The following is a 57671-nucleotide window of genomic DNA, read 5'->3' as shown; positions in this document are numbered from 1 at the left end:
TAAGGCAGTTCCAGCACTGATGCGATGTTCGATGCAGTTGGATAAAATCTCTTGGAGTCGGTGACTGGTGAACCGTCGCAAGTTGGTTTGGGTTTTAAAGAATAATAACCGTTGTCGGTTTTCAATAGAGGTTTGTAAATAGGTTTGTAGCGGAGGAATCTGTTTAATTTGGGCCTGAAGTTTGACCATCGGAATCGAAGCAACGATAACATCACTGGCGGCGATCGCTTGATAAGATAAATAAGCGTATTCCCATCCCGCTTCATCGCCACCAAAGGTTTCACCGGGTTCAACAACTAAAACCGAAACCTCTCGATTGAGATGTTTGTCCTCAGCCAGAAGTCGAACTCGACCTTCGAGCACTAAATAAACAAAAGACTTACCGTTAAGTTGATGACTAACTTTTGTTTCAGCCGAAGGCGGTAAACGATCAATACAATCTCCTAATTGGAACGATTGCAAATGCCAGTGTTGACTCCACGCTTCAACATAAGTAGTATCGGCTTGGATTTGTGTTAATAAATTTTCTAAGGTTGCCATTAATAAAGATGGAGATCGGTTTGAGCTAGAGCTAGACACCCGATCCCGTTCTGTAAAGTTGGGATTAATCATTGTTCCGAGGGAATAAATAGTGTAGATTAGCAATCCGTGAAACAACCCGTAGAAATATGAAATTAGGCTTCTCTAGCCTTCGGTTCCATGCTTCTTAGCAAAGGTGAAATCCCCTTGATTAGGGAGATTCCCACAAACAAGAGTCAAGCGGAATTCAGTAAAAACTGCGGTCTAACAACAAGATTGCCTTTCAGATGAGTAGAGGATTCTGATATTCAACCCAGTTGTCTATAGACGTAAGATCTGTTGCCATAATGGCATATATTGATCCAGGGTGTCCTTCCATTTCAGGACATTGCGCTCAAGTTAATTAAATCTTTAACTTTATCTTTACAGTGATAGGTGAAATCCTAGGGCTTGTAATACCTATGAGATGGAAGGTTGAGGGACTTTTGTTTCAAAAGTTTATATAAAGTTAAGATTCCGACCCTTGATCATCACTAGGGTTTCCAACGTTACGGTTAGTGAAAGTGGCGATCGCACATTTAAGTTTAGACTAACTCGAATTTCTTTACCTCTATGTCTCATTCTATTTATCAAGTGGGGGGGTTTACCCGTTGATGCTCCCACCTATATTAAACGTCAAGCGGATATCAAGCCTTAAAAGCCGGAGAGTTTTGTTATGTCTTGAACTCTCGACAAAGTAGCCTGAATGGATCTGCAAAAGATGTTCTCTATGCCTGTGAAAATGCAGTAAAACTTTCCCCTTATGATGGTGATTTTCGCGATAATCGAGGATTAGCTAAGACTTTAACAGGTGATTTTAAAGGGAAAATTGAGGATTTTCAAGCATTTGTTGAATGGACAAATGATGATAAAATGAAGTCACAAAACAATTAGGACAATTCTAAATTCCGAAACCCTTTCATTTCTTACTGTTCCCTGTTCCCTGTTCCCTGTTCCCTGTTCCCTATTGACTGATGACAAATTGATTCCGGCTCCAGACCACTTTGATATTCACACTGAAATTTTTCCTGACACCACTTTTTAAGATTGACTTCCTGAAGCTGAATAAAATTAGAACAGGACGGTTGAATCACTTGACTTGCTAAGGCCCATAAAACAGTTCGGGTGAGATCAAGTCCTGTTTTTAACCATAACTCTCGATTAGCAGGAACCCCCGTTTCTTTTACAGTCTCTACATCGACCCAAATTCCATGAGCTCCTAACAGAATTTGAGCCATCCATTTGGCACGGGGTAAATGGGTAGGAGAGGTGATTAATTTAACATGATGAGCGTGCCATTTGGTGAGAATGGGTTGACTGTAAAAAAAATTATCAAAGGTAGACTGTGCACACTTTTCTAACCAAACTTGTTGCGTTGATGCTTGTTCGCGTTCAAATAACTTTAAAATGCAAGGATCATCTGATCCCGTTGAGATTAAAATGCGAATATCAGGATTTTGTTTGGCCAGTTGCGTCACATACATTTCCCGTCGAATACTTCCCCCCAGGACAAAAAATGTATCCACAGGTTGTTGAGACCCCATAGACAACCCTTGAGTTTGATGGAATACACGACTCAGCAACACAATGAACACCATCACGATGCCGAGGAGTAAAATTTTGAGACAGAATTTGTGTTTAAATTGTAAACGTTGCCAATTCATCTGGGAGTATTGTTCTCGTTAGGATTGGAAATTGAAAGTTATTCTAGGATTTAGAATCAATTCTCTATGAATATTATCAATCCTCTTATCGCTGTTAGTTTGTTTTCTTTGACATTCTTCTGGGGGTTTGGACTTTATCCGGTCTCGACTTTTGCCCAAAATAATGCGAGTCAACCGAAACCCAAATATCAATATCCCCAAGAAATTGTTAATACTTATATCAGTAGTTGTCGTCAACGAAGTATCCAAGAAGGTTTAACCGAGCAACAGGCAAAAACTGTTTGTCAGTGTACAATTAATCGCTTTCAATCTCAATATAGTTTTGAGCAATTTCTGAAAATTTATACTCAAGCTCAAAAGACGAAAGAATCCCCCGATGAGTTTGTGGATGTAGGCATTGATTGTGCGACCCAATTGCTTAACTAAACGAATGTTGAGGGTTAACCATTCAAAATCAACCCTTAACGATACAATACATAGTTTAATGCTCATTAATTGTCCAGATCTCTTATGATTCAGTCTCCTCTAAAACCTGCTATTCGAGAAAGGTTTAATATTTCTCGGATTTCGATTGCTCATCCTCGAATTGTGATAGGGTTTTGGATTGGGGTAATTGTAGCAGGAATGCTGGCATTTGGTAGTCTCAAATATGCTTTATTTCCAGAGGTGACATTTCCGGTGGTTGTTGTCAGTACCACTGCACCGATTTCTACCGCAACGGACATGGAATTAAAGGTAACTTTACCCATTGAAAATCAAGTAAAATCTATTGAAGGGGTTTATGATTTTCGCTCATCGACTTACCCAGGTCGAAGTATTATTAGTTTAGCTTTTTTAGTCGGAACGAGTTTAGAATCTTCTACAAACCAGGTAGAGACAACTTTAAAAACGATTCAATTGCCTGCGAAAACAACTTATACTGTTATTCCGTTAAACTTAAATGAATCAACAGCCATTACCTACGCCATTCAAAGTCAAAGTCTAACGTTAAAAGAATTAACAGAACTAACAAAAACTGAAATTATTCCTCAACTTAACGCTTTACCCGGTGTGCTCAAGGTAAATTTATTAGGGGATGGATTAACCCGGAAAGGAACATCAGATATCGCTTCTTTATCCAGTTCTCAAACCTTAATTCAAGACCCGCCAATATTAGTTCGATATAATGGAGAAAATGTCTTAGCAGTTCAGGTGATAAAACGCAGTGATGCTAATACCTTGGAAGTTGTAGATAGAGTTGAAACTGCTATTAATAGTATACAAGAAAAGCTCCAGAATGTCAAGCTAAATTTAGCAGAAACTCAAGCGGATTATATTCGTAAAGCCACCCATTCGACAATTGAAGAACTATTATTAGCAATAATTTTAGCGATTGCCATTGTCTTTCCTTTTTTAAGAAATTTAAGAGCTACGTTCATCACCGCTTTAGCCATTCCTACTTCGTTGTTAGGAACCTGTATTGTGATGGCAATAGCAGGATTTAATTTAGAAACTATTACGTTATTAGCCTTGGCGTTAGTAATTGGAATTGTCATTGACGATGCCATTGTTGATGTCGAGAATATTGCCCGATTAATTGATGCTGGAGAAAACCCCAGAGATGCTGCCCTTAAAGGAACAGATGAAATTGGTTTAACCGTAACCGCTTCTACCTTAACAATTGTGGCTGTTTTCCTCCCCGTTGCCTTTATGGGAGATGCGTTAGGACAGTTTTTTAAACCCTTTGCGTTAACGATTTCTTCGGCGGTTTTAATCTCCTTATTAGTGGCTAGAACTTTATCTCCAGTTTTAGCTGTATATTGGTTAAAACCCATTCAAAATAAACCCGAAAATTATCATCCCAAACCTAATGTTATTATCGAAACCTACCGTCGATTATTACAATGGTCACTCCACCATCGTAAACTTGTTATTTTAATTGCTATTTTAAGTTTTATAGCAGGTTTAGCTTTAATTCCTTTAGTTCCTCAAGGCTTTTTACCTCGATTAGACCGAGGAGAATTTGTAATTAATTATTCCTATCCTTTACCTCAAATTTCTAATTTTCAGCTTCAAAGTAATTCTCAAACCCAAGAAACCCCCACCGATACACCAACCGCAGAAACGGATATTTTTCAACAGCAGGGAGCGTTTAATTGGTTAACAGATTTAGCTCGAAATCCCATTCAATTATTTCTGAGAAAAACTCGCACAACGGGGAACAAAATTGAACAGGTTGTTTTGAATACGCCTGATGTGGAAGAAGCGTTTACTATTATTGGTATTAAAGGACAACCCAATAAAGGCAGAATTTATGTAAAACTAAAAAATGATCGTCAACTCACCACCTTAGAAGCACAAGATCAAATTCGAGAAAATTTACCCTCTCTTAATAATGTTACCGTTAGTGTAGAAGATTTGCAATTTGTGGAAACAGGAGATGAAAAACCCTTACAAATTGTATTAGTGGGAGACGATGTAAATCTCTTAAAAAAGACCGCAAAAACGCTTCAAGAAAAAGTGGCAAAATTACCTGGTTTTGTGGATGTTCGAGCAACAGGAGAAGAAAATACATCTAATGATATTAACCAAATTGAACGCTTTAATGGTCAACGGGCGGCTTATGTTACGGCAAATTTAAGCCAAGGTCAATTATTAGGAGATGCAACCAATCAAGTATTAAATATTGCCCAACCTTTAATTCCTAATGGAGTCACCTTAAAATTAACCGGAGATTCTGCCAGAATTGGTCAAGTTTTAAATAGTTTTCTGGTAACGCTGCTGTTTTCGGTGGTTTGTATGCTGGGGTTACTATTTTTATTATTTGGTCGTTGGGTAGAACCTGCGGTGGTTGGGTTAACGCTTCCTTTATGTTTAGTCGGCGCAATGTTAGCGTTATTAGTGACTCAAAGTGCTTTTGGAATTATCTCGTTAATTGGGTTAATTTTCTTATTAGGATTATTAGATAAAAATGTATTACTTCTGATGGATTATATCAACCAACTTCGTCAAAAAGGCATGAATCGAAATGATGCCATTATTGAAACTGGGGTTGTACGTTTAAGACCGATTATTATGACCACCGCCTCAACGATTTTAGGGATGTTACCGATTGCATTAGGATTAGGAGCAGGAGCAGAATTAAGACAACCAATGGCCGTTGCAATTATTGGCGGGTTAATGACATCGACCTTATTAAGTTTAATTGTGGTTCCTGTTTTAAATACATTGTTAGAAGATGAATGGTTAAAAATTAAACAACGATTTAAATCATAATGCCCTGAACTTACATTTCAGGCTGTAGAGACGTGCCATGGCACGTCTCTACGTCATCTAATAGATGACTAAAACTGTTCTTTATTAACCCGTTAAAACGGGTTTGTAGGGGCGAGGCGCGCCTCGCCCTTACGCCTGAAATTAATTTCAAGGCTTTTAGCTTACGCAAATAAGCTATGGTGAGAAATCGTTAACAAAGTAACGGGGTTGAGAGGAGAAAAACGGGTTAAATTAGCAACGGGAACGGAACGGGATAATTGTACATTTAAAATCCGATAACTCCAACTGCGTTCAATGCGTTTTCGTTGGTCTAACCAGTTTAACGCCGTGTTTAAATGTTCAATCGTTGCTAAAGCTAAAACAATCACACCCCCCGGAGATAAACGAATACTGCAAATCCCTAAGATTTCGCTTAAATTGCTTCCACTTCCTCCAATAAAAATCCGATTCGGTGAGCGTAAATGATGTAAAATTTCGGGAGCTTCCCCATGAATAGAAACTAAGTTATTAACTTGAAATCGTTGGCGATTTTGTTCAATTAAAGTAGTTCCGGCGGCTGTTTTTTCAATAGAATAAACTGTAGAATCAGGAAAAAGTCTGGCAATTTCTATCGAAACCGAACCCGTCCCGGCTCCAATATCCCAAATCGTTTGTTTCGGCTGTAAAGCTAGTTCTCCTAAGATTAAAGTCCTAACTTCCCGCTTTGTCATCAGTCCAGGGCGATCGCTATAACTGAAAAACAGTTGATCAGGAATGCCAAAAGTCGGAATTTTAGATAAATCTAAAGGCTCTATTCCCAAACCAGATTCACGTAATAATATTACAATATTTAAGGAAGAAAATTCTGGATTTTTTAAAGATTCTATCTCCCATTGTTGGACTCGTTCATCCTTTCCCCCTAAATTTTCGCAGACCCAAAATTGATAACGACTTGGTAAATCTAAACTCTTGATTAATTGAGCGATCGCCGAGGGATTATAAAGATTATCCGTTAATATTGCTATTTTTTCTGCTCCCTGTTGTAAAGCTTGAATTAAGGTTTCCATAGAACGACCATGAACACTTAGAATTCGAGCATCTTGCCAAGGAATTTTAATCCGATTAAAGGCTAATTGAATCGAGCTAATATGGGGATAAAACGTTAATTGTTCCGGCGGAAATTCGGCAATTAATAAACGACCTAATCCAAAAAATAACGGATCACCCGATACTAAAATGACAATATAATTATTAGTAGATTGTTTTTTTTCAATTTCCCATCTTGTTAATTGCTGACGAATAGAAACAATTATTTCTGTTAAATCTCCTAAGATTAAACGACCAGCTAGATGTTCAGGAAAATAACTTAAATGGCGATCGCTTCCGACTAATATAGTTGCACCTGCAATAACATTAAGAACAGACTCACTCAGTCCTGATGCCCCGTCCAACCCAATACCAACAACATAAATCATTATTGAATTTCAAATTAATAATTAATGTACAATCCTTATATTTTTTGAACCCTATTTTTCAGAGGTAGCTAAAACAATTAAAGCATTTAAAATGGCTGCTGCTACCGGAGAACCTCCTTTTCTTCCCTCCACTCGAATTTGAGGAACGGACATTTGAGCTAACATCATTTTAGACTCTACTACAGACACAAAACCCACCGGAACCCCAATTACTAAACTCGGAGAAACTAACTTTTGTTCGATTAAAGAACACAGGGAAATTAACGCGGTTGGAGCATTACCAATCACAATAATACTCTGGGGAAACTCTTGAACAACATTAATTAATCCCGTTTCGGTGAGGGTTTTACCCGCCAAGGGAGTCGATACCGCTTCAACGGCACAAATTAAGGGATTATTAAAGGTTTTAGCCACTAAATTAGCGACCCCTTGTTTAACCATTCCCACATCAACAATAATCGGAACTCGTTGTTTTAACGCTAAAATTCCCTGTTCTATCGCATTTGGACTAAACCGAATTAACTGGGAAAATTCAAAATCAGCCGTACTATGAATAACTCGTCTCACAATCGCATATTCAGCAGAATTAAACGAATGTTCACCAATTTCTTGATCAATAATTGCAAAACTCTGGGATTGAATCGGATGAATTTCTATAAACATTGGTTCTCAAGGATGGTTTGTTATTGGTTGACAGTTAACGGTTAACCATCAACCAACAACGCTTAAGGTCTAAAATTTAAAAACAGGCCAGTCTGGTTCTCGATAATAGCGGGTCATGTCATCAAACTTGCGGAGTTCTGCTCGTTTAACCCAAATTTCTTGAGTAGAATCTAACCATTGTTGATTGAAAGAAGAGAGAATATTACAAAAATGACCCCGATCTAAATCTTCAGGAATTGTTCCGAAATAACCCAATGTGATGTGAGCCGTTAAATAATATTGTTGATCGACACCTAATGGAATTAAACTTGGATTTTGATAGATAGCACGCCGGAATTCAGTTGTTTTTTGATAGGACTCTTGATCACGGGGAACCAGACAAACGGCGATCGCCCTTGGCATTAGCATAAAACCGAAAATTTGCCAACGAATTCCCTGGGGAATTGGTGTGGATTTAAAACCTTGAAACGATTGAGCGATCGCTTGATGCAACTTCGGATCAAAACTGAGATCTTCTTTGCTGGCATCTCGATAAGCACTATCCCAAATCAAATCCGCTAAGGTAAAGTGTAAACTTTCCTGGGGAATCGGAATCCAAAAATTGGGATCAAACTTTTCACTGAGTTGCTGCTGACAAGTTTGGAGATTCTGATAAAATTCTCCATTCTCCCCATCATCTTCGGCCGGAGGGGTGATAATGCTATAACCCGGAAAAGGCACAGCTTGGGGTTTACCCTGGGAATCAGGCTTAAACTTAGGGGACTCCTGAATATACTCAAGCTGAGAGTGATAGGATTCTGGCAGCGTTAATCGCGCTACCCGATTCACATAAACTTGATAAGTATCGTCCAATTTTAATCGCCTCTTTTGAAAAAATTAAGTTATTATGCCTATCCACCTCTACTGGGGAGACGATGACTTTGCTTTAATGCAAGCGGTTGAACGATTGCGGGAGTCCGTCCTTGATCCCAGTTGGGCTAGTTTTAATTTTGACAGAATTCTGTCCGATCAACCAAATTCTGTAATTATGGCGCTTAATCAAGCCATGACGCCTCCTTTTGGAATGGGTGGACGCTTTGTTTGGTTAGTGGATACTTCCCTATTCCAGCAATGTCCAACAGAAGTTTATCAAGAGTTAGAACGCACCCTTTCGGTGATCCCCGATACGACAACGTTGCTTTTAACGGGTTCTAACAAACCCGACGGTCGGTTGAAGTCCACGACATTACTCAAGAAATATATTGACAAATCTAAAGGAGAATTGCGAGAATTTTCTCGAATTAAACCTTGGGAAATCGATAAATTAGAACAGCACGTTAAAACTTTAGCAACGGAACGTGGGGTCAATCTGAGCTCTAATGGGATTACTTTATTAGCAGAGTTAGTTGGAAATGATACTCGACAACTCTATAACGAATTGGAAAAACTCAAGCTATTTGCGGGGAATACTCATCAACCCCTCAGCCTTGAGCAAATTTCCTTATTAGTTCAGGCTAATACTCAAAATAGCTTAAAACTTGCCACTTGTATTAAAGCCGGACAAACCAGTAAAGCCTTAGAGTTAATTACAGAGTTACTCCAACACAATGAACCGGGATTAAAAATTGTCGCCACTTTAGTGAGTCAATTTCGGACGTGGTTATGGATTAAATTAATGATGGAAACCGGAGTCAGGGATAAACAGGAAATTGCGAAAACCGCCGAAATTGGCAACCCCAACCGTGTCTTTTTTTTGCAAAAAGAAGTACAAACCCTCACCCTAAATCAACTACAACACAGCTTACCTTTGTTACTTCAACTTGAAGCTCATCTCAAAGGCGGCGCAGATGAACGTTCAACTCTCCAAACCCATGTTATTGAGTTGTGTCAGCTATTTCAACGAAAATAGAGGGGTAGGGTGTACATCTAACGTCAGTGTTCTTCTTCCCCTATCTTCCCCTTTCCCCCTCTCCCCCTTCTGCTAACTGTACTATGGGTTTGAATAAGGCGGCTCCGAGAAGACCACTCACCACACTGAACGCTAGAATCACACCAACGGGGAGTTGAATGGACTCAAAGAACAGGAACTTCAAAGAAATGGGGGTAGCATTTTGAACGGCGAGAATGGCGATCGCACCGATCCAAACTGCAACAATAAAGCTGGTAATAATAGCGGGGGCGTTAGGCATAGATTACAACAATTGGTCAAACGAGGATATTTGTTTTTCTATTCTAATTAACCGGGGCAGAAAAATACTTACCCTGACGGAAAAATCGGCTTTTTTAAGCTTATTCCCCCGATCAGACATTTCTGTATTTTATTAAAAATGGAGTTCGGTCAAAGATTAGAAAAACTAATCTTCATAAAATTTTAACATTTGCCTTGCCAGGGTCTATCCATCAAGGAGATTATGGTATAATTCAAAGTCAAGCTAGACTTAAACCTTTTCTGTGGTGAATCTAATGCCGAGACTGACATCCATCCTGATGCACCAGATACTTTTCTCTAAAACTGGAGTTAAAAGGGTTCAGTCTGCCGAAGGCGTACGATTCTTTTCTTTTCTTTTATATTGAACTTAAACCCCGTTTCATTAGGTTTACGCCTCTAATTTTCAGAGGATCTAGCCTTAAACGGACACTTAAATATGAGTTGAGGGAGTCTTAATCAATTATTACTCTCTGGCTACTGCCTTGGCATGAGCAAAGGCGAATTTACAAAGACAAGTGAGGCTGGATTCAATATGAAACCCGAATACGAAGGTTCACCCGTCTGCGACTGGAATCAAGATGCCTCTAAAATCCTTACTATTTTAGATCAAACATCTTGTTCTGGGTCTATTATATCAGGAGAATGCCCAGATGAAAACCCCAGTTCTAAGTCTTCTGAAATCATGACCTTAATGGCAGTTGAATGGGCAAAACAATATTACTCAATGATTTGGAGTCCCAACCCATCTCATTCAGCGACGGGGATTGAACTTGATCAACCTGTTGATATTACTGAGTTTGACGAACAGCGTTCCCGTATTGTTTCCCAGCTTTTCCAAATGTTAAATATAGCCGGGGAAATTGCCTGGAACAAAATTGATGCGGTACTGGGTTCTTATCTTCAATCTCATCAAAACCTTTTAGAGTTAATTGAACCCAAAAAAATTATTCAAGATACTTGCCATTTGTATCGAGAAACCATAGAAGCTTATGCTCAATATGAATATCCGTCCCGGCTATCGGTTTTAGTGGGTCGAGAGATTATTTCCATTCGCCGTAAATATTTCCAAATCCATGTTGTATTTTTAGCTGTTTTAGCAATGGAATTTAACTATGTAGGAAAAATTTTATTAGATTGGATTCCCCTAAAATCACGCTCTATTTTTTTACTGTATTTCAAAGCAGTAGAAGATTATCTTCATGCCCCCATTGCAGAAGTTCATGCCTTAGCAGCTACCCAGAAAGCGGATTCAGAAGCTTTAATTGCCGTACAACAATTACTATCTCAAACAACAACAATTGCCCATAATGTTTATAACCGAGTTTGTCATTTACATCCCGGCTATCGGAGCATCAGTGGCAATTTAGCAAATTCTATGGTTCACTATTCTAGTATTCGAGATGTTGAACTCTTTCAAATTTATTTATGCTTGTGTGCGTTAGAAGGCAGTTTGCGACCCGTGCAAGAAGAGTTATTTCCGATGTGTGTGATTTTATATCCCCGATTAAATGTAAGTTGGGAGTTGGTACAGGATATGTTAAATTCTTTGCTTTGGGAACTTTATTATAGTTTGAGTCCAGAAAATTATAAAGTGTTTTTGCCCTATATTCATACCATAACTGAAATATTTTCTGATCAAGTCGTTTATTGAGATATTCATGAATTTAGTCTGGACTGCAATTGCTACAGGAATCACCAGTTTTATTGCCACCAATATTGATGATATTGTCATTTTAATGTTATTTTTCTCTCAACTGAATCGTCAATTTACAGTTCAACAGATTGTTGGGGGTCAATATCTAGGATTTACCTGTTTACTAATAGCGAGTTTGATCGGGTTTCTGGGAGGTTTAATTCTTCCTAAAACCGTGATTGGATTACTGGGATTTCTCCCAATTGCTATTGGAATTAAAGGGTTATTTCAAGCAGAAAAAGAGAAAGAAGAAATTCAAGGAGTAGCTTTTGATTCTTTAATCGCGGAGTCTCGATCTGCTTGGAAACGTTCTCTGGGAAAGGTTTTAAATACACCTTTATTTAATGTTGCTGCGGTAACTGTTGCCAATGGGGGTGATAATATTGGGATTTATATTCCCTTATTTGCGAATTCTAATTTATTGAGTTTAGGAATTATTCTAATTGTTTTTTATATTTTAATTGGAGTTTGGTGTGCGATCGCTTATTTCTTAACTCGTCATCCTATCTTAGCTCAATTTTTAACTCAATACGGCGAAAAAATAACCCCTTATATTTTAATTGCATTAGGAATTTTTATTTTAATAGAAAGTGAAAGTTACCATCTCCTACCTAAGTTCTAAACCTTGTTGTTGCGATTTGAATCAGATAAAACTCCCAACGATACCGTTTTTGATTTGGCCGTTGTCGTAGTTTCAGTAAATCTAAGAAAATCAATTGCAATTTTTGATTGCGGTCGGGTAAAAATTTTACGCCTCCCGGGACTTATTTTCACGACTTGTGAGTTTATTACTACTGTGTTCAATCAAAATTGATAAAGAATTGTGAATTACAAAACTTTAATTTTTCAGCAGCACTCACACTGACATATTCCTACAAAGCAAGCGTAATCATCATTAGCAGTTATCTTGTGGTTGAAACACTAACCTTAGTAGCAGGATTTATCGGATGATTATATCAGATTTAAATATATCTGGGAACCCAAAAATGTATATCATGAGGAGGATGTACTTTTGACATCTTTAATAGAGCGATTCCATCATTCAAAAACCTATGTACCTTTCAAAACAAAAGCTCAAACACCTCAACACCGTTACCCATGAGGGTAAAATAGTCGTCTTAGCCACCGATGCCGAGGGAAAAATTTCCTATACGGTGAAGCAAGATGGGTTTGAAGATAGCTACCTCAACACCCCCGCCGATCAAAGAACCGGCTGGGAAAACTGGCAAACTCTGGAATTCGCTGATGAAGCGGATGACCAGTCGGTAATTGAAAAAGAAAAAGCCGAACTGACTCACCAACAAAATCCCAGTCAATATCTCCTCAAATCCCTTTACAAAACCCAAAATATAACCGCAGTTGCCCCAGTACAAGCGATTTCTGCCCTGGGACATATTTACGTTTTTCGTCAGTCCAAATCCAACACTTTATTGGTGGATCGTTTTATATTAGACGGCATGACCAATAAGTTGAACCGCAAACTAGAAGTTCGGTTTAAGCGGAGTCGGCAAAAGCACACCCCCACGAAAAATATGCAACAGGGGTCTAACGGACTGGTTGATATTGATACCTTAGACTTTCGTGATGCCAACGGTAAATTTTTCTATGAACCCACCACCGAATTATGCTTAGTCAATAACCTGCATAAGGGCTGGTTTTCCGTCGTATTGGTTCCGACGATTGAAAATGATGTTTATCGCTGGCATATTTTCGCCTACAACAGTCAAACCCAGAAGGTCGAATTAACCACCATTCGCGCCTCGGAAGAAGGACTATTTGATGTTCAAGATTACACCATTTTTGAAGAATCAAACGATAGCCTAGTTCCCCGAAAAATTCCGGGGGTGATTAAGCGGACTTTAGACATTAAGGATGTGACAGTCACCGACGGTTTATCGGCCACTAAATACGATTTACAACAGGCCCAGCAAACCCAGTCCGGGGAAGAACAACTGTTGAAAACTGCCACGCGATTAATGTTGGCAATTCCCACAGATAAAGGGGCGGCCGCTTTCAGTTTTGCCATCGCCGGGGATGGTACTTTAGCAGAAATTGACGAAACCCCGGATAGCAAGCTTATTCGCAGTCGTCAGCGAGAAGTTTTGTTACCCTTAAACACCTTAGATGAAATTAAAGCAATTGGTGACAAAACCCCTCCTCCCCAAGGAATTATTAGCGGATTCGCCGCAGGAACTGATGAGGAAGATATCGAAGATTTAGTTAAAATATCCACCAATGGCGGCGCTTCAGAGTTAGCCAATTACGACTTAGTAAAAATCAGCGGCACCAGTGATTATCAAGGGTTGTATCGGACGATTAACGTAAAGCAAGATACCTTTGAGATTGATATCCCATTAGATCGCGGATTAGGTTATTGGGAAAAAGAAGACCAAGAAGAAGGTGGTTTGATTTTTGATGGCATGATTACCGCTTATCAAAAAACCGCCGAGGGCAAATTACGAGTCACCTGTCCTAATCATGGTTTGGAAAATGGCGATCAAGTCCAAATTACCGGCACAGAAGACTACAACGACAGCTACCCCGTGCGAAAAATTGATGATACCCATTTTGTCATTGAACGCAAATGGGCAATCGGAGAGGCTGTTAATGTGAAATTGGTGTCCCAAAAGCGGCGGGGAATCGTGTTTGATGGGGTGGATGATTATATTGATGTTACTGCTGGTATCCTACCTGATTCCTACACCAAAGAAGCTTGGATTAAATGGGAGAAATCTTCGGGAGAATTTAATATTATCTCGGGTAATAGTAGTCATGATTTATGGATAGAGGATCACAGGCTATGGGCAGGACATAAACATAATGGGAGTTGGTACAACGTTCAAGACACAACAACTTTACCTGAAAATACTTGGATTCATGTGGCTGTTACTTATGATAGTTCCACTCAAAGGATGGAACTATATAAGAATGGTCAACTCATTGCAACATCAACGAATGTTCCTCGTCTTGCTACCTCTCATCCCCAGATTGTCATTGGAGCATATAATTACGGGGGTCTCTTCAAAGGTTCTATAGCCGAAGTCCGCATCTGGAAAACAGCCCGGACTGCTGAAGACATTAAAAATAGTATGTACCTACAACTGACAGGAAAAGAAGTCGGTTTAGTGGGGTATTGGCGCTTAGGTGGTATCTCCGAAGGGAAAGTAGCTGACTTTTCTGTGAACGGCAATGACGGCACTGTCTATGGTGAACCGTATGTTAGTGCGGCAACTCTCAACCGCAAACTGGCCGGAGGAACCGCAGCAGTTAAATATAGCAATTCTGAGCTATTTGCTGTCAGTGAACGGGCTACTTATGAGGAAAGTTTTGAGTTTAAAGTTAACTCAGCCAATCCGGTTAATTTAGCCTATTTAGACAATGCCGATGGTAAAAATATTGGCACCAAGATATTTACCCTATCCTATTGGGGAAAAACCAGCCGCAGTGCCGAAGAGAAAAAGACCATTTCTGCGGTACAAAATAAGTTTGAAGATTTGGGCAATGGTTGGTATCGTGCTTCCTGTAATGTGACAATTCCCGATGAAGTCAGTCTGTTACGTTCTTTTGAAATTGCCAAAGTTCAAGGAGATTGGCAATCGCTGGAAATTCGCAAGCACCGGATTCGTTTGTTGTCCGATAGCATTACGGAGGCAAAATACACCGATAGTGTTGCACTCACAACCCTAAATTATCAGCAGGTTGGAGAGATCTCTCCTGACAGCGATGTCAATATGTTTACTGCCAAGTTAAAGATGTTAACGCTCAAACAGGAAGAGGAAAACGCCCTGCTTAAAGAAAAGCGAGAAGTGGAAGCAAAGATCGCTTCCGAGAGTGCCCTAGAAGGAGTTCGAGCCGAAATTCGGGATCTGACTTGGCAGACATTAACACTCATTCAAAAAGAGCAAAACCTGTTGTCTCGGTTGAGGAAAGAAGAAGAACAAACGGAAAACTTTTATTATAAGATTTGCAGCAAGAATCAAAGTGTTTATGGAGTAAATGGAGTAAGAGTAATAGATACGGAGTATTGGCATTCAATAACAGCTAGAATCGATGAGAATAAAGATTCTCAGCTTTGGAAATTGTTGCCCGTACCATCGTTAAAAGCACCCCTAAGCTGTTGTGTATTTAAACTGTGATTATAGCATTACCTTTGTTTTTAAGTTTACGTCCCCATTTAATAGATAACTGTCCTTCATTTAAAAGCTGATGTAATAAACACTCTAGCTCATCAACTGATTTAAAGAGTCGATGAGCTATATATTCTTTAGCTGAATGCCAGACTAATTCAATTAAATTATAATCTGGACTATATGCTGGAAGAAATTCTAAATAGACATTCGGCATTTCTGCTTTAATTTTTTCTAGGTACTCTTCTTTTTTGTGAAAACTTGCATTGTCAAGAATAATCAGGATCTTAGCTCCTTTTTCTACAAATTCTTCTGCTTGATTTCCCGCTAATACCCATTCATAAATTAGCTCTTGATAAAAACTTTTTAACACTTGATAAAAATTATCTGCATTTCCTTTATCCAGAAATTCTACAAATCTTTTTTTATCCGAGTACCTCAATCCTCCCATCACATTAACTCTTCCTTTCCTCCTGTCTCCTCTAATCTGTTTCCTCTTCCCTTTTTTACACCAATTCTTTCTTTTTATCACTCTTAAATTAAATCCACTTTCATCCCAAAACCATACCTGTAATTGTTCTGGACTTTCTTTTGCTATTTTCAAATATTCTTCTATTTTATCTTTAAATAATTTTCTTTTTTCTGGATCTCTTTTCTCTTCTAAGCTATACTTTGCCCACAAATAAACATACTTTTTTTCCTTTAATATCTTTCTCACTTGTGAACTACTTAATTTGATTCCTGTGATTTGTTCTAAATAAGTTGCCAATCTTTCTCCTGTCCATCTCCCAAATTCATATCCTAATTCTTCCGGTTCTTTTTCTACTGTTTCTAATAATATCTCTATATATTTGTCTGTGGCTTTTCTATAATTTCCTTTCATTCTTTCATCTTTTAGGCTTTCTAATTTGTCAGGGTCTCCATGTACACACCAATAACATACTTTGTTTAATGAGCAGCCCAAAAACTTGGCAATTTCACTTTGCTTTTTACCATCATTTAGCAATAATAAAATCAAGATTCTTTCTCGGATTTGTCCATTTTCTTCCTCTTTCAATCTTTTCTGTAGTTTCTCTACTTGCTTTTCATTTAAATGATTTTTAGCAGGCATCTTTTGATTGATTTTTCTAAACTTGGTTTTTCATTATACCCTATTTAGATGCTTAACAGCTTAATAGTCAACGTGAGGCAGAAGCACAATACTTCTTCCCTGGCCAAGTGTCTGACGTTCGAATTTGGAGTATTGCCCGAAGTGCGGATGAAATTCGAGCAGATATGTACACTCGCCTGAGTGGAAAAGAGTCAAGATTGTTGGCTTACTACCCCCTCGGTGAAGCTAAAGGCAACCCACATGATCTGTCTCTAAATGGCAACCACGGACTACTATGTGGACGTTGGAGAGAGTCCACTGTACCTATCTCGGCTGAGAACACCGTGATGCAGTTTGACGGGAAGGATGACTATCTAGAACTAACTCAGCCATTGCCCATTTTCTCAAGTTCGTTCACCATTTCTATGTGGCTGAAAATTCCAACTTATAAACGAGGGATATTGCTAGGAGATGCTTTTAGTCCAAACCGTCCAGTGGATGTTGACTGTGAAATTAGTGCTGATGGAAGGCTAAGGTTGTATTGGTCTGGTGCGGTAGATCTTTATGGCACGGCAACATTAGGACTTAATGAATGGCACTTTGTTAGTTTTGTCAGAGATCGAGAAAACCAAAAGGTTTATACTTACATCGACGGTGTTCTTGACTTGCAACATTCCGGAGCACTTTCTGATAAAACTGCGACCAGTTATCACCTTATTGGCCGCAATTTTGGGGGTAGTCACCATGATAATTGTTGCTTTCAGGGCTGTATGGCTGATCTCGGCATCTGGAATATCGCCCGTACCCAGGATCAAATTCGGGCAGATATGTACACTCGCCCAAGCGGGAAAGAGCTTCACTTGGTCGCTTATTATCCGCTTGCTCAAATCCGAGATTTACAACCCGAGGCGATCAATATAACACCCATCACTAAAGATTTGACTGGAAAGTATCACGCCAGGCCAAATGGAGGGGTGCAGTCAGTCGCAGACAATGTCCTGCCTGCGATCCGGGAAAATATTCAGGCAATTATGAACAACCGACCACCTAGCAACCGCAATCGCGGCATCGTGAGCCAGGTATTGACTATCGACGATAAAACTCTGCCTATTGTCGGCGATGCCCTGGTCTCTGCGGAGTACAGCACCGTAACTCTGGAGCCGACAACCAAACGCAAGGTAGCGATCATGCGGCGATTCCTGGGTTCTCCCACCACCAACGGGGCCATGCTGCTCCCGGATAAGCGGATTGAAACCTTGGAACTGAAGTGGATTGGCAATGCTCAGTTTGCTCCGACTTTGTTGGGTTATATTGAGGGGCCACCCCCCGTACCCAGTGAAAACCTAACCTTATCAGACGATTACAATGGTGCGACTTCTGTGGAATTAACCATGTCTGAAGATGTGGCATTTAGCTGGAATCGTTCTCAGGATTCTGGGTTAGGAGCGACTGCTGATGTGTTTGCTGGAGCCGAAACAGAAGCTTCAGCCGGTTTATTCGTCCAAGCTAAAATCGCAACGATGCGTGCTGGTTTCAAAGGTAATTTGGATTTCAGCTACCAATTCCAAAATGAAAGTAACATTACTTCCAGTTCATCCCTGAGCATGACCGATAAACTGGAACTACGCGGCACACCAGAAGAAACTACCAAGTTCCCCCATTTGGGGACACGATTTATTCCCAAGAATATTGGCTATGCTTTGGTTGTTTCCGCCTTGGCAGATGTGTTTGTCACCCGACTGGCCCGCAGTGGCAAAATGGTCGGCTACCAAGTGCAGCCGGTAGATGGCATTCCTCCAGATGTCAACACCATCACCTTTTTGATGAATCCTGCCTACACGATGAATGGTAGCTTGGATGGGATGACCGGCAGCAGTGCTACTAGCCAGCGCTTTTTCAAGCACGTTCCCGAAATGCGTAGCCAGTATGGTTCCCTCTATCCCGCCAGTTACTATCGCTTGAAAGAGGCGTATGACTTAAAACGCCAAATTGAAGCGGAAGATAAACGCCGAGAATCTTACTTTTCTAACTTTGATGTGCGTTTAGTCGATGAAACCTCTTTGAACCGGAATATTGATAGTGGGGATGCACCTTCCACCACTGGATTACAACGGGAAGAAGACAAACCCAGTACCCAAATGACTGAGGAGGAAAAGAAAAAAGCTGAAGAGGAAAAACTGAACAATGCGAAGGCGGATGCTGCGGCGACCGTCAGTGAGAAAAGTGCCGCCACCAAAGCAAAACAGGCCGAAATCCAAAGCAAAATTAACGACCAAGAGAAACGAGTGCAAGCCACAAACAGTTTTGCGGGTTGGCAGAAACGGATGGAAGACCTGCAAATTCGGGCGGGTAAGCGCAATATCGTCAATACCTACGTTTGGGACGCTGACGGTGGACTGCGAACTGAAGCTCAAAGCTTTGCCAATACCGTAGAACATACCATTGGTGGCTCTTTTGGTCTGAATGCCGGTTTGGGTTTTGAAGGAAAATTTGGAGCTATCGCAACTGTTGAACTCACTGCCCAAGCTACGGTCAACTTAACTCAAACCATGAGCAAAACTGAAGCTCGGAGTAAAGGTTTTCAGTTGAATGTAGATCTGAGTGGTTTGGAGTATAAAGGCATCACCGATTACAACGATCGCCCGATTCTGCCCGGGGAAAAAGTAGATCGCTATCGCTTTATGAGTTTCTACCTGGAAGGCAGTACCGATCACTTCCACGACTTCTTTAACTATGTGGTCGATCCTGAATGGCTGCGTAGCAACGACGAAGAAGCGCGGGCCTTGCGTCAGGCCCAGGCAGGTAAGCCCAATAAAGCCTGGCGGGTACTGCACCGGGTCACTTATGTGGAACGTCCAGCATTGATGGGTTTTGGTCGAGATGTCCGTAAATTGCGGGAGGCGAGTGCAACTTCTAGCAATCAACAATTGTTGGATAAAATTGCCAAGTTGGAGGAGGCTAACCGTAAATTAGAGGAGAAACTCGATAAAATTCTCAACTACCTACAACAGCCTAAATAGTTAATTATTAAGAGGGGGGAAAACTATTTTCCTTCCTCTTCAAATTAAGAGTAATCGCTTTTTAAACAGGTCAATTTTGTGCTAAAATAGAGATAATTATTTTTTTTTAAATCAATACTAACTCAGATTTATTGCAATAGATATAAATTATGGTTCAATCTTTACCAAAACCAACAAGTTTTTCTGAATTTATCCAGTGGAAACCCGATAACAAACGCTATGAACTCCATGAAGGAGTAATTCTTGAAATGCCACAACCGACGGGAGAACATGAAGATATTGTAGGGTTTTTAGCTGAAAAACTGACCTTAGAATATGTGCGCCTCCATCTTTCTTATTCTATACCGAAAACGGCACTGGTTAAATCAGCTTCGAGCGAGTCGGCTTACTCGCCCGATATCTTATTATTGAATCGTTCTCATTTGGTGAATGAACCTTTCTGGAAGAAAGAATCTACTGTAACTTTGGGTCAGTCTATTCCTTTAGTAATTGAAGTCGTAAGCACGAATTGGCGAGATGATTATTATAAAAAATATGGAGAGTACGAAGAAATTGGAATAGCTGAATATTGGATTGTAGATTATCTAGCTCTGGGTGCTCGTAAATTGATTGGTAATCCCAAAAAACCAACTGTTTCTGTTTACTTTTTAGTCGATGGAGAATACCAAGTGACTCAATATCGAGAAAATGAGTGTATTCAGTCCTTCGTTTTTCCAGAGTTAAGTTTAACGGCTGAACAAATATTTCAAGCTGGAGTTCTTTAATAAAAGTAGAACCAGATTCTATCTCGACTGCACATCACTATACTAGAAGCCTGGTAGCTTGCCGAAATAGACTAACAACAGAAGTGCTGAGATAGATAGCCATAGATTCTTTGTGAGTTCTTGACCATATTTAAACTTCTCGAAATCATTTGAAAACTGGGTTTTGCCCTGATCAAATAAGAAACAGAACTCAAACCATAACCATAGAGGTGGAATAATAATCCAAAATCCTATCAATCCCTTTTTAATTTCATCTGACCAGTTCCCAAAGATAGCACCTATAACCGAAATTAGAAGCAAAAAGATAGCTATTCTGGCAAAACTTTCTGTTGAGATAAATTTAGGGAGTCTCATAATTCTTTATGCAGTGTCTCAATATTACAGATTGCTGGCGAGGTCTAACGGCTGAATTGAGCAGTAAGCGATCGCCTCTCAACTCAAAACAAAATCCCTTAATTTAATATTGTGCGCTCCAATGGTGTGTTATGCCTAGTTCCTTATAAATTATTTATCTTGACGATTGCCAATAACTTTTCAGAACTCATCTATAAAAATGGAAAACCTCCATATTTATTAATAATTTGGTCAATATCCATCATGGTTGTGATCGTTTCGTCCAAGATAGAAATAATATTTTGATAATGCGATAGGTCATCAAAGCTAAGTTCGCGGTTTTTGCGGTCTTTGAGCCATTTGTGACAGACTTGATAACCCCCGATATAAAAGTTCCAAATATGGGGCGGAATGTTGGCAAAATATTGCTCTGAGTTAATCCAGATTTGTTGTTGGGTTTCGTTGTATTTGACTTGTTCAACAAGGTTAGAACCTGCTACGGGATAACTGCTAATTTCAGTTCCCGTTGCTTTCATTAAATGGAGTTGTACTAATTTTTCGCCTTGGTTTGCAAGTTCCCAAAATAGTTTTTTATTGCTGGTGAGGGGGACTCGCGGAAAGTCAATTTTCAGAAATTCGGCATAACGTTGGCGGTATTCTGGCGAATGGAAAACAGCATAGATATAGTTAAAGATGTCTTCTGGTGCAAAGTTTTTGACTTGATCCCCTTTACCATCAGGGAGAAATTCTAAACCTAGTTTTTCGGAAAGTTCGTTAATAAATTCTGGTGCTAGGTTTGGGCGGCGACCATTTGGGGAGTTGGTTGGTTCGAGTTCAAATAGGGTTGGGGTGTTGGTTGGGTAAAGATAGAGAGGGAAAATATATGTTCTCTCACGGGTTTCGAGAGAGACAGCATTACCATCAGTGATATTTTCTGTTACAAAAATATGGCGAAAATTATTGTTAACTTGTCGATTAGTACATAAAGCAAGATTGTCATTTTGAAATAAATGATCCATTACTTCGCCACGAGGCATACTATGAAATCCTCTTGATCTGCCTGTATAATATGTATGTCTAATATCGAAAGGACGATATAAGACTTTTGCAATATGATCGCTATAAGCTCCAGAAGTTTTGATGTCTTTTTGTGCTAGTTCAACTGTCCAGTCACGTGTATCTTTATCCAGATCCAGTTGTAATTTAAGTTCTTGGATAGGAAAATCTTTGAATTGATTAAGTATATTTATTAAGTTTTGCTCATCAAAGTGAATAGTTATTCTATCTCTTGAAGTTGATATACCAACGCTATTAATCTTAAATATTTGAGTAATTTGATAATTATTAAAATATTCAGTCTGTAGATCAATATTTTGAGGACTAAGTAAATAAAAATCGGGTGTAGAATCTAATTTTTCCCACTCAGTCGAACTAATATCATTTTCCTCCAACCAATGATACTTACCACCAACTAACTGCTTATTCTCATAAACCTCTCTGCTTCCCCACAAATCAGCATGATAAACCTTAGCTAAATTCTGCTGACTGTTTTGATACTTGATAAAAATCCCGATCGCTACCCCTTGCTGAATATCAAAAACATTTTTATCAGGTAAACCATCGGGACAAACTTCTTTTTTCTTGCTATTGCCATGTAAATCTAAAACATAAATCTCATCAAAAGTTTGCATCAAATTTTGACGCATTCCCCTAAAAGTCGGATTATCTAAATAACCATGATTAGTAATAAACGCCACCACTCCATAACCAGTTTCCGCAATTCGATGTTGAGCAAAACGGATAAACTTTACATAATCATCTAGTAAACCTTTAGGATTTCTCTCACCAAGAGGCTTTCCATCAACTTGATAATAATCCTTTACCAAATTTACAATCCAAGGATCAGTATTGATCGACTCATAGGAATAAGGAGGATTGCCTAAAATCACCATCACAGGCGTATCCTGCTTAACCCCCTTCGCCGCTTCCGCTTCATCCCGAATGCGATTCAAAAAACCATCCGCCGCAGGAATTTGAAACGCCTCCTGCAAAGTATTTGTTAAATAAATTTTTAAACGCTCATCTGAACTAAAATCATAACCCAAAGCTTGAAGTTGTAACCCTAACTTCATGTGTGCCACGGTATAGGGAGCCATCAACAACTCAAACCCAAATAAACGCGGTAACAAATGCTGACTCACATAACTAGACCACATCCCCTTCTGATTTTTGAAACCCTCATAAATATGCTCAATTACACTGTGCATAAACGTCCCCGTCCCCACCGCCGGATCAAGGATTAACACCTGATGAGTTTCAATTTTTCCCTCATCCTTCGGATTATTAACGTGAATCTTTTTAGAATCTGCTAAACCTTTTTTAATTCCAAACTTCTCCTTGAGAATATAATCCACACTCCGCACAATATAGGAAACCACAGGCTCAGGGGTATAGTAAACTCCCCGTGACTCCCGCATTTTGGGGTCATATTCCGCTAAGAAAGTCTCATAAAAATGCACCACCGGATCTTCCCGGCGGCTACGCTTACCAAAATCACTCAAAATGCCCGACATATCCGTTTGCTGTAAAATACTCGCTAAAGTATCCACCGCCCAAGTGATGCGATCATCTAGTTCTGAACCTGCAATCTGATTAAAAATACCGCGTAAAAATGGATTTGTTTTGGGTAAGCGAAACCCCGCCGTCTCCCTTGAAAATGTACTGACTTGATCCGTATTGCAACGCGCCGCAAATAACCCATAGCAAATCGTTTGAGCATACATATCCGCAAACTGCTCACCCGTCAAATCTCGAATTAATACCCTTTGAAAAGATTCTAATTGCTGCCGCAACATCCCACCGCGATCGCTATCTTTTAGCGCTGTATTAATCGCATCCCGAATTAACTGTGCCAAAGCCGCCATCTTTTTAGCTAAAGCTTTGGGTGTTGTCACCTGCACAACCTTAGTTAATAGAAATTGTCGCAAAAGCTGATCAACCTGTGCAATTCCATCAGGATCAGGCTTAATTTTCTTTTGCTTATCAAAAGTAGCTACAGCCGCCGATAGTCGTAACTCACCACCCACATACCACCGAAATTCTAAATGATCCGTTAAAATCAAGTTCCCCAAGGCATTGAAATAACGCTGCATTTGGTTTTTCTTTTCCAAACTCTTTAGCGAAATACCAATATCTTTAGCCTCAAGATGTCCAATTTCTAAAGCTCCCTGTCCAATCCAAAAATCTGGCGCACCACAAGCAATCCGCTTTGGCTCATTTACCGCCAAAATGTCATTACCAAAAGATTCCAGCAATTTTTTTAAAGCAGGACGATAGGTATGCTCTGTCCCATTACCCTTTTGATAAATCTGCGTAACATCTTGTAAATAGGCCTGAATTTGATGAGTCATGATAAATTTTCCACTATCAGACTATTTTAACAACAATCCCCCACCTCGAAATTTTTGGGCTTCTTTTTACCTCTTTTGTCCTGGGAGATAATTAATTTAAGGTTTTAATCGTTAAAACTTGGGGAGGTGTTGCATCCGGGGGATAACGAAAATCGACTCTCACAAAACGAGAAGATTTCGGGTTTAATTTTAATTGAACTAACGGGTCAACAATTTGTCCTCGACGATGCCATAAATGCAGATATTTAACAATTGTTTTTCCTTGTTCATCTTCATATCTTAACCGCACCGTTCCTCGAAAAAACGGAAAATCTAAGGGCGGTTGTCTAAAAATTAATCCATTTTTCGATAAAGTTTCTTCTTTAAAAGGGGTTTCTAAAGTAATCGTTACCCTTTGAGTTTCATCCGTTGCATTCAATAACGGGATATGTAAATCATATTGTACGCCATAATTGCCATGAGATTCATAGGCAGTATCAGGATAACGTACAATTAACGGTGCGGCTTGCACTTGTTTCGTTCCTAATGTTCCCGCCCGGACGGTACTAATGGGAAAAGAAATCCCTTTTCCTTGATTAGGAATGGTTAGAGAATCTTTGCCCTCATCGACTAAATCTGCTTCCCAGGTTGCCCCTTTTTGAACTCCCGCCACCCGACTATAAATTAACTGACCTCCCGTTTGTTCTGGAGGAGTAGGTATTTTATCGCGGGGTTGTGCTAAAGTGCCATTATCAAGTAACTGTTGCCATTCTTCTAAAGTTGGCGCCCGTTCCTTGCCATCAGGGTGCATCTTCGCAAATTGGGCTAAACTAGCCATATAAATTGCAGCCGGGGCGGAATCATCGGTTTTGCCCCGAACCCTCAACCGCATAAACGTTGAACGCCCATTTACCGGACGGTCTAACCCCTTTACTGGGATGGGTAAATTCATTAACATTTGACTTTCACCAGGGCCAAGTTCTAAGGTTTCAGGAAATTCAGATTGGCGCTTTTCCCTTAAAACATCATCAACGGCCCGAATTCCTGGCCCGGAATAAATCTCACCTTTGGTATTATCACTGATAGTCGGTTTTTCTTTAAAAGGAGCATCTGGCTCCAATAAATAACTTGCGGCTGATAAGACTTCAACCGTAACAGGTTCAGCATCAGGATTATGAACGATTAACCCCAAATACAAGGTTTTTAAATCAGGAGGGGCCTGGGTAAAATGATGAGCAAAAACTTCAAACTCTCCCGTTAAAAGATATTCTAAATGGGCTTCAGGATGACTACGCCATCCCCCCGGAAAGGTTGAGAGTAAAATCCCTTCCTGTTTAATCCATTCTGGACTATTGCTATTAAACATTAACACCTCATCCAGGTTCCCTGGTAAGGGACGGACTTCGTTGTCAGCAATAATTTCGAGTGGCGGTAAGGCATTGGCAAAGGGCAACCGAGGCAAAACGGTGGGAAACCGTTCAACAATGACCATTTGGCGAAATAAAATTCCTCCGACCGCACCTCCCACCGCAGACAGGCCAACAATTAAAATAGAAATTACCCGACGTAAGATTTGATCTTTCATTTATGCTGAAAGGTTGGTCTGATTTTTTTTAAAGTGAGTGTTATGACTTTTTTCCCTAAATTTTCCACTGGCAGCGAAATTCGTCAAAAATTTCTCAACTTCTATGCCGAAAGAGGGCATAAAATTCTGCCGAGTGCGTCTTTAGTTCCTGAAGACCCGACGGTTTTGTTAACCATTGCCGGGATGCTACCCTTTAAACCGATATTTCTGGGACAGCGACAACCGGAATTTCCTCGTGCCACCACCTCCCAAAAATGTATCCGTACTAATGATATTGAAAATGTAGGCAGAACAGCCAGACACCACACATTTTTTGAAATGTTGGGTAATTTTAGCTTTGGAGATTATTTTAAAGAACAAGCGATCGCATGGGGATGGGAAATTTCAACCAAAGTGTTTGAGTTACCTCCAGAACGCTTAGTCGTGAGTGTGTTCGAGGAAGATGACGAAGCCTTTGCCATCTGGCGCGACAAAATTGGGGTTCCTCCCCAACGCATTAAACGCATGGGAGAAGCGGATAACTTTTGGAAATCTGGCCCCACTGGCCCCTGTGGCCCCTGTTCAGAGATTTATTATGATTTTCATCCTGAACGCGGCGAGGAGAATATTGATTTAGAAGATGATACTCGGTTTATTGAGTTTTATAACTTGGTTTTCATGCAGTATAACCGAGATAATGATGGCAATTTAACCCCGTTACAGAATAAAAATATTGATACGGGAATGGGGTTAGAACGGATGGCACAAATTCTGCAACAGGTTCCCAATAATTACGAAACGGATCTGATTTTTCCGATTATTAAAACCGCCGCCGAAATTGCCAAAATCGATTATCACAAATCTGACGAGAAAACTAAAGTCTCCCTAAAAGTGATTGGGGATCATATTCGGGCAGTTGTACATTTAATTGCCGATGGCGTTACGGCTTCTAATATTGGACGGGGTTATATTTTACGGCGCTTAATTCGGCGGGTCGTTCGTCATGGTCGGTTAATTGGAATTAACGGAGAATTTACAACCCAAGTGGCTGAAACTGCCATTCAATTATCGGAAGCAGCTTATCCGAATGTGCGTCAACGGGAAAGTGCAATTAAGGGGGAATTACAAAGAGAAGAAACCCGGTTCTTGGAAACCTTAGAACGGGGTGAAAAACTGTTAGCGGAAATTATTGATAAAGCTAAGAGTGAAATTTCCGGTCAAGATGCTTTCGTGTTATATGACACCTACGGTTTCCCCTTAGAATTAACGCAAGAAGTTGCTGAAGAAAATGGGTTAACGGTGGATAGTGAAGGCTTTGAAACGGCAATGGAAGAACAGCGCCGCCGTTCTCAAGATGCCCATGAAACGATTGATTTGACCGTTCAAGGCAGTTTAGATCAACTCGCAGAACATATTCACTCAACGGAATTTTTAGGCTATACGTTGTTAGCTTCGGATGCTAAAGTTGAAGCAGTTTTAGTCAATGGAAAACCCATTGAGGAAGCAGAAGCGGGAACGGAAATTCAAGTAATTTTGAATAAAACGCCCTTCTATGCCGAGTCTGGGGGACAAATTGGCGATCGCGGTTATTTAAGTTATGGTGATACCGTGATTCGGGTTCATGATGTTAAAAAAGAATCCAATATTTTCATCCATTTTGGACGAATTGAACGGGGAAGAGTGACCCCAGGAATGACCTTAAATGCCCAAATTGATCGCGCTTGTCGTCGTCGTGCCCAAGCAAACCATACGGCAACCCATTTGTTACAATCAGCGTTAAAATTAATCGTCGATCCCTCCATTTCTCAAGCGGGTTCTTTAGTAGATTTTGAACGCTTACGGTTTGATTTTAATTGTCCGCGTGGGTTAACAACTGAAGAACTGCAACAAGTTGAAGATCAAGTCAATAGTTGGATCACGGAAGCTCATCCGGCCGTAATTGCAGAAATGGCATTAGAAGAAGCCAAAGCTAAAGGCGCTACCGCTATGTTTGGAGAGAAATATTCAGACGTGGTGCGGGTGGTTGATTATTCTGGGGTTTCGATGGAATTATGCGGGGGAACTCATGTTAGCAATACCGCAGAAATTGGGCTATTTAAGATTATTTCAGAAACGGGAATTGCATCAGGAATTCGACGTATTGAAGCCGTAGCCGGACAGTCGGTTTTAGAGTATTTGAAAGTTCGGGATACGGTGGTAAAAGATTTAGGCGATCGCTTTAAAGCCAAACCTGAAGAATTACCAGACCGCATTACTAATTTACAACAAGAGTTAAAAACCACTCAGAAACAATTAGAAGGAGTTAAAGCGGAATTAGCGATCGCCAAATCCGAACAATTATTAACAACGGCTGAAACCATTGGTGAGTTTAAATTAATTGTTGCAGAACTGAATGATGCAGATGCAGAATCATTAAAAACCGCCGCAGAACGTCTCCAACAAAAGTTAGGAGAAAGTGCGGTTGTGTTAGGTTCAGCAACAACGGATGGTAAAGTTAATTTTGTTGCAGCGTTCAGTAAAGCTGTTAATAATAAAGGCTTACAAGCGGGTAAATTCATTGGCGGTATTGCCAAAATTTGCGGCGGTGGCGGTGGCGGTCGTCCGAATTTAGCGCAAGCAGGAGGACGGGATGCGACGAAGTTAAAAGAAGCGTTAGAGAGCGCAAAAATGCAGTTAATTGATGGGTTGAAATAAGTTAACCTATGCCTTAACCCCTCCCCGATCAGCAGGGGGTTTTCAAAGTCAGGGGTAAAAAGGAAAATAAAAGTGATCTTTTTTTGATAAAATTAAAAAGAGATCACTTTTATTCGGTTTTAAAAAAATCATGTTAAACAGTATAATTGAACAGTAGTAAGGCAACAACTCAGGCAATAATTGAGAGCAAAAATGATTATTTAATTACGGCAAAAGGCAATCAATTTAAATTACACAAGCGAATAAAAATTTTAGCACAAATTGAAAAAACTTTAACAGTATATGAAGAAAAAGATGTCAGTCATGGACGAAATGTTAGCAGAAAAGTATCAGTATTTGATAGCCAGAATGTAAACCATAAAAATTATCCTCATCTTCAAAGTTTTATTGAGGTAGAAAGAACAGGTTTTCGGGGTGACAAAGAATATAATGAGACTTTATATCCCTCTTCTGTCACTCTCCGAGAGGTCGATCTCTAAAACCTTTATCAGTCAGCCAATACAAGCTATCCTATTACAAAAACGAAGTTTTTGTATTTGTTAGTAGAAATAAATACCGTATCATCTCCTTCATCACCATAAATGATGTCATCTCCAGAACCACCGAAAATCAAATCATTTCCTTTTCCACCATAAATGGTGTCGTTCCCGTCACCACCCAAAAGGCTATCATCTCCTTGCAAACCTAGGATGAAGTCATCACCATCACCGCCATCAATGGCATCATTTTGAGCGCCGGCTGTGATGACATCATCCTTTGAACTTCCAGCCAATACATTAGGTTGGTCTAGTGACCCAACCATTACTAAACCTCCATTTTCACCTTCAGATACACTTATAGGTGTCGTTGGGCGGTTTTGAATTTGCTGGGCGAGATCAGTTAAAATTTGCTGGTTTGAGGTTATGTCTGGAAATGTAAGGTTTGACATAGTTTTAAATTCATTGAAACTGAGCTATCAACTGGAAATGTGATATATAGCAATCGCTACAATACTCTGAGCCTGGATTCAGTCCATTCCTATGTGCGGAACATTCTCGTTTGTACGCTGGATATGACTTATAAATTAGCCCTAGCTTCACATAAAAACGAAAATAATATTTTTTAAATGGGAGATAATTACAAAAGCTTTAGTAACTTAAAGCAAAAGGCTTAGTAAATTATAGCAGCTAATTCACCTTATATCTAAAGATAGATGTTTTTATAATTTTTGTCTACTAAAAAAATACGTTTTTTTCAGGACTATACTAAGGTAAAAAAATTTATATTCCATTTTGTCGTGTGAAATGGAGGCTACAATCGCTGTAATTACGATTTTCTCGTTATTGTTAAGGTAGAGTCAGCTTTTCCAAGGTGAATGTTATGGTTCAATTTTATTTAGGCTGTGCGGTTTGGTCGTATAAGAATTGGGTGGGGGAATTGTACCCAGTCGGAAGTCGTGTGACGGATTTTCTATCCCTGTATAGTCGTCGTTTTAATACAGTTGAAGGAAACACAACATTTTATGCAGTTCCAAATGCAGAAACGGTGACTCGTTGGGTACAACAAACACCCCCGAATTTTAAGTTTTGTTTAAAATTACCTAAGGATTTAACCCATCAAGGGTTACTGAAACTTGCCATTCCAGGTGCGTTAAGCTTTATTGAACAAATGCAGCTTTTAGGAACTCATTTAGGGCCGATTTTTGCTCAACTTCCTCCGAGCTATTCCCCTAATTTATTAGAAGATTTGCAAGAATTTATTCAGGCTTGGCCCCATCAAATTGTTCCGTTAGCAGTAGAAGTTCGTCATCCTGAATGGTTTGAAGAGAATAATTTTAATGAATTAAAACAGCTTTTAGAATCCTATAACGTGGGACGAGTGATTTTAGATTCCCGTCCTATTTATAGTAGTGATGATGACCCTCAACTGAATTCAGAACGCCCAAAACCTAACGTTCCCGTAGAATTTAGTATTACGTCTTCGTTTAGTTTAGTTCGGTTTATTTCTCATCCGCAATTATCGATTAATCAACCTTTTTTAGAAGACTGGATAACCCCGATTCATCACTGGTTAAATCAAGGAAAAGATGTCTATTTTTTTGTTCATTGTCCCCAAGAAGAGCGATCGCCCTCTACCGCTAAATATGTGCAACAATTGTTAGAATAGCATTCTGTGCCCATTTCTCCCCTTCCTTGGAATCAATTAGAACAAACACCGATACAATTAAGTTTATGGTAAACCCTGAGATGAGTTAGCGCAGTGGAGAACATGGTTGAACGTTAAAACCGGAATTATTATTAACTTCAATAGAACAAGAATAATTTAATTTTCCGCTTTGGTTTCCTTGGTTTCCAGAGATTTGATTCCCCTGACCGCCTAAACTGCCTTTAGCAATAATATTCCCTGAAACTTGATTATTAATAATTTTAACCTGGTTCATACTATAAGGTTGATTATTAGTATCTGCCATCACAAAAATATCAGAATCGATGATTTGATTGTTTTCAATCGTGGCATTATTGATGTCTTGAACCTTATAAAGTCCAATATAAGCATTGCCTTTGTTATTTTTTATTTTAACATTTTTAACCGTTGTTCCCCCACAACATTCTTGAATTAAAATCCCTTCTCCATCTACGCTTAAATAATTTGTTTCTCCGATTTGATGACGATAAACTTGATAATCATTTCCTTCAATTAAAACATTCCATCCTGACCAGTCAATTCCTCGATTTTCTAACGTTACTGCACCCGTCGCTTCTCGTGTTCCTGTGGGGTCTGTCCACCATTGTTTATTGGGTTCATCTTTAATTTCATTATCTTGAATCATTAACCCATCTCCAGCCGCATGAATAGCGACTCGCATGGTATGGTAAACCCAATTATCTCGAATCACAATTCCTTTGCGAAAAAGTCCAGGTTCAGTGGTGGGAGTTCCGGCTAATTGAAACCCATCTTTTTTTCCCCCTCGGTTAACCGAAATTCCATAATGGTTACTATAATTAAATGGAACTTTATTGCCTTCTTCATAGGTTATAACTTTCTTTTTATCTTTTGACTGTAAGCGATATCCGGGCTGTTCATAATTATCTGTAATTTTATCATTTATTCGGTTATTAGCAACTAACAGATTTTGATAGACCGTGAGTTCAATATTAGCAGCAAAGCGATGACTATAACGTTGCCAAGGGTTCTGAAATTCAAGGTTTGGAACTTTCGGATCGGGTTTAGCGACGTTATTACTGCGAATTCCAAATATAATAATATTACTACTTTTAGTATTATCTAAATCCCCAACAAAGTTAATCGCACCTCGATTAATATCTAGGTTAACGATGCCAATATTACTATCTTGATTTGGAGTTTGGGTCTGAATGCTTTTAAAGGCGGTTTCGTTGGGAGTTCCGTTTCCTGAAAGTTGGGGTTTATATTCAGGAAATATTAATTTTGCCGGAGGATTATAATCATTTAATTTTGCCGATTTAACATTAGGTGTTTCTCCGCGAATCACAACACTTGATTTAAGTTTAATGCTATCATCAAAAATATAGGTTCCTGATGGAAAATAAACAACCCCTCCGCCATTATTTGCTGCCGCATCTCTAGCAGCATTGAACTGTTCTACTACTGTTGAACCGGTAAAATCTTTAATATTATAAACACAATTCCATTGAATTTTATTTGTCCAAGAATAGGAATTATTTCCATAAAAAGAGGCAATTGCATTATCTGTTTCTCCCCCACTAGGGCTTCCACAGGTAGACAAACTAGGGGAGGAAGATAATATTGAAGAATTATCTGACAATAATAGGGTTGTAAAGGCATAACCTACTACGGTTAATCCTATAAAAATGATCGTTCCTAAAAAGAAAATTATAAACCGTTTAACTCGTTGTTGTTTAAGCATAATTTGACTGAAGAAGACAATAAGATTACTGTTGAATTAATGCTTCTATCTCTTCAATAGAGGTTGGCAAATTTTTCGTTAAAATTTCTGTTCCTTTTTCCGTTACTAATATATCATCTTCGATTCTAATTCCTCGGACATCGGCAAATTGTTCTAACCGTTCCCAATTCACTTGTTTTTGATATTTTTCCCGATTTTCAGAGTTATTTAAAATAGCTGGAACTTGATAAAATCCGGGTTCTATGGTAACTAACATTCCGGGTTGTAAGGGTCGATTTAACCGCAAAAAGCACCAGCCAAACCGTTGACTTCTGACCCGTCCGGGTTCATATCCGGCTAAATCTCCTAAATCTTCCATGTCATGAACATCTAACCCTAGTAAATGCCCAATTCCATGGGGAAAAAATAAGGCGTGAGCATCCTGTTCTACTAAGTCTTCTGGACTTCCATTTAATATTCCTAATTCTACTAATCCTTCGGCGATAACCGTTGCTGCCATGCGATGAATATCTTCATATTCTATCCCCGGTCTAATAGAATCAATACAAATATCATGAGCCTTTAAAACTACTTGATAAATATCTCGTTGAGTTGAAGAAAAGGTTCCAGAAACAGGCCAAGTTCTGGTAATATCAGCAGCCCATCCCATCTCGGTTTCTGCTCCCACATCAGCTAATAATAAATCTCCAGTTTTGAGAGGATGATGATAGTGATTATTGTGTAAAACTTCTCCCTGTACCGTCACAATACTATTATAAGAACAGGTCATATTATGACTGATAATTACTCCTTCCATTGCTGCCCGAATTTGTGCTTCTAATTGAGCAGTTTTTGTTGCTTTAATTCCTGCTTTATGGGCTTCTACACTGACTTCTGCGGCTTGGCGTAATTCGTTTAATGCGACTTCATCATGGATTAAACGTAACGTAATAATCGCGTTTGTTAATTCTAAATCTATTCCTTTTGGTTCACTTGCGGATACAAGAGGACAGTTTAAAAGTTGACGTTGTTCTGAGGCAGTAATGGGATCTTGCACCACAATTGTAGCAGCATCTTGAAGATAATTGGATAACTCTTTTAAGGAATAATGAGCATCCGCACCGATGAATTCTGCAATTTGATTCCGTTGAGGCATTTCTCCATGCCAAAGGGTACTACCTTCTGGAGGATCATCCATAAATAATTCTAAGCGACCTTGATCTAAACGAATAGCTGCATTTTCTAAGGGAAATCCCGCAAAATATAAAAAATGACTACTCGCACGAAACGAATAAATATTAGCGGGAAAATTTCGAGAAACTGCACAACCTGACCACAAAAGTGCTGGAAAATCTATTAAATAACTGAGTTTTTTGCGCCGTTGACGGAGGGTATCAATCAGTAATGGTGAAGGAGTGAATAACATAATTAAATTAAGATCAAAATCATTTGAGTTTATTTTAATCTAAAATTCTAGAGAAGTGTGAAATTAATCTCAAGGAAAAAATTGATTCAGTGAGATGGTAAAACCCTGTGCTCCATTTTCAGATGAAATCAGTTTAAAATAAAATTGGTCTTTCTCTCTACCCTAAACTTGAAACTAGCAGAATTCAAACTATGACATCTTTTAAACCAAACGCCCATAACCTCATTCAAGCTGTTGATTGGCCGATTTCTCAACTTCCGGGCTTGAATTCGGATAATCAAACCCGATTAAACAATTATGGCATTAAAACCACCTGTCAACTGTTAAAAAAAGGCAAAACCCCAGCAGATAAAATGCTTTTGGCGAATTTTCTTCAGATTAATATTAGAGATGTAAACAAGTGGATTGCAATGGCGGACTTAGCTAGAATTCCGAGTGTTGGGTGTCAATATTGTGGACTATTGCTTCATTCTGGTGTCAGTTCAGTTAGCCATTTAGCCAAGTTACCCGTTCACCGTTTACATCAACAAATCTTACGTTTTTATGTCGCTAATTTACAGCGAAGAGATTTATGTCCGTCTGTTGATCAAATTCAACAATGGGTGCAACAAGCCAAATTTTTATAGCGTTTTTCAGTCTTTTGCTAATACTCCATTCAGAAAAATATCGGCTAATCCTTCTGCCATTTCTTTCATCGCTTGGGGAGAGGCATTAGGTTCTAGGAAGGTACTATAACTAAACCCAGCAACAGCAAACATTCCTAAAAAAACTTGAGCTACTATTCTAGGATTCATGGGTCGATAAACCCCTTTTTGCATTGCTGTTTCAAAAAACGCTTCAGTTACAGTAGTCATTTTAGCAATAATTTCTGATTGAATGCGATCGCGTAATTCGGGATGAAATTGAGCTTCTAAAAAGCAAATTCGCATCATATCAGCATTTTCATGTAGGTTTATGATTCGTCGATGCAACAGTTGTGCTATGGCTTTATAGTTTCCCATTGCACTTAATTCTGTTAACAAATCGGTTAAAATTTCGACCCATCCTTCGGTAACAATGGCGATTAAAATAGCTTTTTTATTGGCAAAATGTCGAAATAATGTCCCTTCGGCAACCCCTGCGGCGATGGCTAAATCACGAGTCGTGGTACTATCATACCCCTGATGGGCAAATAGCCGTCGTGCAGCCTGTAAAATCTGCGTTTCTAATGGCGATGATATGGAATGATTTAGATGTGGCATAACCTTCTGATCATACGCGGCTGTAGTCTTAGCCTATCATCCGTTTGCAAAGACCGACCTTGAACGATATAACTCTTCATAGTTTGACTTCATACTCAGGTTATAATCCGATATGATCAGGCTTTAAGATAGATTCGGCAATCATTGCTTCTGCCCTTCTTGTCAAATTACATCGATAAAAATCTATGTCTTTGGGTTATTTTTTCACCGGGAAACCAAGAACAAAGAAATGCTCCTTTCTAGGACAACGTTTGTTTTCTCTGGTTTTAAGCATTTGTTTATTTTGGGTGATGGGATTTCAAACGGTTTGGGCTGATGAAATTTCACCCTCAACCCATTCCATTCAACCTTATTTAAAACGAGTTGCCCGAGAAATTACTGAATTTACTCTCGATAATGGCATGAGATTTATCGTTTTAGAACGTCATCGTGCACCTGTGGTTTCTTTTTTAATTTATGCTGATGTTGGCGGCGTTAATGAACCTGATGGACAAACAGGAGTCGCCCATTATTTAGAGCATTTAGCATTTAAAGGGACTCAAAAAATTGGTACAACTAACTATGAGGCGGAAAAACCGCTATTTGAAAAGCAGGATCAAATTTTTGAACAAATTAAACAAGCCAAGGCAGAAGGAAACACTGCAAAACTTAAGCAATTAATGGATGAGTTAGAAACATTAAGTGCAGAAGCAGATCAATATGTAAAACAAAATGAGTTTGGCAGAATTGTAGAACAAGCGGGGGGAGTAGGCATGAATGCAGCAACTTCCGCCGATGCAACGTTTTATTTTTATAGCCTTCCTGCTAACAAGTTAGAACTGTGGATGTCTTTAGAATCAGAACGATTTTTAGAACCTGTTTTCAGAGAATTTTATAAAGAAAAACAAGTGATTTTAGAAGAACGTCGTTTGCGAACCGAAAATTCTCCGGTCGGTCAAATGATTGAAGAATTTTCAGCTACCGCTTTTAAAGTTCATCCCTACCGTCGCCCTGTTATTGGATATGTGGAAGACTTAGAAAATTTAACCCGTGAAAATGTTAAAGATTTCTTTGAAACCCACTATGTTCCCAATAATTTAACAGCCGTTATTGTAGGAGATGTTAATCCTGATGATGTCAAAAATTTCGCTGAAATTTATTTTGGTCGTTACAGTGCCAAACCCAAACCTCCTCAATTGAATATTGTCGAACCGCCTCAAACGGAAGCGCGTGAAATTACGTTAAAATTAAAAACTCAACCTTGGTATTTTGAAGGATACCCAATTCCAGCCTTAAATCATCCTGATTCTGTGATTTATGATCTAATTTCTAGTCTCCTCAGTGATGGTCGAACCTCTCGTTTGTATAAATCCTTAGTGGAAGAACAAAAAATTGCCTTAGCTGCCCAGGGATCAAATGGATATCCGGGGAATAAATATCCTAATTTAATGTTCTTTTACGCGATGCCAGCACCGGGTCATACTGTTGATGAAGTGGCGACAGCATTACGTCGAGAAATTGAACGTTTCAAAACCGAATTAGTGTCTGAAACTGAATTAGAACGGGTTAAAACTCAAGCTAAAGCGGGTTTATTGAGATCCTTAGATTCTAATATGGGTATGGCATTTGCCTTAGCTGAGTATGAGGTTAAAACGGGATCTTGGGTCAATTTATTTGAAGAGTTAGAAAAAATTGATGCCATTACTGCCCAGGATATTCAGCGAGTAGCCCAAACTATGTTTCGTCCTGAAAATCGTACCATTGGACGGTTATTATCGGACGAATAAGAGGTAAAATTCAGAGTTTTATTGGTTTTTTTTCAGTCTCATTCAACTTTTGATTAACTATGTTGACTTTCAATATTTTCAGCACGAAAAAATCTAAATTATTGTGGGCAGGATTACTATTGCTCACAATGGTTGTTACTATTTTTTGGCATATTCCTGCCATTGCAGCCACACCCAAACATTACACCGATTTAACGTTTCCCCCCTTACCTGAACTTCAACTTCCCGACTATGAGCGCTATCAATTAGATAATGGAATTACGGTTTATTTAATCGAAGATCATGAACTTCCTTTAGTCGGAGGAACCGCTTTATTTCGGACTGGAGATCGATTTGAGCCGGCGGATAAAGTGGGTTTAGCCAGTATAACCGCAGAGGTGATGCGAAATGGTGGAACCTCTCAACATCCCGGCGATCAATTCAATCAAATCTTAGAAGACAAAGCCGCTTATATCGAAGCTGGAATTCATACAACATCCGGTCGCATTAGCTTTGGAGGATTGAGCGAAGATTTACCAACTGTGTTTGGATTATTGGCGGATTTAATTCGCAATCCTACCTTTCCCCAAGATAAATTAGAGTTAGCAAAAACTCAAGCAAAAGGTGGGATTGCTCGTCGGAATGATGAACCTGAAGAAATTGCGGGCAGAGAGTTAGTTAAACTCATTTATGGTGCAGATAGTCCCTATGCAAGAACTACAGAATATTCCACATTAAACAAAATCAACCGTGAGGATTTAGTTAATTTTTATCAACAATATTTTCATCCTGAAACGATGATTTTGGGAGTTGTTGGGGATTTTGATCGGCAAAAAATGAAAGCATTAATTGCTGAAAAATTAGGAGATTGGAAACCGTCTCAAAAAGCTGTGATTCCTCCCCTTCCTTCTGTTTCTCAAGTTAATACGGGGGGAGTTTTCTTTGTTGATCAACCTCAACTGACTCAAAGTTATGTGGAAATGGGGCATTTAGGGGGGTTATTAAATGATCCGAATTATCCCGAATTAAGCGTTATGAATAATGTAATTGATGGGTTTGGTGGACGTTTATTTAATAATGTGCGCTCGCGCCAAGGATTAGCTTATTCTGTTTATGGATCTTGGGGTGTAAGTTATGATTATCCAGGGATTTTTAACGCAGGTGGACAAACTCGTTCAGAAACAACAGTTCCTTTTATTCAAGGAGTAAAAGCTGAACTGGAACGCTTACAAAAAGAACCCATTAAGCCGGAAGAATTAACGTTTGCGAAAGAATCAACATTGAATTCTTTTATTTTCAATTTTGAAGATCCCGGTCAAACCTTGTCGCGTTTAATGCAATATGAATATTATGGCTATCCCAAGGATTTTATCTTTGATTATCAACGTCAAGTGGAAGCAACAACGATTGAAGATGTTCAACGAGTTGCTCAACAATATCTCAAACCCGAAAATTTAGTGATTTTAATTGTAGGAAATGAAAAGATGATTAATCCACCCTTAAGCAGTTTAGATCAAAAATCAAAGGTTACGACTATTGATGTGACAATTCCTGGGAGTTAATATCAGGGTGGGTTTTACCCACCTTATTCTCCTATAGGTTAAAACCCGAACTTTCTTTCATCTAAAATTCCTTTTCTTAATAGAAGGAAGGGATCTGTCCAATCTTCAATAACTAAACCAGAAATTAAGGAAAAATCTTTTCATCATAATTATCAGGATCATAATTATCGCTATCATCATCACATCGTTCAATTATAAGACTTTTAGCAATTTCAGCAAAGTCACAATCATCCTGAAAAACACCCGCAAATTTCAACCAAGGGTTTTCCGATTGTTGAGTAGATACTTCTTCTATTTCAAAAGGAATAATTTCTAGCTTATCATAATAAGTATACAACAAGGTTTTTAAATTTTCTAGGGCTTCTTCCTGCGTTGAAGTTTCAACCTGCAAGTTAGGAAGTTCTATAAAAGATGCACGTATTTGCGTTGCATTTGAACGATCAAGCAAAATATTAAATTTTACAGGAAGCGACTGAGATAATTTTAGAGACGGAAGATTAAGAGTCATGGCATTGCTAGTGATGATTTTTTAATTGAATCATAGCATTTTTTTGCCTTTTTAACGAACTTAAAATTATTAGAGGGAATGAAACTCAGGGTTTTCCTAATTCCATCCCCTCTAATAATCCTGTTTTTTAGATGTCTAAATCCGTCAAATTCAAGCGGGGAGCATGGGTTTCAATAAACTCCCGACGAGGAGCAACGCGATCGCCCATTAACACGGTAAAAATCCGATCTGCTTCCGCCGCATCTTCAATTTCAACTTGTTTAATCATGCGAGTATCGGGGTTCATGGTGGTTGTCCAAAGTTGTTCTGGCATCATTTCTCCTAACCCTTTAAACCGTTGAATATTGTAGTTCGCATTGGCGGGTAAACTTCCCAAATACTCCTGCAATTCTCGCTCATTGTAGCAGTATTGATGGTTGCGTCCCCGTTCCACTTTATACAACGGAGGACAGGCAATATAAATATAGCCTTGATCGACTAATTCCCGTTGATAACGATAGAAAAAGGTGAGCAATAAAGTACGGATATGGGCTCCATCAACGTCCGCGTCAGTCATAATGATGACTTTATGATACCGCAATTGAGAGGAATCAAATTCTTCTCCTTTAATGCCTAATCCCAAGGCAGTAATTAAAGATTGAATTTCATTGTTTTTGTAGATTTTGGCATCATCGGTTTTCTCAATATTGAGGATTTTTCCGCGTAAAGGAAGAATGGCTTGAGTACGGCGATCGCGTCCTTGTTTGGCACTATTATGTACAAAGATACCCGCCGATAACGCAAAGTTATGGCTATGGGGAACTTCGATATCATAAACATCATGCCGTTCTTCTAGCCATTCAATGGAAACAACCCGATGGTTATAGTTCCGAATTGCCATGCGAGTTGCAACTTCATTTCCATCAAAATAGCGATCGCAAAACGTTTTAAAGGTCAATATACTGTTATCCGTTTGCTGTTCTTGCTCACTTTTACTGTCTTCAAGATCAGAATAAAGTTTGTATAGAGTCGCAATGGTTTGAGTATAATCGCTTTCATTCGTTTGTTTCCATTGCCATTCTAAACGCTCTTGATCTGCCTGTTGTTTTAATTGATAAGCCTCTGTTAATAAATGAGTATCAATCCATTGATCAGAACCTGGATTCCATACCAGTTCCTCATCCTTGAATTCCCCCTCTATTTCTTTCTGAGAAATTTTTCGATGAAATGGCATCAAGGAATCATCAGGGGTTAATTCTGCTGCGGCTTTATAACTACCATCCCTTAACATAAAGGGGTGATCAGGAGTACAAATCAGGGTTTCTCCATTATCTAAAGTTAATTTCACGACTTGGGCATCTTTTTTGGTCAGTCGTGCATTAATAATGCGTTCAATGGCAATATTGCCACTTTGATTAATGGTGTAGCAAAAATGCTCTTTCCCCTCAGCTTGTTCATCAACAATTTCTTTAATTGTCTTTTTAGAACCATCAGCCAGCGATATATAAGTACAATCCAAAAAACAACCGCCCGCACTATCGCCTTCAACTAAGAAAATCTCGGATTCTTGGGGATCACGGGTGCTGCAATCGGCTAATTTACCAGGTAAAGGAGAAGATTCTAAGACCGATTTTCGACGCACTAAATCCCGTGCTCGTCGAGCGGCTTCTGCGGCTTTAAACGCTTGGATGGCTTTTTCAATCACCGCATCGGCAATTCCTGGATTAAATTCCAAATACTCGGTTAACGCTTCCCCGACCAAGGAGTCAACAATTCCCCGAACTTCTGGATTTCCTAATCGGGTTTTAGTTTGTCCTTCAAATTCAGGATCGGGAACTTTCGCGGAAATGACGGCCGTTAACCCTTCTCTAATATTTTCCCCGCCTAAATTAGCTTCTCCTTCTTTGAGTTTATTCCGTTTACGAGCGATTGTATTTAAAGTTCGAGTTAGAACAGTTTTTAACCCTTCTAAATGGGTGCCTCCATCAATGGTTCTAATATTATTAGCAAAGCCTAAAATTGTATCACTATAGGCATCGGTACACCACTGCAAAGCGACTTCAATTTGAACATTATTCCGTTCTCCAGAAATATAAATAATATCTTCATGGAGGGGTTGTTTATCGTTGTTCATGTAGGCGATATACTCCCTAATCCCGCCTTCATAACAGTAGGTTTCTATCCGAGGAGTTTCCCGTTTTAACAGTTCTAAACGATGATCGCTGAGAGTGACTTTAACTCCCGCGTTTAAGTAGGCAAGTTCTCGTAAACGCGAAGCAATTGTATCACAATCAAACTCAATTCCAGTCGTAAAAATTAAGGAATCGGGGAAAAAGCGCAAAGAGGTTCCCGTTCTGTTTTCTTTGATGGGTTTTGAGGTGAGTTCCGTCACCGGAGTTCCCCGTTCAAAGCGTTGGCGATATTCTTTTTTATCCCGAAAAACCGTAACTTCTACCCATTCCGATAAGGCGTTAACTACAGAAACCCCCACACCATGCAAACCCCCAGAAACTTTATAGCCACCACCGCCAAATTTTCCTCCAGCGTGCAGAACGGTTAACACGGTTTCTAAAGCAGACTTTCCGGTTTTAGAATGGGTATCAACGGGGATACCTCGACCATCATCGGTGACGGTGACAGAACCATCGGCGTTGAAATCAATTTCGATGTGGGTGCAATAGCCAGCCAGCGCTTCATCGATCGCGTTGTCTACAACCTCGTATACTAAATGGTGGAGTCCTCGCGGCCCGGTGGAACCAATGTACATTCCAGGGCGTTTGCGAACGGCTTCCAAACCTTCAAGAACTTGAATTTGGTCGGCGCTGTAATTGCTGGTCATTTGATCACGACTCCAGTATTGATAAAGTAAAAACGTCTCTTATGGCGTTCTTACAGTAAAATGACAAAACTTTCAAAAATTGTAGCACAAATAGGTTGGAGAGGATTGTAGAGCATTCTCAAAAGAAATTTGGACAGGGTATGTACCCAATAGACTCAGTTCGGAGTGAGGCGTTGAATAGGAGGAGAGTTGACTATTTCTACAATATCACAGCCACCCCGGTTAATTGTAATCTGCGGTGCGACGGCGACGGGGAAATCAGGATTAGCAATTCAGTTGGCGGAACGCTTGGGGTCTGTGATTTTGAGCGCGGATTCTCGGTTGGTGTATCGAGAGTTTGATATTGGGACAGCGAAACCAACCGTTGAAGAACGTCAGCGTGTTCCCCATTATTTGATTGATATTTGTGAACCGACGGAGACTTTAACTGTAGCAGATTATCAGGATCAAGCTCAACAGTTGATTACAAAGGCTTCTGAATCTCCGCCTTTATTATTAGTTGGAGGTACAGGATTATATCTTAAATCTATTGTGCGGGGAATGAAAATTCCGAGGGTTGCACCTCAGCTTGAATTGCGATCGCAACTTGAAGCATTAGGTCAATTTCAATGTTATCAAATCTTACAGCAAATTGATCCGATGGCAGCGCAAAAAATTCACGCTAATGATCAAGTTAGAACTTTACGAGCTTTAGAGGTTTATTATATTACAGGTCGCCCCATTTCTGAACAAAAAGGGGAAAATCCCCCCGATTATCCGATTTTTCAAATAGGTTTACAATGTGAATCGGACGCATTAACTTCTCGAATTCAAAGGCGAACGGAAGAGATGATTGAAAAAGGATTTGTGCAAGAAGTTGAACAGTTATGTCAGAAATATGGGAGTGAGTTATCTTTGTTAGAAACTTTGGGATATCAGGAAATTAAACAATATTTAGCGGGTGATATTTCTTTAGAAACCGCCAAGGAATTAACGGTATTGCATACGCGACAATTTGCCAAGCGACAAAGAACTTGGTTTCGAGCAATTTCTGAAATTCAATGGTTTGATGCAGAGAGTCCTAACCTATTAGATGAGGTTTTCTACTTTATAAATTCAAGAAAGTCCCACTAGCATTAGTGAGACTTCATTCAATCATTAAGAATGGGGATTAGATTTAAGTTGGAACTGAGGATTTAAACCCTGATTAACATTCCCATTCGATAACCCATGATTGGATTCAATAGAATAGCCCCGTTGTTGTAATTCATCTTGAATTTGAAGGAGTTCTAATTTGAATTTTTCATTAATGGCTTTTATCTGCTGTTTAATGGCATTTTCCCAAGCTTCTCGATTGATTAAACCCACAGCAGGTTGACTTAACTCCCGTTCCTTTTCATGAATCGTTTGTTGCCATTCTTTTAAGACTTTATGATATTCATGCTTCAGTTGTTCAATCCAAAGTTGATTTTCCTTTTTGTCTTTTTGCTCTGGCGTTGCTTGGGGATAGTTTAACAAATATCGGGTTAATCCATCCAGTACCCAAAATTTTCGGCTTGCGTCTTTAATAGTATTAAGGTTTTCACTTTTACGGTGTTGAAAATAGAGGTCAAACTTTTGAGCAATTTGGCGTTTACATTGAGGATAATCAACGATTTTACCTTTATAAAAGGCTGTAATAATTGTTAACGCAATACCCAATAACGGCACAACGTAGGTAATCCAATCTCCATCCTCTCCTTGAAACCGCACATAGAAAAGAGTTGCTGCATATTCAATTATTAAAAGAGTGAGGGCTAACGCCACAAACAACAAAGTTGTTTGATGAAGATAGTCTTTTAATACCGCATTAAATACCTCTTGTTCTGCTTCAGCCCGAATGGCAATCAGTTGATTTCCAGTAATTTGTGCCTTTTTGTGTTTGAGATTAATTTGTGTTTGATCATTCTGGATGTCTCGTTGGATGCTAGAAATAGCCACCCAATAACTAATCGCCCATTCAGTGAAATAAACTAAGGGAAAACTGATTAATAGAGCAGAAACTAATCGCCATTCCCCAGGAAAGCCTGCTAAGGCTGCATAGGGGGCACGGCTATTCATTAAAGCAGCCAAAGTCACAGCAAAAAGTACAAAAAATTTATGCAAATTCATGGTTTCATTCCTCAAACTACTAGAACTTGAAGGGTAGGGAAAGTGTGTTTAAAAACAATTTCCCATGCTGGTTTACGGTTTAAAAGATGAAGGGGAATTATCTTGATATTTTCGTTTCATTTCTAGCGCATACTTTAAAGGGGCAAGAATGCTGATGTTTTGAGATAATGGAGAGTAAAGGGTATAAATTGTTGAGAGTTGATCAGGTAACAACTTCTCAGCCATTAACTCCTGTAAAATCACGTCTTCATCCCATTTAGAAATCATAATGTTACTCCTGATGAGAACGAATTTTTTGAATTGAATCTTTAACGCAGTTGCGGATATTCTGATTACAAAAGTGGGTATTAGGTAAGTCTTTTAGACTATCCCAAAGTTGTGAATTAAAGCCTGTATTGCCATCATTGGTACTCCCAACCACTAATAACATCCCGTTTCGGGAAGCAACTTTATCACCTAAATTCGTTAAGGTTTTGGGACAAAATTCTTCCTGTTCGTTGGCTTGAACTTGTAGAATAACCATCAGAGTTTCAGAATGGCGATCGCTCATTTCTCCAGCTAATTCTAAAGCACCACAAATATAGGTTCCCTGTCCTTTGGTGGGTTCAGTTTTTTTATGACACAGAGAATACAGATCACTCTGGTCTTTGATGACAGTTGGATCAGATGCAATCAGATCTTGTTGGCTGACTTGAATTAAAGCGGCTTTATCCCCAGATTTAGCAACATCAGCCACCCCAAAACAAGCATCTTTAGAAATTTTGAGTTGCTCAGGATCATTTAAGGCTGAAGCACTAATATCTATTATTCTGATTAACAATAAATTGGCTGGTTTCTCGCACCCACTCAGCACTAATACTAAGAAGAGAAAGCCTAAAATACAAATCAGTAACCAGCCCCAATCAATATCACCTCCTTCTCCTTTTTTAATAAATTCAGACTTACATTCAGTGCACAGCCATTCTTGATGATTTGGGAGTTGTACTAAGTCACACATTCTACGACCTTGTTTATGATCTCTCGGACAATCCATAAAATAAAACCTCCTTTTCTTTTAATGACAATTCTGAAGAAAGGAAAAGGCTAAACTTGACCTTTTCCTTCGGGTTTAATTGCTAACCTCGAACCGGAGAATAAACGTGCAAAGTTACGCAATTTTCAGAACTTTGATTAACCAGTTGATGAAACTCATAGCGTTCTGTCCAAGTAACATCTCCGGCGTTTACAGTTTCTTCTTTCCACAAAATTAATTGGCGTTGTTCATCAGGAATATAACGTTGCTGGGTAATCGATCCTTGGAGCACTTTCGTAACATTTAAAGCTGCATTTTTATGGGGATGAACACCGGACGTTTGACCCGGAGCCCAACAAATGACGACAATTTCAAAATCGTCATTACGAACCAAAGTTTGCCACCCATAGCGGTCAGGAAGAAACAGCACAAACGCTTCCCAGCATTCCTTTGGTAAATCTAAGCGAGTCACCAGGTCTTTCAGCTTATCCAGAGTTAACAAATGAGAGGGGATGACCTTCATGGCCATCACAAATTTCTCAAGGTTTAAGGCTTTAATAGCCCTGTCCGATGACGGAACAGCGTTGTTCTGAGGTACAATTTGAGTGATCATTAATTTTTAAGCCTTTGGTAAGGTTGTCTGTTTGCAACTGAATCAATGGCTTTTATCGCCTTCAACCCAAGGTTGCTATGCAATTGTCAAGGTTCAGAATAAAAACAGGAAGAAAACAAATTGTTTGTTGTTTTCTTTTGCTTCTGTAAATACCCTATCAAGATGATTTGTTGTGGTCGAGAGCAGATAGTGTTACTTAAATGATCTGCCCTACTGCCCTATTTGATCTGCCCTATCTGCCCTATTTGCCCTATTTGCCCTAAAATGGATTAGGTTTAGTGTCACTGTGATGACTGTTATCTATGATTAAAAAAAGAGAACCAGGTCGTGTTGGAGCTAGTGAGGAGGGTTACTACTTACTGCGAAAAGCGCAGAAATCTAAAACCAAGGAAACAGAAAAAGAATGGACTTATGATAAAATAGCTGAACAAGTTGGTTGTTCATCAGATACAGTTAAACGCTTCTTTAGTGGTAAAGAAAAAGTTCTTACATATACTGCTAAAGAAATTGTTAAAATATTAGATTTAGATTTCTCTGATGTTGTTGATTTATCACAATCAAATATAGTTAATAGTCAAACTAAAGACTCAAAAACTCCTAGCCAACAATTAAAAGAAGCGTTACTCGATCTAAATTATATTGAGCAAGACTATCGTTTCCGTATATCTTTGACAACAATGGGAACGGTTGGAGCATTTTTAATACATGGAGAAGAAGGCTATGGACAACGATGGTTACTGAACCGTTTGGCGTGTGTAATTCCTTATAATTCTACAGCTTATCAAAAATCGCTTGACATTCTTTATCCAAAAACGCTTTTTGATTTTTGGGAAGATCTGGGGGATAAGCTCAACTGTTCTCCAACTCCAGAAGCGATCGCTGAAAAGCTTTATCAACATTGGACGACTCAAACTGTCATTCTATCGATTACCGATATTCATAAAGTTGATCAAGGTTTAGAGTCTTTTTTGCAGCAAGTCTGGTTAAAAATTATTGACAAAACCAACAATTATAATCCTACCAATGATTTTAAAATGGTTTTATTTATTGTTGGTAATCAAACTTTTAAATCTATTTCTAATTTATTGATAGACTTACAACCAATTAAGGCGTTTAAAAATGAAGAAATTAAACGCTGGGGAGGAGCAAAACTGTCTGATTTATTATCTGAAATAAAACAATATTCTACAGAACAAAGTCAAGCTTGTATTACAGAGATTATAAAACGAAACACGCCACCGAGTTCTCAGCCAGAAGAAAAAATACCCCCTTTTTCAACTTTAATCCGAATTTGTAAATCTTGCAATATACAATATGCAGATATAGAAGGAACTTTTACCCTATGAATGAACCTTTAGAATACACAGGTGAACAATATCAACCGCAACCGGAATTCAATCAACGGGGAAAAAAACGGTATCCCTATCGTCCTGAACCGGGGTTAATTCAAGCGGTTAATTTAGCGATCGCTTTAGAACGTCCCATACTTTTGGAAGGGGAACCTGGTTGTGGTAAAACACAACTTGCACCTGCTATTGCGTATGAATTTAGTCAACGTTATCTCCAAGGAACTAAAGAATGGCCTTATTTTTCTTGGAATATTAAATCTACTACTCGCGCCCAAGATGGATTATACACCTATGATGCGATCGCCCGCTTAAGAGATGCTCAATTTTTAGGGATGAATAACTTAGAACAATATTTAAAAGAAAATGAAATTAAGGCGGTTATTGAACGATTAAACAATCAAGAATCTTATGTAAAAAGAGGAGAATTAGGGAAATCTTTTGAAATTAAAGAAAATCGACCGATTGTATTAATTGATGAAATTGATAAAGCAGATATTGATTTTCCGAATGATTTATTGTTAGAATTAGATAAATTATATTTTGAAATACCTGAAATTGGAGCCACTGGAGATAATGCTATCAAAGCTGAACAATCTCCTATTGTAATTATTACCAGTAACCGAGAACGAGAACTACCTGATGCGTTTCTCCGTCGGTGTTTATATTATTATTTGAAGTTTCCCGATGAAGAAGAATTAATTGAAATTGTTAAACTGCATTTTCCTAAGATCAACTTGGAACAACGGGAATTAGTTGATGAAGCCGTTGATCAGTTTTTAGATATACGAGAAATGGGAAGTAACCGTCCCACTGCTAAAAAAGCTGGAACAAGCGAACTGTTGGACTTGATGAAAATTCTACTCAATAAACCTGTATCTGAAGCATTTGAAGATATTAAAGATTTAGCAGGTAATCTTCCTTTATTGGGAACTTTACTAAAAACCAAAGAAAGTCAAGACTCCTATCAACGGAAACGCGATGAATAACCCAAATCACCCTAATTATTTAGGTTTATTTCTACACCTACGAGACGCAGGAATGTCCCTAACCGTTGAACAATATCTGTTATTTCAACAAGCGTTAACTTTAGGGTTTGGTCAAAGCAGTTTAGCAGACCTGAAACAACTCTGTCGTTTGCTGTGGTTTAAACCCAAAGCATCGTTTAATTCTGATATTTTTGATACAGAATTTGATCGTTATTTTACCCGTTTTCAGTCGCAGAAATTACCAGAAACCTTATTAAAACCTGAGACAATTACAACTCCTCCCACTCCCGAAATCACCCCAAATCAAACCTCCTCAACTCCTGACAAAATACCCACCCCAACACCATCGAGTTCTGTGCAAATTCCCATTGCTGTACGCCGCGAAGGATTTCGATCCCAAACCTCAAAAAAAACCTCCAAAGACTTTAGTTTTAACGTTCAAAATTTACCCGTTACAGAACGTCAAATTCTGCAAAGTTGGCGTTTTTTACGCTATCCTATTATAGAAGGTCATGCAACTGAACTCGATATCCCCGCAACCTTAGCTCAAATTTACCGTCAAGGTCAAATCTTTGAACCCGTTTTACGTCCTCGCCGGGTTAATTACCTGGAATTATTATTGTTAATAGACTGGGATGGTTCCATGATTCCCTTTCATATTCTAGCCCAACAATTGATCACCAGCCTCAAAAAACACACTTTTGGTAAAACCCAAATTTATTACTTTAGAAATTGTCCCCATCATTATCTTTATTTATTTCCCAACCAACCCCAAGCAAAACCCCTCGATGAAATCCTCCCAACCCTACACAAAAATCGGACTATTGTGGTAATTTTTAGTGATGGAGGTGCAGGACGGGGAAATTATAATCCAGAACGAATTGAATTAACTCAAGTCTTTTTTGATAAAATAGAACCCTTAGTACGATCTTTAATTTGGCTTAATCCTTTACCCGAAGATCGATGGCAAAATACAACAGCATCAGGAATAATAGAAACCCTCAATCTTCCTATGTTTGAGTTTAACTGTTCTGGACTCAATGCAATGGTTCGTGTGATTTCTCGTTGCTAGGTTCTACCTAGCAATGCCTAATTTCAGGCTCCGCCTGCTATGATTTGGAGGCAGAGCCCCCCGTTAATATTCCCTGGTAGAACCAGGGAACAAGGATGACAGGTTAAAATCCCTATAAAAACTCGGTTTCTAATGGTTCATGACATCCGACAACAACTCGCTGACCATCGGTTGGAAGCCTTTGCAGAACGCTTTCCTAAGACGATGGACTTATTATGTCATGCGGCTTTTCCCCTCGCCCTCACGCCCCATTTGTTATATTGTTTGCGGGAAAATTTCGTTCCTGACTGTGATTTTATTGCTGTTGCGGATATCTTGTTGTCTTCCCTCTGTGTTTCAGTCGGACGGGAACTCTATGCTATAGATGGTAAAGTTCGAGACTTGTTACTCCGTCGCCTCAAAGCCAACTTTGGAGAACGTCGCCTTAACCGTTTGGCGGACTATATGACAGGTTACATCCAACAACAAATTTCCCTCCCCCATAATAGTCGCATTGCTTGGCAATTAGGCCCCGAACCCCACTGGACAGCCCTAGCTTATACTCGACCAGGGGAAGCCCTCAAAGAAATTAGAACAGCGATAGAACAAGCTTTAAAACAACCCGATGCTCAAGAACGGGTGCGTTTAGCCTCTTTGGTTGAAAGTTATGGCGATTTACTCCAAGAAACTGGCTTTGCTCCTATCCTCACCCTAGCACAACAGTTAGAAGCAGAACCCTCTGAAGAACTACCCCTATCGGTGTTTTCCTTTGAAACCGTCACTGTTAACAACCGAGGGAAGATCATCAAACGGGAAACCAAACAAGCGCGGTACTTCACCGAAGACTTGGGGGATGGTGTGACGTTAGAGATGGTTTATATTCCTGGGGGGACATTCCTCATGGGTTCACTGGAAATGGAAAAAGACATCTACGAGAGTGAACGTCCTCAACATCAAGTCACTATTCCCCCGTTCTTTATGGCAAAATATCCCATTACCCAAGCCCAATGGAAAGCCGTTGCGAACTGGCCTAAAATTCAACGGGATCTCAACCCTGACCCTTCGGACTTCAAAGGGGATAACCGACCCGTAGAAAACGTTTCCTGGTACGATGTGGTAGAATTTTGTGCCAGACTCCTACAACACACCAGACGCAACTATTGTTTACCCTCAGAAGCCCAATGGGAATATGCTTGTCGTGCTGGTACTCAAACCCCTTTTTACTTTGGGAAAACGATAACCAGTGATTTAGCCAATTATGATGGCAACTACACCTATGCAGAAGAACCGAAGGGGAAATATCGAGAGGAAACTACCCCGGTCGGTGAATTTCCTCCTAATGCCTTTGGATTATATGATCTCCATGGCAATGTCTGGGAATGGTGCGCCGATCCTTGGCATGAAAACTATAAAAAAGCTCCAACAGGAGGAGAAGTTTGGGGTGAAAAAAATGATAATGATAATCTTTATCAAATCTATGATCTTGAAAATTTAGTCAACTTATTAAACAGGAATGATATCCGGGTGATGCGCGGAGGTTCGTGGATCGGCAATCCCAGGAATTGCCGCAGTGCCCTTCGTAACAGGTACGAGCCGGGCAGTCGGTTCAGGCTCTACGGATTTCGTGTTGTTTCCCTCCCGCCTGCGTGGACTCTTTAGCCCTTTGCTCTTTAGCTCTTTTGCCCTTTACCCTCTTTTTTTTACCCTTAGCGAGCGAAGCGAGCTTTAAAATTTTTTTTTCAAAAACGATATGTCTTGTTGCTAGGTTCTACCTAGCAATACTCCATTGCAGGCTCCGCCTGCTAGAATCAGAGGCAGAGCCTCCCCTAGAGATTCCCTGGTAGAACCAGGGAACTAGGAGTTATAATCTTTGTTAAAAACCCGGTTTTTTGACCCCGCAGTTAACTTTCAGAAATCGGGTTTTTGAGTTAACTTAATATTAATCATCAAAATTTGGATAAAAACTCGGTTTCTCAACTCCGCAGTTAACATTGAGAAACCCAGTTTAGCGATTGAGTCAGGAAAGATTTATAATACCAGAGATAAAAATAAAAATTAGTAAGTAGAGGTGTGTGCGATTGGATATAGTAATGGTTTGGATGGAAAATATTGCTTGGGGACTAGGTTCTATCTTAGGTGCGGAACTGGTACGAGATATTTACCATACCCTGGCTCATGTTTTTACACCGTTATATCGTTTGCATAATTGGCATCATCGGGTATTCCGTCCCGATTTAACCCCAGTCAGTGAAGACATTTATCGCCAAGCTCATTGGTATAATGACGTTCCTGAAGCTGGTGTTATGTTAAGCTTTACGTTAATTTTATTAGCGATCGCCCATATTTACAGCCCTGAACAACAAGGATTTGCCCTTCTGGGTTGTATTTATACCTTCGGTTTTTTATTATCTGCTATTGCTAGAGGAATGGGAATTCCAAATGCGGATAAACTCACCGATTTAACCCATCTTCCGGGTGAATTTTCCAGTCCACCTGCACCTTGGATGGTGAATCGAACTTACCATTGGCGGCATCATTTTGATAATCAAAACGCTTATTTTTGTGGAACCTTTACAGTATTAGATAAAATCATGGGAACGGCACTTTCATTAAAAGGAAAAACCGTTGCAGTCACCGGAGCATCAGGAACTCTCGGACAAGCACTCCTGTTTCATTTACACTTAAAAGGTGCAAAAATTTTAGCCTTAACCTCTGGTGAACAAACCCTAAACTTAACCGTTGAAGGAGAAACCATTCCCATCAAAACCGTAACCTGGAAAGTCGGACAAGAACAACAATTAGCTGAGTTATTGCAAAAGGTTGATATTTTAATTATAAATCATGGGATTAATGTTCAGGGTCTTAGAACAGAAGAAGCAATCTCTCAATCTTATGAAGTCAATACATTTTCCTGTTGGCGATTGTTAGAATTATTTCTGAGTACCGTCCGCACCAACGCTGATATCGCCAAAAAAGAAGTGTGGGTCAATACCTCCGAAGCTGAAGTCGGGCCAGCCTTAAGTCCCCTTTACGAACTCAGCAAGCGGACGTTAGGAGATTTAATCACTCTCCGTCGTTTAGATACGCCCTGTGTCATTCGTAAATTGATTTTAGGGCCATTTAAGAGCAATTTAAACCCCATTGGTGTCCTGTCTCCTGACTGGGTGGCTCAACAAATTCTTAAACTTGCCCAAGCCGATGTCCGCGATATAATTGTAACTATCAATCCCCTGACATTTCTTGCCTTTCCCATTAAAGAATTCTGGGTGTCTACTTATTTCAAAGTGTTCAGTCGTAAATCTGCTGATATAACCACTACTGCTCTCAAGCGCAATTAGAAGCCTAGAGAGTTCAGGAGTTGGTACTGGGGGCGAGAGGTTGATGGTCAAAATTAGGAGAATTGTTTTCTCACTCCTCCTAATTTTTCAGGGTTAATTCTGCCTGTCTAATTTCAAATCTTTCCATCTACACTCCAATGAATAAGAGTTTGAGACTATTCCAGAAGGTCAATATTTGGGGAGAAAAAAACTCCTCTAAAAGTAGACTTTTTTCCATCGGCATCTTAGCGGTTAATCTTCCCCTACTCGGTTCGACACTTTATTTAATCTTACATCCCCAATTTCCCTTGGGAAAAGAAATTTTTGCCGTTGTTTTTTTTAGTACAATTGCTGGATTTATTTTATTAAATCATAAAATAAGCCAAGTTGAACAGTCTATTATTAAGGCAACAACAGCTTTAAATTCCTATTGTGAAACAGGAGAGATTTTAAACTGTAATTCTAGTCCTTATTATGAACTTAAAAACTTGTTTAAAGCCATTGAATATAACCTTCAAAAAAGTGAGCAGAGAATTGTAGAGCTTGAGACTATAATTGGCTCTCGACAAGAAGAATTTTTTCAAATTCTTCTGGAACAAGAAACCGCAGAAAGCCATCTTCGTCAATGTTTGGGTATCGCATCCCGTCATCATTTACCTTTATGTATTGCTTTAGTGAAGATTGAAGGGATTGATTTACTTGAAAATTCAGATCCTTTAAAAACTCAACCCCCGGAAGTAACGGCTCTAATTCAGAAATTTCAACAGCTTTTACGAGAAAGTGATTGGGCTGTTCATTGGGGAGATCAAGAATTTTTATTAGCGATCTTTTCAGAATTACCCGGAACCCAACTAGCACTCAGTCGCATTTTAAATCATTTCTTAACCGACACAGAAACACTTCCCAGCACTCCGCCTCAATGTTCAATGTATATTGGATTTACAGCAGCACAACCCAATGAACATTATCGCGCCTGTATTGAACGCACAAACCAAGCTTTACAAAAAGCCAAAACGACAGGAGAACATTGTGTTTATCTGTGAGGAATGTTGAGGATTGACTCTTAATAGAAAACTTATAATCTCTATTGATCGGGTCTTTCTTTATATATAATTTAACCAGTGAACCAGTGATTAATTCCAAATCCAACCGCACGATTATAGAATAAAAGTTCAGAGGCTATTTTTAAAGCGGATTTTTGACCAATATTGGTTTCAAAAACTGACGAAAAAACAGCATCAATTTCATGATTTTGGCAAAAGTTCTTGAGTTTTTTGGGAGAACCGAAAATAGCAGGCTTAATGACAAAAATATCTAGCCATCCTTGTTGATAGCAAGAGTTTAATTGTTGTAAATTAGCAACGGATTCATCTAAGGCGAGGAGGGTACTATAGCGATCGCATAATTCTAACATTAAATCTAATTGATCAATCGATAAGGGTTGTTCTAAAAATTCGATTTCAATTAACCCTTGATTTGCATTGATTAAATCACAATGTTCTAACCATTTTTTTGCTTGCTCAAAGGTTAAACCCTCATTGGCATCTAACCTGAGATGGATTTTTTGAGCTTGAGTGGGGCTTAAAGTTGTTGTTATACTATGAATTAACTTTTGGAAAATATTGATTTCTTCAGTGATATCATCAACGCCTATTTTCCATTTAAAAGTTTTAGCTCTTTGCTGAAATAGAGTTTCCCAAGTTGTTAATACAGTTTCTCCGGTGGGTAATAATTCACTATAGTGAAGTCGAGATAAATCAACGAAGCTATTAGGATTTAACTCGGTAAATGCCGATTCAAACCCGAACTGACAAGCAGGTAAATAATCGGGAATGGTAAAAATTGTTTCGATTGAAATGCAACTTGGAAGTTGTTGACAAAATATAAGTGCATCTTCCATTGTTTCCGACCCAAACCAACTTAACGGAGCAATTTCTCCCCATCCGATATTACCCTGCTCATCCGTTAAATTTAAAATAATTCCTTCTCGCGTTTTCCATATTCCGTGAGCCGTTTTTAGAGGAATTTTAAACGGACGTTGATAGGGTTGAAATTGAAATTGATAGTTCATTCGGATAAAAATTTAATAATGGCATTGATCCACACTTGAGGGTTTTCGATTAAAATATTATGACCACAATGGGGAACAATTTGCAACTGGCAAAGGGGAGATAATGAATTCATTTCTTGATTAATCCGTTTAAATTTATCATCAAATTCCCCTACTAACAGCAATAAAGGAATTTTATTTTGTGGCAATTTTTCCCAGAGTGAAGGTTGATTTCCCGTTCCTAAATAACGCAGAGATTTTGATAATTCCAGGGGATTATTGTTTAAGCGCTGGGTAAAAATTTGTTCAAATTTAGGATGATTTTTTAAGCTTTTAAACAAGGGTTGAGCATACCACTGCTCTAAAAAGGTTGTGAAATCTAAGGTTTGCAGTTGTTCGACTTTTTGAAGATCACAAATAAACCGTTGTAATCGCTCTGATTCGGTTTTCAGTCCGGGAGATGTGGATTCTAATATAACTTTTTGGAAATATTGAGGAAAATGTAGCGTTAAATATAATCCTAATCTTCCCCCCATAGAATATCCCATTAAATAACATTGGAAAATCTTCAGATGGTTTAACACTTCTATTAACGCCGTTGCTGTTTGTGGCATTGTATAATAACTATCCTCTCCTAAAACTTGGGTTTTGCCATGTCCTGGGAGGTCAATCGTTAAACAGCAAAACTGAGAGAAAAGAGGAAAAATTCGAGCGTTAAAATCCTGACTATTTCCCAAAAATCCATGTAAAAATACAATAACAGGTTGATTAATATCACCGTTTAGGGTATAATAAAATTGATAATTTTTTAACATTATAAACGGCATAGGATTTAAAAAAATTCTATCAGGGGATTAATCAAGCATCCAATGTAAGACGGGAACAGAAGCCGCACAAAAGGCCATAAATCCAAATAACCCTAAGAGCATCCCAAAAAATAAAAATTCTTCGCCTTTTTGTTTAGCGAGTTTAACAATAAAATAGCTGTAACCATAACAGGCGATAAAGAAAATAACGATAAATGCGGTGAAATAATACTGCATTGTGGTTTCGCTCAATTTAGATTCAGCCACACTTAAGTAGCTTTACTGATTATTGTACTAAACTTTGGTTAAAAATGAAAGAACACAGACGTACCAAGGCGAAGCCAGACCGTAGGCTGAAGTGGGTTTGGCTCTCCTGTCGATAGGTCATAAGCAAGGCTGATTTAAAAAGGCAAGTTAATCGTTTTTCTCACCTCCTCTCAAAATTTTTTAAGATTTAGAAATAAAATAAATATTACAACCGCTTTAATAAGACTCCAGTTTGCCAATAATAAGCTTCTTGTTTAACCGCTAAAACTTGGAAAAAGGGTTTCCATTTAGCTTGAAAATAATCTAAATCATAGAAAACCAGTGAGCGGGTATCTCGTCCCAAGGTAAACATCCCAAAATCTTGATTAATATATTCAAAATAATTTTGAATGCAAGCTTGTTTCTGTTCTTCGGGCCAGATATTATTATTAGAAAGCCATTGTTCTGGAGAGTCCTTAATTTTTTCAAAAATAAAGCGTTCTTGAATTGTAATAAAAGCCAGTCCTCCGGGTTTTAAAATGCGTCTAAGTTCCAACAACCAAGCATCAGCTAAATCATCAATATGGGTAAAGACAGAACCTGCATAAATTAAATCAAAATAGCGATCTTCAAAGGGTAAATGGGGCATTGTTGTCCCGACAAAAAAATGAAAGGGGGGACTCATATTTTGTTGACACCAAGTAATACAATCAGCGTTAATATCTGTTCCCCAGATTTCACAAATCTCGGATAAATCTGCTAACTGCCGAAGAATACGTCCCGATGCACACCCAAAATCTAAAATTCGGCTTCCTGTTTTGAGAAAATATCCACACTCTCGCAATACACTTAACATCACCTGAACCTGAGTTTTTCCAGAGTTAAGATAATACTCCTCATTTTCTGCAAAAACTAACATAATTTCTTGAGGAGGAACAGGAAATTGCCATTTTCCGGTTTGAGGATTTTTACCCAAAGAAAGGGATTTAGGCAACGCATAAGAGGGATTTTGTCCCGATTTGGGGTAATACTTTAACCAGTCAATAGGTTCTAGTAGGTTTGATGAGGCGTTGGAAGAATTAATCGCTGGAATTTCGAGAAGTTCATTTAATTTTTCTTGTGCTGAACTATCATTAGGTTGCAGTTTTAACACGGTTTCAAAACAAGTAATTGCATCTTTTTTCTGTTCTAAATTAAGATAAGCTAAACCTAAGTTATAATAACAAGAAGCTTCCGTTGAATTCAATTCTAAAGCTTGTTGATAAGTTTGAATTGCCTCTTGCCATCGTTGTAATTGAATTAACCCATCTCCTAAATTTTTATAAGACCAAAAGAAATCGGATTTAATTTGATTGGCTGTGGTATAAACATTAACCGCTTCTTGCCATCGTTTTAACTGAGATAAAGCATCTCCTAAATTAATATAAGACCAAAAGAAATTCGGATCAATAGAAATTGCTTGTTGACATACGGGAATTGCTTCTTCCCATCGCTCTAATTGAATTAATGCTTTACTTAAGCCAATATATGACCAAAAAAAGTCCGGTTTCAATTCCAGGGAACGGCGATAAATAGGAATAACTTCTTCCCATCTTTCTAATGTCGTTAATAGTTCTCCTAATTTTTGATAAACTCCCCAATAGTTCGGATCTAATTCCCTCGCTTTTTGATAGATAGGAACGGCTTTTTCCCATTGTTGAGTCTGGGCTAAACATTCTCCTAAACTATTATAAACCCAAAAGCAATTTGGGTCTATTTGACAGGCTTTTTCATAGACAGGAATGGCTTCTTGCCAGCGTTGTAATTTAATGAAGGCTTCTCCTAAATTATTATAAGCCCAAAATTCATTCGGATTTAATTCAATAACTTTTTGGTAAGCGGTAACGGCTTGTTCAAATTGTTCAAGTTTGAGGGAATAGTAGCCAATTCTTTGATAAGCCAAGAGAAATTGAGGATCAACATTAATCAGTTGTTGATAACACGCGATCGCTTCTGGAAATTGTCCACTTTCTTGATATTGAATTGCCTGTTGATATAATTCACTCATGAGCGGGGCATAGAGATTGGTGGAGGGGGAAATTAGTATAGTATCTTGTGGATTAGATGGGTTCATTGTCTTGGGTGTAAATTGTTGAACTGGGTTACTTTTATCTATTCTATCAGTGAATTGCTGTATTTTCTGAATTAGGTAAAAGTCAAAAGAAAAATATTGATTTTACTTTTTATCCTGAGATTATCTCCCTCCAATATTAATATTTTGTACCCGCACGGGAACACAAGCATGAGTCATTTGAGCAATTTGTAAGGGTTCGCCTTTTCCACACATATTAGTACCACATTGTTGCCATTCAGAAGCAGGGCCGATAGCATCTACTTGATTCCAAAAATCTGTTGTCATGGCATGGTAAGTAACATCTTTTAACATTCCGATAATTTTGCCATTTTTAATCTGCCAAAACCCATCTCCACCAAATTGAAAATTGCGCCGTT

47 protein-coding genes (2 of these 47 cut by a window edge) are annotated in these 57671 nt (G+C 39.0%); 23 read left to right on the top strand and 24 right to left on the bottom strand.

The features are described from left to right. Window positions 1-612: the start of an ABC transporter transmembrane domain-containing protein gene (locus NMK36_RS12630; protein WP_254173876.1), read on the bottom strand. The gene continues 2478 nt to the left of window position 1, outside the view; 612 of the gene's 3090 nt are visible here — the first part of the coding sequence; the start codon lies at window positions 610-612; its stop codon lies beyond the left edge, outside the window. Between the two features lie 430 nt (window positions 613-1042). On the opposite strand from NMK36_RS12630, the gene NMK36_RS12625 reads away from it, so the two are divergent. Continuing rightward, window positions 1043-1216, top strand: a complete 174-nt coding sequence (locus tag NMK36_RS12625; protein ID WP_186440444.1) for a hypothetical protein — start codon at window positions 1043-1045, stop codon at window positions 1214-1216. A 23-nt stretch (window positions 1217-1239) separates the two neighbouring features. Continuing rightward, entirely contained in the window at window positions 1240-1452 is a 213-nt protein-coding gene (locus NMK36_RS12620; RefSeq protein ID WP_072721376.1) for a hypothetical protein, read from the top strand. A 32-nt stretch (window positions 1453-1484) separates the two neighbouring features. Here NMK36_RS12620 and NMK36_RS12615 read toward each other — a convergent pair whose 3' ends face one another. Continuing rightward, window positions 1485-2222 (bottom strand): YdcF family protein, encoded by a 738-nt coding sequence (locus tag NMK36_RS12615; protein ID WP_072721377.1) that lies wholly within the window; start codon window positions 2220-2222, stop codon window positions 1485-1487. A gap of 66 nt (window positions 2223-2288) precedes the next feature. Here NMK36_RS12615 and NMK36_RS12610 point away from each other — a divergent pair, with 66 nt between their 5' ends. Further along, complete coding sequence (locus NMK36_RS12610; protein ID WP_072721379.1) at window positions 2289-2648, top strand: hypothetical protein; 360 nt, start codon at window positions 2289-2291, stop codon at window positions 2646-2648. An 84-nt stretch (window positions 2649-2732) separates the two neighbouring features. After that, window positions 2733-5477 (top strand): efflux RND transporter permease subunit, encoded by a 2745-nt coding sequence (locus NMK36_RS12605; protein WP_254173875.1) that lies wholly within the window; start codon window positions 2733-2735, stop codon window positions 5475-5477. A 161-nt stretch (window positions 5478-5638) separates the two neighbouring features. Here the strand turns inward: NMK36_RS12605 and cbiE are convergent, their stop codons facing one another. The 3 genes from cbiE to NMK36_RS12590 all read right to left on the bottom strand — a co-directional run bounded on the left by cbiE (window position 5639) and on the right by NMK36_RS12590 (window position 8446). Then, window positions 5639-6934 carry a precorrin-6y C5,15-methyltransferase (decarboxylating) subunit CbiE gene (gene cbiE, locus NMK36_RS12600; protein ID WP_367997213.1) on the bottom strand — a complete coding sequence of 432 codons (1296 nt, stop codon included), beginning with the start codon at window positions 6932-6934 and terminating at the stop codon, window positions 5639-5641. Between the two features lie 48 nt (window positions 6935-6982). After that, window positions 6983-7594, bottom strand: a complete 612-nt coding sequence (locus NMK36_RS12595; RefSeq protein WP_254173873.1) for a cobalt-precorrin-8X methylmutase — start codon at window positions 7592-7594, stop codon at window positions 6983-6985. Between the two features lie 69 nt (window positions 7595-7663). After that, window positions 7664-8446, bottom strand: a complete 783-nt coding sequence (locus NMK36_RS12590; RefSeq protein ID WP_254173872.1) for a DUF1868 domain-containing protein — start codon at window positions 8444-8446, stop codon at window positions 7664-7666. A gap of 34 nt (window positions 8447-8480) precedes the next feature. Here NMK36_RS12590 and holA point away from each other — a divergent pair, with 34 nt between their 5' ends. Then, on the top strand, window positions 8481-9482 hold the full coding sequence (holA, locus tag NMK36_RS12585; RefSeq protein ID WP_254173871.1) for a DNA polymerase III subunit delta: 1002 nt from the start codon (window positions 8481-8483) through the stop codon (window positions 9480-9482). Between the two features lie 40 nt (window positions 9483-9522). On the opposite strand, the gene NMK36_RS12580 is transcribed toward holA, so the two are convergent. Continuing rightward, entirely contained in the window at window positions 9523-9762 is a 240-nt protein-coding gene (locus NMK36_RS12580; RefSeq protein ID WP_254173870.1) for a LapA family protein, read from the bottom strand. A gap of 552 nt (window positions 9763-10314) precedes the next feature. Between NMK36_RS12580 and NMK36_RS12575 the strand changes: the two genes are divergently transcribed. From NMK36_RS12575 to NMK36_RS12565, 3 genes are all read left to right on the top strand, one after another. Then, entirely contained in the window at window positions 10315-11433 is a 1119-nt protein-coding gene (locus NMK36_RS12575) for a hypothetical protein (protein WP_254173869.1), read from the top strand. Between the two features lie 7 nt (window positions 11434-11440). Beyond that, window positions 11441-12097 (top strand): cadmium resistance transporter, encoded by a 657-nt coding sequence (locus NMK36_RS12570; RefSeq protein WP_254173868.1) that lies wholly within the window; start codon window positions 11441-11443, stop codon window positions 12095-12097. A gap of 430 nt (window positions 12098-12527) precedes the next feature. Beyond that, on the top strand, window positions 12528-15611 hold the full coding sequence (locus NMK36_RS12565; RefSeq protein WP_254173867.1) for a LamG domain-containing protein: 3084 nt from the start codon (window positions 12528-12530) through the stop codon (window positions 15609-15611). On the opposite strand, the gene NMK36_RS12560 is transcribed toward NMK36_RS12565, so the two are convergent. Then, a complete protein-coding gene (locus NMK36_RS12560; protein WP_254172743.1) occupies window positions 15601-16713 on the bottom strand; it encodes an IS630 family transposase in 1113 nt (370 codons plus the stop codon). The genes NMK36_RS12565 and NMK36_RS12560 overlap by 11 nt on opposite strands. A gap of 164 nt (window positions 16714-16877) precedes the next feature. Here NMK36_RS12560 and NMK36_RS12555 point away from each other — a divergent pair, with 164 nt between their 5' ends. Together NMK36_RS12555 and NMK36_RS12550 are read left to right on the top strand one after the other, a co-directional pair. After that, a complete protein-coding gene (locus NMK36_RS12555; RefSeq protein WP_254173866.1) occupies window positions 16878-19712 on the top strand; it encodes a LamG domain-containing protein in 2835 nt (944 codons plus the stop codon). 149 nt (window positions 19713-19861) lie between these two features. Beyond that, on the top strand, window positions 19862-20476 hold the full coding sequence (locus NMK36_RS12550) for a Uma2 family endonuclease (RefSeq protein ID WP_254173865.1): 615 nt from the start codon (window positions 19862-19864) through the stop codon (window positions 20474-20476). Window positions 20477-21021: 545 nt separating this feature from the next. On the opposite strand, the gene NMK36_RS12545 is transcribed toward NMK36_RS12550, so the two are convergent. Together NMK36_RS12545 and NMK36_RS12540 are read right to left on the bottom strand one after the other, a co-directional pair. Continuing rightward, on the bottom strand, window positions 21022-24219 hold the full coding sequence (locus tag NMK36_RS12545) for a type ISP restriction/modification enzyme (RefSeq protein WP_254173864.1): 3198 nt from the start codon (window positions 24217-24219) through the stop codon (window positions 21022-21024). 91 nt (window positions 24220-24310) lie between these two features. Next, the gene (locus NMK36_RS12540) at window positions 24311-25783 is read right to left on the bottom strand and encodes a DUF3370 domain-containing protein (RefSeq protein ID WP_254173863.1); all 1473 of its coding nucleotides are present in this window, start codon (window positions 25781-25783) and stop codon (window positions 24311-24313) included. Between the two features lie 42 nt (window positions 25784-25825). On the opposite strand from NMK36_RS12540, the gene alaS reads away from it, so the two are divergent. Beyond that, on the top strand, window positions 25826-28456 hold the full coding sequence (gene alaS / locus NMK36_RS12535; RefSeq protein ID WP_072721412.1) for an alanine--tRNA ligase: 2631 nt from the start codon (window positions 25826-25828) through the stop codon (window positions 28454-28456). 146 nt (window positions 28457-28602) lie between these two features. Continuing rightward, window positions 28603-28935 (top strand): hypothetical protein, encoded by a 333-nt coding sequence (locus NMK36_RS12530; RefSeq protein ID WP_072721414.1) that lies wholly within the window; start codon window positions 28603-28605, stop codon window positions 28933-28935. A 26-nt stretch (window positions 28936-28961) separates the two neighbouring features. On the opposite strand, the gene NMK36_RS12525 is transcribed toward NMK36_RS12530, so the two are convergent. Beyond that, a complete protein-coding gene (locus NMK36_RS12525; RefSeq protein ID WP_254173862.1) occupies window positions 28962-29384 on the bottom strand; it encodes a calcium-binding protein in 423 nt (140 codons plus the stop codon). A gap of 431 nt (window positions 29385-29815) precedes the next feature. Here NMK36_RS12525 and NMK36_RS12520 point away from each other — a divergent pair, with 431 nt between their 5' ends. After that, window positions 29816-30601, top strand: a complete 786-nt coding sequence (locus NMK36_RS12520; RefSeq protein ID WP_254173861.1) for a DUF72 domain-containing protein — start codon at window positions 29816-29818, stop codon at window positions 30599-30601. A gap of 85 nt (window positions 30602-30686) precedes the next feature. Here the strand turns inward: NMK36_RS12520 and NMK36_RS12515 are convergent, their stop codons facing one another. Both NMK36_RS12515 and NMK36_RS12510 read right to left on the bottom strand, forming a co-directional pair. Then, window positions 30687-32342, bottom strand: a complete 1656-nt coding sequence (locus NMK36_RS12515) for a glycoside hydrolase family 55 protein (protein WP_254173860.1) — start codon at window positions 32340-32342, stop codon at window positions 30687-30689. 25 nt (window positions 32343-32367) lie between these two features. Continuing rightward, window positions 32368-33747: an aminopeptidase P family protein gene (locus NMK36_RS12510; protein ID WP_072721423.1), complete on the bottom strand. Its 1380-nt coding sequence runs from the start codon at window positions 33745-33747 to the stop codon at window positions 32368-32370. A 191-nt stretch (window positions 33748-33938) separates the two neighbouring features. Between NMK36_RS12510 and NMK36_RS12505 the strand changes: the two genes are divergently transcribed. After that, window positions 33939-34373, top strand: a complete 435-nt coding sequence (locus NMK36_RS12505) for a DUF4332 domain-containing protein (RefSeq protein ID WP_072721426.1) — start codon at window positions 33939-33941, stop codon at window positions 34371-34373. A 6-nt stretch (window positions 34374-34379) separates the two neighbouring features. Here NMK36_RS12505 and NMK36_RS12500 read toward each other — a convergent pair whose 3' ends face one another. Next, the gene (locus tag NMK36_RS12500) at window positions 34380-34988 is read right to left on the bottom strand and encodes a TetR/AcrR family transcriptional regulator (protein ID WP_072721428.1); all 609 of its coding nucleotides are present in this window, start codon (window positions 34986-34988) and stop codon (window positions 34380-34382) included. Between the two features lie 185 nt (window positions 34989-35173). Here NMK36_RS12500 and NMK36_RS12495 point away from each other — a divergent pair, with 185 nt between their 5' ends. Next, window positions 35174-36754, top strand: a complete 1581-nt coding sequence (locus tag NMK36_RS12495; RefSeq protein ID WP_438822821.1) for a M16 family metallopeptidase — start codon at window positions 35174-35176, stop codon at window positions 36752-36754. A gap of 59 nt (window positions 36755-36813) precedes the next feature. Next, complete coding sequence (locus NMK36_RS12490; protein WP_072721432.1) at window positions 36814-38295, top strand: M16 family metallopeptidase; 1482 nt, start codon at window positions 36814-36816, stop codon at window positions 38293-38295. 124 nt (window positions 38296-38419) lie between these two features. Here the strand turns inward: NMK36_RS12490 and NMK36_RS12485 are convergent, their stop codons facing one another. Together NMK36_RS12485 and gyrB are read right to left on the bottom strand one after the other, a co-directional pair. Continuing rightward, complete coding sequence (locus NMK36_RS12485; RefSeq protein ID WP_072721434.1) at window positions 38420-38803, bottom strand: hypothetical protein; 384 nt, start codon at window positions 38801-38803, stop codon at window positions 38420-38422. 127 nt (window positions 38804-38930) lie between these two features. Next, window positions 38931-41621: a DNA topoisomerase (ATP-hydrolyzing) subunit B gene (gene gyrB, locus NMK36_RS12480; protein WP_072721437.1), complete on the bottom strand. Its 2691-nt coding sequence runs from the start codon at window positions 41619-41621 to the stop codon at window positions 38931-38933. 189 nt (window positions 41622-41810) lie between these two features. On the opposite strand from gyrB, the gene miaA reads away from it, so the two are divergent. Then, entirely contained in the window at window positions 41811-42734 is a 924-nt protein-coding gene (miaA, locus tag NMK36_RS12475; protein ID WP_254173859.1) for a tRNA (adenosine(37)-N6)-dimethylallyltransferase MiaA, read from the top strand. A gap of 24 nt (window positions 42735-42758) precedes the next feature. On the opposite strand, the gene NMK36_RS12470 is transcribed toward miaA, so the two are convergent. From NMK36_RS12470 to NMK36_RS12455, 4 genes are all read right to left on the bottom strand, one after another. Next, window positions 42759-43751, bottom strand: coding sequence for a hypothetical protein (locus tag NMK36_RS12470; protein WP_254173858.1), 993 nt, complete (start codon window positions 43749-43751; stop codon window positions 42759-42761). A 72-nt stretch (window positions 43752-43823) separates the two neighbouring features. After that, entirely contained in the window at window positions 43824-44018 is a 195-nt protein-coding gene (locus NMK36_RS12465; protein WP_072721441.1) for a hypothetical protein, read from the bottom strand. Between the two features lie 4 nt (window positions 44019-44022). After that, a complete protein-coding gene (locus NMK36_RS12460; RefSeq protein WP_254173857.1) occupies window positions 44023-44784 on the bottom strand; it encodes a hypothetical protein in 762 nt (253 codons plus the stop codon). An 82-nt stretch (window positions 44785-44866) separates the two neighbouring features. Beyond that, the gene (locus NMK36_RS12455; protein ID WP_254173856.1) at window positions 44867-45376 is read right to left on the bottom strand and encodes a cysteine dioxygenase; all 510 of its coding nucleotides are present in this window, start codon (window positions 45374-45376) and stop codon (window positions 44867-44869) included. A gap of 302 nt (window positions 45377-45678) precedes the next feature. Between NMK36_RS12455 and NMK36_RS12450 the strand changes: the two genes are divergently transcribed. From NMK36_RS12450 to NMK36_RS12425, 6 genes are all read left to right on the top strand, one after another. After that, a complete protein-coding gene (locus NMK36_RS12450) occupies window positions 45679-46722 on the top strand; it encodes a hypothetical protein (RefSeq protein WP_254173855.1) in 1044 nt (347 codons plus the stop codon). Next, window positions 46719-47711: an AAA family ATPase gene (locus NMK36_RS12445; protein WP_254173854.1), complete on the top strand. Its 993-nt coding sequence runs from the start codon at window positions 46719-46721 to the stop codon at window positions 47709-47711. Before NMK36_RS12450 ends, NMK36_RS12445 begins: the two co-directional genes overlap by 4 nt. Continuing rightward, a complete protein-coding gene (locus tag NMK36_RS12440) occupies window positions 47704-48783 on the top strand; it encodes a hypothetical protein (RefSeq protein WP_254173853.1) in 1080 nt (359 codons plus the stop codon). Before NMK36_RS12445 ends, NMK36_RS12440 begins: the two co-directional genes overlap by 8 nt. Before the next feature lie 132 nt (window positions 48784-48915). Continuing rightward, complete coding sequence (locus tag NMK36_RS12435) at window positions 48916-50421, top strand: formylglycine-generating enzyme family protein (protein ID WP_254173852.1); 1506 nt, start codon at window positions 48916-48918, stop codon at window positions 50419-50421. Between the two features lie 431 nt (window positions 50422-50852). Then, window positions 50853-52100: a bifunctional sterol desaturase/short chain dehydrogenase gene (locus NMK36_RS12430; RefSeq protein WP_254173851.1), complete on the top strand. Its 1248-nt coding sequence runs from the start codon at window positions 50853-50855 to the stop codon at window positions 52098-52100. A gap of 137 nt (window positions 52101-52237) precedes the next feature. Next, the gene (locus NMK36_RS12425; RefSeq protein ID WP_254173850.1) at window positions 52238-53122 is read left to right on the top strand and encodes a diguanylate cyclase domain-containing protein; all 885 of its coding nucleotides are present in this window, start codon (window positions 52238-52240) and stop codon (window positions 53120-53122) included. Between the two features lie 71 nt (window positions 53123-53193). Here NMK36_RS12425 and NMK36_RS12420 read toward each other — a convergent pair whose 3' ends face one another. The 5 genes from NMK36_RS12420 to NMK36_RS12400 all read right to left on the bottom strand — a co-directional run. After that, complete coding sequence (locus NMK36_RS12420) at window positions 53194-54150, bottom strand: o-succinylbenzoate synthase (RefSeq protein ID WP_254173849.1); 957 nt, start codon at window positions 54148-54150, stop codon at window positions 53194-53196. Then, window positions 54147-54956 carry a 2-succinyl-6-hydroxy-2,4-cyclohexadiene-1-carboxylate synthase gene (gene menH, locus NMK36_RS12415; RefSeq protein WP_254173848.1) on the bottom strand — a complete coding sequence of 270 codons (810 nt, stop codon included), beginning with the start codon at window positions 54954-54956 and terminating at the stop codon, window positions 54147-54149. The genes NMK36_RS12420 and menH overlap by 4 nt, the downstream gene beginning before the upstream one ends. 27 nt (window positions 54957-54983) lie before the next feature. Next, complete coding sequence (locus NMK36_RS12410) at window positions 54984-55202, bottom strand: hypothetical protein (protein WP_254173847.1); 219 nt, start codon at window positions 55200-55202, stop codon at window positions 54984-54986. A 205-nt stretch (window positions 55203-55407) separates the two neighbouring features. Then, window positions 55408-57294, bottom strand: a complete 1887-nt coding sequence (locus NMK36_RS12405; protein WP_254173846.1) for a class I SAM-dependent methyltransferase — start codon at window positions 57292-57294, stop codon at window positions 55408-55410. 120 nt (window positions 57295-57414) lie between these two features. Beyond that, window positions 57415-57671: the end of a TldD/PmbA family protein gene (locus NMK36_RS12400; protein WP_438822820.1), read on the bottom strand. Its footprint extends 1204 nt past the window's final position; the window shows 257 of its 1461 coding nt (coding positions 1205-1461); the start codon falls outside the window, past its right edge; the stop codon is at window positions 57415-57417.

The sequence above is a fragment of the Planktothrix pseudagardhii genome (genome assembly GCF_904830925.1).
Lineage (GTDB): Bacteria > Cyanobacteriota > Cyanobacteriia > Cyanobacteriales > Microcoleaceae > Planktothrix > Planktothrix tepida.
Note: the sequence above shows the minus strand (reverse complement) of the source record. Positions and strands in the feature narration are given on the sequence as shown.

Coding starts and splice junctions, on each gene's coding strand:
- NMK36_RS12615 (WP_072721377.1), bottom strand. CDS start 2,222: ATGAATTGGCAACGTTTACAATTTAAACACAAATTCTGTCTCAAAATT.
- NMK36_RS12610 (WP_072721379.1), top strand. CDS start 2,289: ATGAATATTATCAATCCTCTTATCGCTGTTAGTTTGTTTTCTTTGACA.
- NMK36_RS12605 (WP_254173875.1), top strand. CDS start 2,733: ATGATTCAGTCTCCTCTAAAACCTGCTATTCGAGAAAGGTTTAATATT.
- NMK36_RS12595 (WP_254173873.1), bottom strand. CDS start 7,594: ATGTTTATAGAAATTCATCCGATTCAATCCCAGAGTTTTGCAATTATT.
- holA (WP_254173871.1), top strand. CDS start 8,481: ATGCCTATCCACCTCTACTGGGGAGACGATGACTTTGCTTTAATGCAA.
- NMK36_RS12580 (WP_254173870.1), bottom strand. CDS start 9,762: ATGCCTAACGCCCCCGCTATTATTACCAGCTTTATTGTTGCAGTTTGG.
- NMK36_RS12575 (WP_254173869.1), top strand. CDS start 10,315: ATGAAACCCGAATACGAAGGTTCACCCGTCTGCGACTGGAATCAAGAT.
- NMK36_RS12570 (WP_254173868.1), top strand. CDS start 11,441: ATGAATTTAGTCTGGACTGCAATTGCTACAGGAATCACCAGTTTTATT.
- NMK36_RS12565 (WP_254173867.1), top strand. CDS start 12,528: ATGTACCTTTCAAAACAAAAGCTCAAACACCTCAACACCGTTACCCAT.
- NMK36_RS12560 (WP_254172743.1), bottom strand. CDS start 16,713: ATGCCTGCTAAAAATCATTTAAATGAAAAGCAAGTAGAGAAACTACAG.
- NMK36_RS12555 (WP_254173866.1), top strand. CDS start 16,878: ATGTACACTCGCCTGAGTGGAAAAGAGTCAAGATTGTTGGCTTACTAC.
- NMK36_RS12550 (WP_254173865.1), top strand. CDS start 19,862: ATGGTTCAATCTTTACCAAAACCAACAAGTTTTTCTGAATTTATCCAG.
- NMK36_RS12545 (WP_254173864.1), bottom strand. CDS start 24,219: ATGACTCATCAAATTCAGGCCTATTTACAAGATGTTACGCAGATTTAT.
- NMK36_RS12540 (WP_254173863.1), bottom strand. CDS start 25,783: ATGAAAGATCAAATCTTACGTCGGGTAATTTCTATTTTAATTGTTGGC.
- alaS (WP_072721412.1), top strand. CDS start 25,826: ATGACTTTTTTCCCTAAATTTTCCACTGGCAGCGAAATTCGTCAAAAA.
- NMK36_RS12525 (WP_254173862.1), bottom strand. CDS start 29,384: ATGTCAAACCTTACATTTCCAGACATAACCTCAAACCAGCAAATTTTA.
- NMK36_RS12520 (WP_254173861.1), top strand. CDS start 29,816: ATGGTTCAATTTTATTTAGGCTGTGCGGTTTGGTCGTATAAGAATTGG.
- NMK36_RS12515 (WP_254173860.1), bottom strand. CDS start 32,342: ATGCTTAAACAACAACGAGTTAAACGGTTTATAATTTTCTTTTTAGGA.
- NMK36_RS12510 (WP_072721423.1), bottom strand. CDS start 33,747: ATGTTATTCACTCCTTCACCATTACTGATTGATACCCTCCGTCAACGG.
- NMK36_RS12505 (WP_072721426.1), top strand. CDS start 33,939: ATGACATCTTTTAAACCAAACGCCCATAACCTCATTCAAGCTGTTGAT.
- NMK36_RS12500 (WP_072721428.1), bottom strand. CDS start 34,988: ATGCCACATCTAAATCATTCCATATCATCGCCATTAGAAACGCAGATT.
- NMK36_RS12495 (WP_438822821.1), top strand. CDS start 35,174: ATGTCTTTGGGTTATTTTTTCACCGGGAAACCAAGAACAAAGAAATGC.
- NMK36_RS12490 (WP_072721432.1), top strand. CDS start 36,814: ATGTTGACTTTCAATATTTTCAGCACGAAAAAATCTAAATTATTGTGG.
- NMK36_RS12485 (WP_072721434.1), bottom strand. CDS start 38,803: ATGACTCTTAATCTTCCGTCTCTAAAATTATCTCAGTCGCTTCCTGTA.
- gyrB (WP_072721437.1), bottom strand. CDS start 41,621: ATGACCAGCAATTACAGCGCCGACCAAATTCAAGTTCTTGAAGGTTTG.
- NMK36_RS12470 (WP_254173858.1), bottom strand. CDS start 43,751: ATGAATTTGCATAAATTTTTTGTACTTTTTGCTGTGACTTTGGCTGCT.
- NMK36_RS12465 (WP_072721441.1), bottom strand. CDS start 44,018: ATGATTTCTAAATGGGATGAAGACGTGATTTTACAGGAGTTAATGGCT.
- NMK36_RS12460 (WP_254173857.1), bottom strand. CDS start 44,784: ATGGATTGTCCGAGAGATCATAAACAAGGTCGTAGAATGTGTGACTTA.
- NMK36_RS12455 (WP_254173856.1), bottom strand. CDS start 45,376: ATGATCACTCAAATTGTACCTCAGAACAACGCTGTTCCGTCATCGGAC.
- NMK36_RS12450 (WP_254173855.1), top strand. CDS start 45,679: ATGATTAAAAAAAGAGAACCAGGTCGTGTTGGAGCTAGTGAGGAGGGT.
- NMK36_RS12445 (WP_254173854.1), top strand. CDS start 46,719: ATGAATGAACCTTTAGAATACACAGGTGAACAATATCAACCGCAACCG.
- NMK36_RS12440 (WP_254173853.1), top strand. CDS start 47,704: ATGAATAACCCAAATCACCCTAATTATTTAGGTTTATTTCTACACCTA.
- NMK36_RS12435 (WP_254173852.1), top strand. CDS start 48,916: ATGGTTCATGACATCCGACAACAACTCGCTGACCATCGGTTGGAAGCC.
- NMK36_RS12430 (WP_254173851.1), top strand. CDS start 50,853: ATGGTTTGGATGGAAAATATTGCTTGGGGACTAGGTTCTATCTTAGGT.
- NMK36_RS12425 (WP_254173850.1), top strand. CDS start 52,238: ATGAATAAGAGTTTGAGACTATTCCAGAAGGTCAATATTTGGGGAGAA.
- NMK36_RS12420 (WP_254173849.1), bottom strand. CDS start 54,150: ATGAACTATCAATTTCAATTTCAACCCTATCAACGTCCGTTTAAAATT.
- menH (WP_254173848.1), bottom strand. CDS start 54,956: ATGCCGTTTATAATGTTAAAAAATTATCAATTTTATTATACCCTAAAC.
- NMK36_RS12405 (WP_254173846.1), bottom strand. CDS start 57,294: ATGAACCCATCTAATCCACAAGATACTATACTAATTTCCCCCTCCACC.